The organism is Streptomyces yaizuensis (assembly GCF_034961445.1).
GTDB classification, from domain to species: Bacteria; Actinomycetota; Actinomycetes; order Streptomycetales; family Streptomycetaceae; genus Streptomyces; species Streptomyces yaizuensis.
Genome location: NZ_BSBI01000003.1, coordinates 224,659 through 280,119, shown reverse-complemented (window position 1 = coordinate 280,119; position 55,461 = coordinate 224,659). Strand labels below are relative to the sequence as shown.

Genomic DNA, 55,461 nt, shown 5'->3' with positions numbered 1-55,461 from the left:
CGCCGCAGCCGCCGCAGCACGGCGCGGGCGGTGCCGCCCCCGTCCGCGGGTGCGGCACCGCCCGGGGCCGCGGGCGGGAGTGCGTTCCCGCCCGCGGCCGCGGGTTCGTGGGCGACGGTGCTCACTTGACGGCGACCTGCGAGATGTCGAGGACGCCGGTCCAGTCGCTGATCACGATGTTCTTGACGTCCTTGCCGTACAGCCGCTTGTAGACGGGGTGGAAGAGCGGCACGTCCAGGGCGAGCTTTCCGATCCGGCGGTCCAGGGCGCCCCAGCGCTGGGCGGCGGCGTCGAGGTCGGTGAGCTTGTTGATGGCGTCGATCTCGCGGTTGACCGCCGGGTCGTCGTACTGGGCGTGGTTGTAGTTGGAGCCGTCCTCGACGATCTGCCGGCCGTCGAAGATCGGCGCGAGGAAGGGGGCTCCGGAGGGCCAGTCGGCTCCCCAGCGGGAGAGGAAGAAGCCGGGGGTCTTCTTCGCGTCCCAGCGGGCCTCGTTGAAGGCGTTGCTCTCCAGGCCCTGGAGTTCGACGGTGATGCCGGCCTTCTTCAGTGCCTCCTGGACGGCGGTGGCGACCTCGGGGCTGGTCTGCCGGTTCTGCTCGGTGGAGTGCGTGAGCGTGATCCTCAGATTCTCGTGGCCGGCCTCCTTCAGCAGCTCGCGGGCCTTGTCGGGGTTCCCGGACGGGCCCGCCGGGAAGTGGTCGTAGGGGGTGTGGCCGAACGCCTTCTTCTCCGGGAGGAAGGTGGTCGCGGGCTCCGCGAGGGCCGATCCGCCGGCCGCGTTGATGACGCTGGTGCGGTTGACGGCGTACGAGATGGCCTGCCGCACCTTGATGTCGTCGAACGGCTTCACCTTCGGGTTGAAGGCGAGGTAGTTGACGAAGCCGAAGCGGCCGGTGCCGACGCGGCCGGCGAGTTCCTTGTCGGCGCCGACGCGGGCCAGTTCGGCGGGGCCGAGGTTGGTGTCGGTGGTGACGGCGGCGGCGTCGGCACCGGAGCCGGTGGACAGCCGCTGGTTGATGACGGCGGAGTCGAGCCCGGAGCGGACGTCGATGGTGTCGGGGTACGCCTTGCGCTCCTGGTCGGTCTTCTGGGACCAGTGGGGGTTGCGCTCCAGGAGCAGCCGCTCGCCGTCGTTCTCGTTCCGCACCACCTTGTACGGGCCGGAGGAGAGCGGGCGCTCCTCGTACCGGGTGCCGGTGTCCTTGTTCCGGGGCACCGGGGCGAACTGGGTCTGGGTGGCGAGATAGGGGAACTCGCCCTCCGGCTTGCGCAGCTTGAAGACGATCGTCCGGTCGTCGGGGGTGACGATCGAGGCGAGCCCCTTCCGGTCCTTGAAGGGGCCCTGGTAGGTGCTGCCGCCGATGAGCCAGTCACGGAGGTAGGGGGCGCCGCCGGAGAGTTCGGCGGCGAAGGAGCGCTCGACGCCGTGCTTGATGTCGGCCGAGGTGATGGCGGTGCCGTCCTCGTACTTGAGTCCCTCCTTGAGGGTGTACGTCCACTCCGTCGCGTCCGCGTTGGGGCGGCCGAGGTCGGTGGCGAGGTCGGGGACGACCTCGGTGCCGGCGGCGCCGTCCTCGCGGTTGCGGGTGGTGAGGGTGCGGAAGACGAGGGAGGGAACGTTTCCGCCGCCGGAGGTGTAGAGGCGGGCGGGGTCGAAGTCGGTCTGCGGCTCGGCGTTGAGGACGGTGAGCGTGCCGCCCTTGCGGGGCTTGCCGTCGCCGCCGGTGCCGCCGCCCTGGGCGTCACCGTCCTGGGGCCCGGCGCACGCGGCGGCCGTGACCAGGGCGAGACCGGCGGCGGCGGCCGCGGTGGCGCGGCGGGATATGACGGACCGTTGACGCATGGAAGGAAGACCTCTCCGAATACCGGGGAACACGGGGGACACGGGTGGAGCCACGGGACCCGCCGGCCGGCAGAACCAGGAGGAACGGCGGGGCCGGCGGGCACACGGCGGGACGCTGGACGCGGGGGTGTCCGTACAGAGCGCGGCGGGTTTCGGACGAGGCCGGAAGGCATCGGCAGCACCGGGAAATGCGACCGGGGCGTCAACGAGAAAAACCGCGTCTGCGGACGTGGGAACGCCGGACGCGGTCAGCGAAGAAGGAAAGGGACCCGCACGGGCGGGATTTCCTGGAATTCAGCCCCGGGACAAGGAAACCGGAGGATTCCCGAAGGACTCCCAGGGGCGGACGACACGCGCTCGGGCGGACGTCAGCGACAGTGGATGTCGGCCACACTGTGCCCGGCCACGCCGATGAGCGCCAGCTCAATGGCGGCGCGATCGAAGGCGTACGGGCGGTGTGACATGCCGAGAAATATGGACGACCCATCCGCCGATGTCAAAGCCCTCGGACCGGATGATGAGACGGCCGTCCCGGGAAATGATCACAGGCCGGGGCGGGCCGTCCGCGCCGGCCGAGGGCCTTCGGGGATCAACTCCCGGGGAAGGGCCAGGGGTTGGGGCGGCACTGGATACCGCCGATCTTCAGCGATTTCGTCTGCTGCTGCATCACCGGGGCCAGGGCGCCCTCGGTGCCACAGTTCACATGCCCGAAACCGAGCCGGTGGCCGACCTCGTGGTTGATGAGCATCTGGCGGTACGCGTGCATCGCCCGGGGGCCGTAGGTCTCGGAGCCGCGGGCCCAGCGGAAGGCATTGATCATCACCCGCTCGGTGGCGGCCGAATCACAGCTGACCTTGTCGATCGACGTGTCCAGATTGGATTTCGCACACCAGACATCGGTGGTCCCCGGGCTGGCGAGGGTAATGACGAAATCCGACTGCCCCGAGGAGATCCGCTCGAAGGTCAGCGTGCCCTTGCGGGTCCAGCTGCGGTCGTCGTTGAGGGTGCGCTGAATGGCCCGGGCGAAAAGGGCACCGTCGAGTCCGAGACCGTTCTCCACATCGACGCGATAACGGATCTTGCGACCGGCGCCCGGGGCCCGGTCCAGGCCGGGAACCGCCGCGAAGGAACCGTCGGCGGTGAATTCCCGGTCCATGGGGTACTGCCGGGACATCAACTGCTCGTAGGTGGGGGGCTCGGCCGACTCCCCGGCGGGCGAGGGCGCGCGCTTGCTCCGCGCGGGCGCGTCGCCCGCCCTGGCCTGTTCGTCCTGCCCGGCGGTCCCCGCGCCCCCGCCCTGGGGGCTGCGCTCGTCGTCCGTGACGGCGGTGTCGCCACGCCGCTCCCGGTCCTCGGCCACCTGGCCGGACACGACGACGGCGAGCACGGTCGTCACGGCGGCGGCCGCGAGGCCGGTGAGGGTACGACCCAGAGAGCCCCGGGAGCCCTGGGAACCCCGGGAACCCCGGCCGTCCCGGGAACGCTGCCCGGGAACGCCGCTGCCGCCGCTGTCCGCCGGTGCACCGGCGACAGGATCGACGCCGGTGTCGATGCCTGTGCCTGTGCCTGTGCCTGTGCCTGTGCCGGTGTCGGCGGGCGGCCGGGCGACCGCGTCGAACGCTTCGACGAACTCCTGGCGCGGACCGGGTATCCGGGCACCCCGCCGCGACTCCACCCGGGACCGGGGCACCGCGGCACCGGGTGCGGCACCCGGGGGCACTCCCCAGGCACCCCCGGGCTCGTGCTGCTCCGGATGACCGCTGCGCACCGACGGCCCGCCGCGCCCGTCCGGGGCGGCACCCGCATGACCGTCGCCGGTGGGCGCGTACGTCCCCGGAGCGGCGGTGTGCCGGTCCGGCGCGGAGGAGTCCTGGGCGTACGGGTCGGAGGCGTACGCGTCAGGGGCGTACGGATCGGGGCTGTACGGCTCAGGGGCGTACGGCTCAGGGGCACCGGCGTGCGCGTCCCGCCCCGGGGGCCCGGGCGCCGGAGCGGCCTCGCCGGGCGGCGGCGCGGCGGGGCCGGAGCCCGTCCGCCCGCCCTGGGGCGCGGGGCCCTTGCGGCTGTGTCGTCCCACGGGCTCCGATCAGCTCCTACCGGTGTCGTCGAGCAGGTCCCGGACGGCCCGCGCGACCGCCTCCGGGTACTCCATCATCGCCACGTGCCCGGCGTCCGGGAGGGTCACCAGACGGGAGCCGCGGAAGGCCACCGCGGCCCGGTGGGCCATGCGGTACGAGACCAGCCGGTCACGCCCCCCGTACACCAGCAGCGTCGGCGCGAGCACCCGCTCGGCCTGGCGCCAGAGGTTGTGCTGTCCGCCCAGCGTGTACGCGTCGACGATACCCCGGGCCGAACGGCCCATCGCCTCCCAGAAATGGGGCAGTTGGCTGCGCCGCTCCATCTCCTCGACGGCGTGCCGCAGCGCCTCGCCGGAGACCCGGGAGGGGTCCCCGTAGACGAGGGAGACGACCCCCCGCGTCCGCCGCTCCGGGGACCAGCCCCGGGTCATCCGGGCGAAGAGGCGGGTGGCGCCGGGCATCCCGAGCAGACCGGTGGACACGGCGGTGCGCTGCACCCGCAGCTCGGGCAGGGCGGGCGAGACCAGGGTGAGCGTGCGCACCAGGTCGGGACGGACGGCCGCGACCCGGGTGGCGACGGCGCCGCCCAGCGAGTTCCCCAGCAGGTGCACGGGGCCGCGGCCCGATGCGTCGAGCAGCCGGATCACCGCGCGGGCGTGTCCGGTGACCGAGTAGTCGCCGTCCTGCGGCGGCGGCGAGGCGCCGAAGCCCGGCAGGTCGACCGCCTCGGCGTCGACGTCGTCGGCGAGCAGCTTCATCAGCGCCGACCAGTTCAGCGAGGAGCCGCCGAGCCCGTGGATACAGAGCGCCGGCGGCAGCCCGGTGCGCGCGGGCGGCCGTGACCGTACGTGGAGCGTGACCGCGGGGAGCGTGACGGTGCGCAGCTCCTCCCCCTCGGCGACCCGTACGGCGGCCGGGACGGCGGCCGTTTCGGCGGGCGACGGGGCGACGACGGCGGGCACGCCTGGCAGCTCGGTCGACGACATAGCAAGCAATGTTACGAGACGATCACACCGCGAATGGTGTGTTCGGCGTCACACATCGCATAGCGCAGCGCTTCATCAGCTTCTACGCTCGAAGAAAGGCCGCATTCACGGGCCGCTGACAGGATTCACCGGCCGGTGACGGGCCACCGCAAGGGATGAGAACCCAGGCTTCAGGGAAAGCGGTGCCGTATGGCTGTCGATCCCACCGAACCGGAACCTTTCGACGAGCACGACGAGCACGACGAGCAGCACACGCGGCGCGATCGGTCCGAGCCGGCCGAGAAGTCCGAACGGTCCGAGCGATCCCGGCGGTCCGGCGAATCCGAGCGGTCCGGGGACGGCGGACCGGCGGCGAAGGACGCGGACGGGACGCTGGACACCGAGGTCCCCGAGGCCGATGCCGCCGAGCAGCGGGCGGAGGTGACACCGCAGGAGGACGACTCCCCGGTGGATATCGATGCGGACACCGCGAACGAGGCGGACGCCGTGGAACAGGCACGCGTCGTCGGCCTGGATGAGGACGACTATCGGTGACCTGACCCCCTTTGCCCCCGAATCGGGAGTTATCACGGGTGTCCGATCCGTGAAATTCTGCGTTCGCGACGCGCACGCCGGGGTTACCCAAAAGTACGATGGCGGGCGCGGCGCACAGCGCACACGGAACGAAATTTGGGAGGCGGCGTGACAGCCATCGAGCAGACAGAGGCGACTCGCCCGCGGGGCACGCGTCTGCCACGCCGAGCCCGCAGGAACCAGCTCCTGGGCGCGGCCCAGGAGGTCTTCGTCGCCCAGGGTTACCACGCGGCCGCCATGGACGACATCGCCGAGCGCGCGGGCGTCAGCAAGCCGGTGCTCTACCAGCACTTCCCCGGGAAGCTGGAGCTGTATCTCGCCCTGCTCGACCAGCACTGCGAGGCCCTGCTCCTGGGGGTCCGCACCGCGCTGGCGTCGACCAGTGACAACAAGCAGCGGGTCGCCGCCACCATGGACGCCTATTTCGCGTACGTGGAGGACGAGGGCGGGGCCTTCCGGCTGGTCTTCGAGTCGGATCTGACCAACGAGCCCGCCGTGCGCGAGCGGGTGGACCGGGTCTCGCTCCAGTGCGCCGAGGCGATCTCCGAGGTGATCGCCGAGGACACGGGGCTGTCCCGGGACGAGTCGATGCTGCTCGCCGTCGGGCTGGGCGGGGTCTCGCAGGTCGTGGCCCGGTACTGGCTCTCCAGCGGCTCCGCCATCCCGCGGAACACGGCGGTGCAGCTGCTGACGTCGCTGGCCTGGCGGGGCATCGCCGGCTTCCCGCTGCACGCCTCCGACGCCCACGGGGACGCGCTGGCGCTCCCGCTCGCCGAGCAGGCCTGACGGCCGCCGGACACCGCCCCGGGCCGCCGCCGCACCCGCGCCGACGGCCCGGGACCTGCCGCGATCAGGCGCGTCGGAGGAGGTCTCCGGCGGGTCTGTTCGCTCCTGGCGTTCCCCGGGGCGGCTTTCCGCCGCCCCGGCCCGACTAGTGTGTGCGGGGTACGGCGCGGCTGACCGCGCGAGGGCTGACCGTTCGGAGGGACATAGCCGTGGAGGTCAAGATCGGCGTGCAGCACGCACCCCGGGAGATCGTTCTGGAGAGCGGGCAGTCCGCCGAGGAGGTCGAGCGGACCGTCGCCGACGCGCTGTCCGGCAAGACGCCGCTGCTCAGCCTGGCGGACGACAAGGGCCGCACGATCCTGGTTCCGTCGGACCGGATCGCCTACATCGAGATCGGCGAGCCCGCCACCCGCCGCGTGGGCTTCGGCGCGGTGTAACAGCGGTGCGGTAGCGGGACGACACCGGTAGCGGAACGCCACCGGGACGACCGCCTCTCGTGCCTGCCCGTCCCCGACGGGCGCACGCGGCGCGGACCGAAGACGGCCGGGGGCCGGACGGATCACTTCCGTCCGGCCCCCGGCCGTCTTCCGCCGTTCCGGGGCCGTCCCGGGTCGTTCCGGGGTCGTTCCGGAGCCGCGCCCGGTGCGGTGCCCGGTGCAGTGCCCTTGCGCGGGCCGCGCGCGTACGCCCGTGCGCCCGTGCGCCGACCTGGTGTGCGCCGTACATTCGCCTGGCGTTCACCACCGCGGGAGGGTTGCTTTCCGTAGCCACCGGGTAGTACGGGCTGTAACGACCTGGCCCCTACCCGTGTCCGCGAGGTGATCAGCAGTGCTGTTCGCAGTGTTCGGTTCGGTCCTGCTCGGCCTCGCGCTCGCGTGGGCCGCCGACCGCCTGCTGGGATCCCGTCTCCCGGACCGCCGCGCGGTCTATGTCACCGGCCCGCTGGGCGCGCTCTTCGGCGCCTGGGTGGCCGGTGCCTCGCTGGGCCCCGGCCATGTGCCGGGGATGCTCGTGGGGGCGACGCTCTTCGCCGGTGTCCTGCTCTCGCTGCTGCTGCGGCCGCCGGCCCGCCGGCTGCGCAGGGCGCTGCCCTTCTGAGGCGACCGGCCGCTCTCCCGCCGTGCCGCCCCCGACACCGTCCCCACGGCCCCTGCCCGGCGAGTCCGGCCGCGCCGGGCCGGGGCTGCCCGCGCGGCCCCGGCGGTGCTCAGGCGGCGAGACCGAGGGCCGCCATCCGGCGGGTGTGGGCCTTGGTGATCCGGGTGAACATCTCGCCCACCGCCGCCAGGTCGAAGCCGTCGGCCAGCCCGCCCACCAGCATGGTGGAGAGGGCGTCCCGCTCCGCGACGACACGCTGGGCCTGGGAGAGGGCCTCCCCCATCAGCCGGCGCGCCCACAGCGCGAGGCGCCCGCCGAGCCGGGGGTCCGCCTCGATGGCGGCGCGCACCTTCTCGACGGCGAAGTTGCCGTGCCCGGTGTCGTCGAGGACCGCCAGCACCAGGGCCCGGGTGTCGGAGTCGAGCCGCACCGCGACCTCACGGTAGAAGTCGCTGGCGATCGAGTCGCCGACATACGCCTTGACCAGGCCTTCCAGCCAGTCGGACGGGGCCGTCTGGCGGTGGAACTCGTCCAGCGCCCGGGCGAAGGGCTCCATCGCGGCGGTCGGCTCCGTGTCGATGGCGGCGAGCCGGTCCCGCAACCGCTCGAAGTGGTGGAACTCGGCCGCGGCCATTTTCGCCAGCTCCGCCTTGTCCCCCAGGGTCGGGGCGAGCTTGGCGTCCTCGGCGAGGCGTTCAAAGGCGGCCAGCTCGCCGTAGGCGAGCGCGCCGAGGAGATCCACGACGGCGGCGCGGTACTGCGGCTCGGCAGAGGCGGTGGCCCAGTCCTGGGCGGCGATTCCGGTGGGCGCGGCGGGTTCGGTGGGGCCGGTGGGACCGGCGGCGTTGTCAGGCGTCTCCATGAAGCGCACAATAGCCCGCCCGCACGGGGCCGTAAGGCCCTGGTCAACCCTGCCCGGGGGTCTCCCGGGGCGGTCATCCGTCCCGCTTCCCGGGAAATCGCCCAACACACATGCGCGAATCCGGGGTACAGTGGTAATGCGCCCGCTGAGCGTTTTTTGATTCTCGGTGGGCGATCGCAGTGTTTGACCGAGGGATTTTCTCCTCGGCCCCTTGAGGATGCCCGGTCGGTGACACGATCGGCTCCGAACCGACCGCCCTCCGCGCGGACCGTACGCCCTCTCGCGTACGACCGTCGATGAGGGACCCCCTCAGCGGTACGACGCTTGAGCGACGGCAGAGGTCCCGCGCCATCCGGCCACCCACGGCCGGCCCGTTACCAGGGCGCGCCAGGACCCCCCAGTCGTTCGCCTCGCGCCGCGTCTCACAGAAGAGGCAACACCCTGACTACGCAGCAAACGACTTTCCGGGATCTCGGGATCCTGCCCGAGACCGCCGAAGCTCTCGAAGCCGTCGGTATTCTCGCCCCGTTCCCCATTCAGGAGATGACGCTCCCCGTAGCGCTCTCCGGCACCGATGTGATCGGCCAGGCCAAGACCGGCACCGGCAAGACGCTCGGTTTCGGCCTGCCGCTCCTGGAGCGCGTCACCGTCCCCGCGGACGTCGAGGCGGGCCGGGCCACGCCCGACATGCTCTCCGACGCCCCCCAGGCGCTCGTGGTCGTGCCCACCCGCGAGCTGTGCACCCAGGTGACCAACGACCTGCTGACCGCCGGCAAGGTCCGCAATGTGCGGGTGCTGGCGATCTACGGCGGCCGGGCGTACGAGCCGCAGGTGGAGGCCCTGAGGAAGGGCGTCGACGTGATCGTCGGCACCCCGGGCCGGCTGCTCGACCTCGCGGGCCAGAAGAAGCTGGACCTGTCCCACGTCCGCGCGCTCGTCCTCGACGAGGCCGACGAGATGCTGGACCTGGGCTTCCTCCCCGATGTCGAGAAGATCATCCAGCAGCTGCCGCCCAAGCGGCAGACCATGCTCTTCTCGGCCACGATGCCGGGCGCCGTGATCGGCCTCGCCCGCCGTTACATGTCGCAGCCCACGCACATCCGCGCCACCGCGCCGGACGACGAGGGCGCGACCGTCGCCAACATCACCCAGCGGGTCTACCGCGCCCACTCCATGGACAAGCCGGAGATGGTCTCCCGGATCCTCCAGGCCGACGGCCGGGGACTGGCGATGATCTTCTGCCGGACCAAGCGCACGGCGGCGGACATCGCCGACCAGCTCGCCCGGCGCGGCTTCGCCTCGGGCGCGGTCCACGGCGACCTCGGGCAGGGCGCGCGCGAGCAGGCGCTGCGGGCGTTCCGCAACGGCAAGGTGGACGTGCTGGTCTGCACGGACGTCGCCGCGCGCGGTATCGATGTCGAGGGTGTGACCCACGTCATCAACTACCAGTCGCCCGAGGACGAGAAGACCTACCTCCACCGCATCGGCCGCACCGGCCGCGCGGGGGCGTCCGGCACCGCGGTCACGCTGGTCGACTGGGACGACATCCCGCGCTGGCAGCTGATCAACAAGGCGCTGGACCTGAAGTTCCCCGACCCGGTCGAGACGTACTCCACGTCGCCGCACCTGTTCGAGGAGTTGAGCATCCCGGCGGGCACCAAGGGTGTGCTGCCCCGGGCCGAGCGCACCCGCGCCGGTCTGGCGGCGGAGGAGCTGGAGGACCTGGGCGAGACCGGGGGCCGTGGCCGCCGTCCCGCCACCCGCGATCACGGTCGCGACCGTGACCGCGACCGCGACCGTGATCGCGACCGCCAGCGTGAGGAGCAGCCGGCCCGTACGCGGACGCCGCGCCAGCGCCGCCGTACCCGTGGCGGCTCGTCGGTGGCCGCGGACGGCACGCCGCAGACGCAGCAGCCCACCGCGTCCACCGGGTCCGCCGGTCCCGCCGTGTCGCAGGAGGCCGCGGAGGGCACAGGCGCGCGGACGCCCCGGCGCCGTCGGCGTACGCGTACGGGCGCTCCGAACGCGGGCATTCCGGCGGCGGGCGCCACAGCGACCGTGCCGGAGCAGTCGGCCGGCCAGGTCGCCGAGGTGACGACGGCCGCCGAGGCCGTGGTCGAGACGGTCGCGCAGCCGCTGCCGCAGCAGGCCCCGGAGGTGGAGGCGGCGCCGCGGCGCCGTCGCACCCGCGCGGTGAAGGCCGTGGAGACGGCCGAGACCACGGAGGCGGCGGAGGTCGCCCCCGTCGTGCCCGCGCCGGCTCCCGCCGTCGACGATGCCCCGGAGGCCGAGGTCAAGCCGCGTCGTGCGCGCAAGACCGCTGCCACCAAGGCCGTGGAGACGGCCGAGGGCACGGAGGCTCCCGCCGAGGCCAAGCCGCGCCGCACGCGGAAGACCGCCGCCACCAAGGCCGTCGAAGCGGCTGAAGGCACGGAGGCTCCCGCCGAAGCGAAGCCGCGTCGTACGCGCAAGACGGCCGCAGCGAAGGCCGCCGAAGCCGTGGAGACGGCCGAGGGCGCCGAGGCTCCCGCCGAGGCCAAGCCCCGTCGTACGCGCAAGACCGCCGCCACCAAGGCCGTCGAGACGGCCGAGGGCACGGAGGCTCCCGCCGAGGCCAAGCCGCGCCGGACCCGCAAGACCGCCGCAGCGAAGGCCGCCGAAGCCGTGGAGACGGCCGAGGGCGCCGAGGCTCCCGCCGAGGCCAAGCCCCGTCGTACGCGCAAGACCGCCGCCACCAAGGCCGTCGAAGCGGCCGAGGGCACGGAGGCTCCCGCCGAGGCCAAGCCGCGCCGCACGCGCAAGACGGCCGCGGCCAAGGCCGCCGAGAGCGCGGACGGCGTCGAGGTCAAGCCTCGTCGTACCCGCAAGACGGCGGCGGCCAAGGCGGCCCCGGCTCCCGAGGCCGTCGAGGGCTGATCGACCGCATCGCGCCGAACCGACGGCCCGGTCCCCGTTCCCGGGGGCCGGGCCGTCGTCCGTCCGCCCGCTTCTCCCCCGCTCCCTCCCGCTCTGCCCCGTACCTGCGGGCCGGGTCCCGTCGGGAGGGGGCTTCCCGCGCATCCGCCGCGACTCGTCGGTAACCTCGGGGCATGAGCAGGCCCCCCACGTTCGTACCCCCCGCTTGTGCCCGGTCCCGTACGCTGCGCACCGCGCGCGGGGACTTCGCCGTCCTGGACGCCCGGCCCGGGTCGGGACCGATCCGGGGCACCGCGCTGCTGCTGCCCGGTTTCACCGGCAGCAAGGAGGACTTCATCGCGATGCTCGACCCCCTCGCGGCGGCCGGGTACCGGGTGGTGTCCGTGGACGGGCGGGGGCAGTACGAGACCGAGGGCCCCGCCGACGAGCAGGCGTACGCGCAGGGCGAGCTGGCCCGCGATGTGCTGGCCCAGGCGGAGGCGGTCGGTGACGGCGGACCGCTGCATCTGCTGGGGCACTCCCTCGGCGGCCAGATCGCGCGGGCCGCCGCCCTCCTGGACCGCTCCCCCTTCCGCACCTTCACCGCGATGTCCTCGGGCCCGGCCCGGATCTGCGCCGCGCAGCGGGAGAAGGTCCGGCTGCTGAGCGAGGCCCTGACGGTGCTGAGCATGGCCGACGTCTGGGAGGCGATGCAGGCCATGGACCCGCCGGAGGAGACCGCCACCGACGGGGAGGACCTGCGGCGGCGCTGGATGCTCACCCAGCCCCTGCAACTCGTCACGACGGGCCGTCAGCTCTCCGTCGAGCCCGACCGGGTCGACGCGCTGGCCGCGCTGGAGCCGCTGCCCAAGCATGTGATCAGCGGGGAACGGGACGACACCTGGCCCGTCGAGGAGATGGACGGCATGGCGGTACGGCTCGGGGCGCACCGGACGGTGATCGCCGGGGCCGGGCACTCCCCCAACACGGACCGGCCGGCGGAGACGTCCGCCGCCGTCGCCGCCTTCTGGGACGCGCATCCGGCGGTGTGAGCGACCGGGGCCGTGAGAGCCCCACGCCCAGGAGGAGGGAAGCTCACCGGGCCGGGGCAGGGAATGCGCAAACCGAATCGGTACCGGCCCCACGGGCCGGTCCTCTCACGGCTGGGGCGATGTGTGACCTACGACCTTGCGATGTATCAGCTCAGAACATTCCGGGAAGTGGCCCGGCTGGGCAGCTTCACCAAAGCCGCGAAAAGCCTTGGGTACGCCCAGTCGAGTATCAGCGCGCACATACAGGCGCTGGAATCCCACGTCGGGTTCAAGCTGTTGCAGCGCATGCCGCGCGGAGTACGGCTCACCACGGCGGGTGAGATCTTCCACGATCACACCCTGCGCATTTTCCATGTCATGGACGAAATGGCCACGGCGCTGAATCCCGCCGGTGAGCCGGCGGGGCAGGCGGCTGTGGGTGCCTCCGCGCTGCTCCTGGAGTCCCGTGTCGGTTCCCTGATGCGCGAGTGCCGTTAGCGCTGTCCGCGGGTACGGGTGTCGCCCCGACCGCTCCGGGGGCCGGTCGGGGGCGGTCGCCCACCGCGTCGAGGACGCGGAGCCATGACCGGGCACCCGTCCCCCTCACTCCCGGGGGGACGGGCAGGCCCTGGGTCAGTACTGCGCCTGGAGGTGCTGCCAGAAGCCGTCCCGCAGCGCCCTGCGCAGGACCGCGTGCCCCCGCAGGGACCGCTGGAGCACCCGTTCCGCCTCGATCAGCAGATCCTGGTCCACCGGCCCGGGCAGATACGGATGGCCGGGCAGCAGCTCGGCCATCGTCTCCCGCCCCCGCTCCGCCAGCCAGGTGGCCGCGATCCGGGCGCCGACGAACCGGACCTCGTCCCGGGACGGCGGCGGCGCGCCCTCGTTCTCGTACGTCGTCACCGCCCTGCGGGTGATGTAGGGGCGGCAGAAGTCCAGGTCGAAGGTGCGCTGGCTGTCGACCTCCCAGAGCAGGGGGTCGGCCTGGTTGGGGCCGTCCGCCGCCTCGATGCCCCACAGATGCACCCGGGCCCCGTACCCCTGGGCCGCCTCGACGGCCGAGACCAGGTCCTCGTCGCCGCCGATGAGGGCGGCGTCGCTGATGGCGCGGTGCCGGGCCAGGGACTCCAGATCGCCGCGGATCAGGGAGTCGACGCCCTTCTGCTGGTTGTTGGCGTTGAGGTTGCCGAGGCGGACCTTCACATCGGGCAGCTCGGCGATGGCCTGCTGCTCGGGGGTGTGGATCCGGCGGCGGGCGCCGTCGTACCAGTACACCCGGAGCAGCCGGCTGTCGGCGAAGATCGTGCGCGCCTTGTCGATGAACGCCTCGATCAGCCCTTCGGCGTCCAGGTCGAAGGAGCGCCGGTCCTCCGTCCCCGTGACCAGCAGTCCGGCGGCGGCGTAGACGTATCCGGCGTCGACGAAGATCGCGTGGGTGGACGGGGTCTTGGCGACCTCGGCGAGCATGCGCCGCAGCAGGTCGTTGGTGCGTTCCACCCGGGTGCCCAGCTCACCGAGGGCGGCGACCATCTCTGAGTCCTTCATACCGGGCCCATTGTCCGGCTGTATCCGGATACCCGCCAGTATTTAGACAACGAAAGATTTTCCTTAGTGTAGGGAATGTTTTCCGTGGACAGTCTGTTGCAAGGAAAGGACACACCAGTACTCCGGTGGGCACTTCCCGCCGGAGGATCAGACGAAGGGAGAAGCGCATGCGCTTCGAGATCATGCGCCTGGACGACGTCGACGGCACGCCCGTGGACAGCACCGTCGTGGACGCCGCCTCCGTCAACCGGATCGTGCAGCAGGCAGCGGCCATCGGCCAGCGCCTCTGGATCCGCCCGGCCGAACCCACGGCCCTGTAACGCGGCCCGCGGCCCCGGTGGCTCCACCGCCGGGCCGCCGCAGGACGACAACGCCCCCGCACGGACGGTTCCGTACGGGGGCGCTGTCGTGGTCACGTCCATCCCATCCGCCTCAGGAGCCCTGGACGACCTGGGTCACACCGTTGATGATCTGCTGCACCGCGATGGCCGAGAGCATCATTCCGGCCAGCCGGGTCACCAGCACCACACCACCGTCCTTGATCACACGGATGATGACCAGCGAGTAGCGCATGGTCAGCCAGATCACCACATGGATGGCGGCGATGGCGGCCCAGACCGCGATCTGCGCGGACGCGCCGTCGGCGTTCTGCACGGCGAGGATCACCGAGACGATCGCACCGGGGCCGGCCAGCAGCGGCATGCCCAGCGGCACCAGCGCCACATTGACGTCCTTGGTCTGCTTGGGCTCGTCGGTCTTGCCGGTCAGCAGATCGAGCGCGACCAACAGCAGCAGCAGTCCGCCCGCGATCATCAGCGCGGGGACGGAGACATGCAGATAGTTCAGGATCTGCTGGCCGACCAGCCCGAAGACGGTGATCACGCCGAACGCGACGGCGACGGCCTGCCAGGCCATCCGCCGCTGGGTCTTGACGGGGCGCCCGGAGGTCAGGGCGAGGAAGATCGGAGTGACCCCGGGGGGATCCATGATCACAAAGAGGGTCAGGAAGAGGGAGCCGAAAACGGCGGCGTCGAACACGTGATGGCCTTGCGGAAGAAGTGGTACGGGAAGGGGCGGCGTTACGTGTGGCTTCCGCCCGCGCCGGGGACCGGGAACGCCCCGGTGGCCCGTCGCGTGATCTCGCCGTAGATCTCCGGGTCGGTGGTGTACGCGCCGAGGGCGATGTCCTTGCGGCCGCCGTGGTAGTCGCTGGACCCGCAGGTCAGCAGCCCGAGACCGGAGGCGAGGGAGCGCAGCCGGTCCCGGGTGGCGGCGTCGTGGTCCATGTGGTCGGTCTCGATCCCGTCGAGCCCGGCGTCCGCGAGGGCGGCGATGGTCGCGTCCGGGACGCTCCGGCCGCGCTTGGCGGCGCCGGGGTGGGCGAGGACGGCGACCCCGCCGGCGGCCTTGACCAGGCGGACGGCGGTGAAGGGGTCGAGTTCGTGCTTGGTGACGTGGGCGCGGCCGCCGTCGGCGATCCACTCCGGGGTGAAGGCGTCCGAGACGGTGGGGACGACGCCCAGCTCCACCAGTGCGGTGGCGATGTGCGGGCGACCCACGGAACCGTCCCCGGCGATCTCGGCGACCCGTCGCCATTCGACGGGGACACCCAGCTCACGGAGTTTGGCGACCATGGCGCGGGCGCGCGGCACACGGTCGTCCCGGACGAGTTCGCGCTCGCGCAGCAGCTCGGGCTCGTCGGGGTCGAAGAGGTAGGCGAGCAGATGCATGCTCGCGCCGTCGAGGGCGCAGGAGATCTCGGCGCCGGTGACCAGGGTCAGCCCGGCGGGGAGGGCCGCGAGGGCCTCGGCGTGGCCGCGCGTGGTGTCGTGGTCGGTGAGGGCGACGACGTCCAGTCCGGCGGCCGCGGCGTTCCGTACCAGCTCGGCGGGGGTGTCCGTACCGTCCGACGCCGTGGAGTGGGTGTGCAGGTCGATGCGCACGGCACAGGCTCCAGGGTCGGGGCGGACAGAGGTCGTTTCATAGTATCGGGCGGCGGGAGCCGACCCGACCCACCGGCGGTCCGGGCGGCACGTCGGGGCAGGTCGGGGCACGCGGGGCAGGTCGGGGCACGTCGGGGCAGGCCGGGGCAGGCCGGGGCAGGCCGGGGGCCGCCTACAGCACGCGCCGGGGGCCTACAGCAGCCGGGGCGAGAGCGCCCCGCACGGCACCAGCTCCACTTCCGTGCCCGCGTCCCGCAGGTCGGTGAGGACCAGCTCGTCGTACATCAGCAGCCCCGACTGCTCCGGCCAGACGATCGCCCACAGCCAGAGCCCCCGGGCCTCGCCCGCGAAGACGGCGCGGTCGTCGGGGACGGCCCTGACGTGCCAGAGCGGGGTGGGCCGCCCGGCGGCGAGCACCTTGGCCTGCGGCGGGTGGGAGACGTCGATGTGCGCCCCGGGGTCGGGGCCGTCGATCCCCGCGAACCGCGCGCCGAGACCAACCCCCAACTCCTCGGCCACGAGCAGCAGTTCACCGATCCCGCCGAGCGGCCCCGGGCCGGAGCAGGCGACGGCGGTGGCCCGGCCGCCGCTGCGGTCGTCACCCGCGTACGCGACGCCGGTGAAGAGCCAGCCCACCGGCAGCGGCCACGGCATCCACACCGGGACGCGGGCGCGGTGCACCACGACGTCGAGGGCCTCGACACTGGGCGGGATCACCGGCTGGAGCGGGTGCACCGTGCCGTGCACGGGACACTGCCAGGAGTCGGCAAAGAGACCGGGCGCCCTGACCCGGCCACCGCACTTCGGGCAACTGGGTTCGCCCCTCATAGCGCTCCACGGTCCTACCCCTCCGTCGCCGCGTCAAGGACGATCACCCTTCCGGCGTGTGCGCCCACACTCCGCGCCCGTCGGGTTCCGGCCAGTCGGCTCATTTCACCGGCCGAGACCGACAGGCGACGCCGACGGGCGATACCGGGCAGGCGGGGCCGTCAGCCGAGGTCGACGGAGCCCCGCAGCGGATCGCGCAGATCGGTGCCCTCCGTCAGCCAGCGCTCCTGGAGCCGCTGTGCGCCGTGCACCCGCTTCCACGCGGCCTCGTTGGGCGTCATCGGCAGCAGTGGCAGAAAACGCACCGGGTCCATGGGGGCGGCCAGCTCCAGATCGGGCACCAGGCCGCCCGGCTCCGCGACGAGCACCGAGGTGAAGGGCGCTCCGGGCCAGAGCGGACCGCCCACGTCCAGGGACGCCCCGGGAGCCACCACGACCCCTTCGACCTGCGGGGACGCGGCCAGTACGGCGAGGGCGCGAAGCACCTTGCCGGTGTCGGCGAGCCCGGCCCGTACCGACAGGACCAGCTCGGCCCGGGGCCCGTGGACCGGGTCGGCGACGACGGCCGTGGGGTCGGTCATGGGGTGGGCGGACATGCCGACGGTGGCGTACCGCACCAGCCCGGCGTCCGCGGCATCGGCATCGGCAAAGCCGCCCGGCGCACCGGCGGTGCGGAATCTGAGCACCTCGATCCGGTCGGTTCCCAGAAAGGTCACCGACGCCCGCGCGTCGGGCTCCCCGAACGTCTCCTGGAGCCGGGACGTGACCAGAGCAAGAACTTCTCCCATCCGGCGAGCATAAAGCGCTAAGAGAACGGGCAAACCCCGGGATTGGCCCTCGGTCGGCTGATACTGTTGGCCGCTGGCCGGGGTGGGCGTGCAGGAGCACGCGGGACGGTGTGCGCGAGCGCAGCCGCTCCTCACTCCCGGCGTCACGACTGTCCCTTACGGGGGACCGGCCGGAGGAGGTGGGGTCCACGGTGGATCGAAGTCGACCGTGCAGTACCAGCCGCTCTTCCGTACCGCGTCACATCCAGGCGTACTGAGCCTTCCCCCCTTCCCGGGGCCCGGCGTTCCCGCCGGCCGAATCCCGATCCCGTGGTGTTTCCCGCCACGACGGCCGGATGGCGCCGTACCACGCGACGGAATCACGCACGACGGAAGAGCACGTCCTCACCGCCTGCTTTCTGCCTGTCTGTAGCGAACGCCGTCACCGCTTCCCCGCGGTGCCGCCCGCTTTGCGGACGTAGTCCGTCACGTCCCCATTCCGGGCTGTGCCACGCCCCGCGCCGGCGGCCTCTTTCGTGAAGGAGCCAGCCATGTCGATGATCCGTGACCTGCGTGCCGCGGTCCGCCCCGCGCTGCGCAAGAACACCACCCCGTACCACTCGTACGACACCACCCGCGATCCCTCCGCCTCCAGCGCCGTCGTGGACTGCGCCGTCTACCGGGAGGGGCGGCGGCTGGAGAGCGAGCCCTGCCGGACCCCGCGCGAGGCGATGCAGCGGGTCCGCGAGGGCGGCGGCTTCGCCTGGATCGGGCTGCACGAGCCCACCGAGGAGGAGTTCGCCGGGATCGCGGCCGAGTTCGGGCTGCACCCCCTCGCCGTGGAGGACGCCGTCCATGCCCATCAGCGGCCCAAGCTGGAGCGGTACGACGACACCCTCTTCACCGTCTTCAAGACGATCCACTACGTCGACCACGACGAGCTGACGGCGACCAGCGACGTGGTGGAGACCGGCGAGGTGATGTGCTTCACCGGGCGGAACTTCGTCATCACCGTCCGGCACGGCGGCAAGGGATCCCTGCGCCAGCTCAGGCGCGGCCTCCAGGAGGACACGGAGCTGCTGGCGAAGGGCCCCTCGGCCGTGCTGCACGCGATCGCCGACCATGTGGTGGACGGCTACATCGCGGTCGCGTCCGCCGTGCAGGACGACATCGACGAGGTCGAGATCGATGTCTTCTCGCCGCCCGCGAAGGGGCGTACGCGCGGCAGCGACCCCGGGCGGATCTACCAGCTCAAGCGGGAGGTGCTGGAGTTCAAGCGGGCGGTCTCGCCGCTGCTGCGGCCGTTGCAGCTGCTGAGCGAGCGGCCGATGCGGCTGATCGACCCGGACATCCAGAAGTACTTCCGGGACGTCGCCGACCACCTCGCGCGGGTGCAGGAGGAGGTCATCGGCTTCGACGAGCTGCTGAACTCGATCCTCCAGGCCAATCTGGCGCAAGCGCAGGTCGCCCAGAACGAGGACATGCGCAAGATCACCTCCTGGGCAGCGATCATCGCCGTGCCCACGGCGGTCTGCGGGGTCTACGGCATGAACTTCGACCACATGCCGGAGCTGCGCTGGGAGTACGGCTATCCGATGGTGCTCGCCTCGATCGCCGTGATCTGCTTCACCATCCACCGCACCCTGAAGCGGAACGGCTGGCTGTAGGCCCCGCCCCCGGCTCTGGATAGGGTGCGGGCATGACAGCGAACCCCTCCGGCCCCACCGGGGAGCAGCCCGGCGAGGACGATCCCTTCCTCGGTCCGGCGCTCGTCGAGGAGGCGACCAAGAAGTCCGGTCTCGTCTGGGTCCGGGGGCAGGGCCCCGAGCGGGCGCTCTGGCACCTCTGGCACGACGGGGCGGCCTATGTGGTCGGGGACGGCGCGGGCGAGCAGCCGCTGCCGGGCCTCGCCGACGGCGGCACGGCGGAGATCACCGTACGCAGCAAGGACAAGGGCGGCCGGCTGGTCGGCTGGACGGCCTCGGTGCGCGAGGTGGCGGCCGGATCCGAGGAGTGGGAGGCGGTCGCCCCGGAGCTGAAGGGCAAGCGGCTGAACGCGGTGGACGCGGAAGGGGTGCTGGAGCGCTGGGCGCGCGAGTGCCGGGTGCTGCGGCTGGAGCCGCTCTCCTCCACCACCGAGCTGCCCGACGGGTCGCTGGCGGTGCCGCCCGTGGCGAGCGCGGCGACCACCCGGCAGCCGGCGCCGGCGGCGCTGCCCCGGCTGCTGTTCCCCCGCCTCCGGTCGGGCAGGGGCCGCCGCAGCGCGTGAACCGCCGGACCCGCACCGTCTGACGCCGACCGGCGTCAGACGGCGTCGGTCGGCGTCAGTCGGTGGATTTCGGGAGCTGGCCCCCGTAGTCCACCGTGGCCTCCTGCGGCGGCGCGGCCAGCGCGAAGTCCTTGTCCCACTCCGCCAGGGAGAGCACCCCCTTGCCGGCGGCGCGCGCGAACCGCACCGGGTAGGGCAGCCCGTCCAGCGCCACATCGAGGACGCCCCCGGCGCCCTCGGCGGCCTGGACCTTGATCGTCCGTACCCCGCCGACCCGGGTGCGCTCGCCCTTGCTCAGCTCGCCCTCCATCCCGAGCAGGCCGTCGAGCAGCACCGCCTTGTCGGTGAAGCCACGGAACTCCTTGTACGCGGGGTCCCCCTGAGGCACCTTCACGTACTTGCCGCCGAGCTTTCCGGCGGCCTGCCGGTCGGCGTCGCTCGGTCCCGCGGCGGCCTGTTCGCCCCCGCCTTCGTCCTGGTGGACCCAGAACGAGGCGTCCGCCTTCAGATAGAGGGCGTCGTCGATCCGCAGCAGCTCGAAGGTCTCCTGCTGGGAGGTGACGGAGCCGGTGCCGCCGCCGTCCTTCAGCCGCATGTCGAGCTTGAAGGTGCCGCCCTTGCTGACCAGCGTCCCGGAGACACGCACCGCCTTCGCCGCGCCCGCCGTGGTCCGTGCCTTCGTCTCGATCTCCGCCGCCGTCAGCTTGCCGACGCCGTTCGTCCCCTTGTCGGGGTCGGGCTTCTCCTCGGCGCACGCGGTGGCGGACAGGGCCAGCCCCGCGCACACCAGCGCGGCGAGCACGGCCTTTCGGGCCCGGGGGACCGAGGGGAGGAAAGTCACCGACGCACTGCCTCTCATCTGCTTGTCTTCTGCGGGGCGCGGAGGCGCAGTGCGCAGCGTACCGGTGCCCCGGCGCCGCCCCCGCAGCCCGTCGTCCGGACGCCGTACAGACCGGTGCGAAGACCACGCGGACGCCGCACGGCCACCCCGCCGGGGCCGTGCCACCACTGCCCGGAGGACGTCATTCCGACTCTGTCCAGCGCCACGGAACGGTACGAGCTAGCCTGAACCCCGTAAAACCCGTAAAACCTGTAAACCCCTTCAAGACCCTGGACCACCACGGGTCGGACAGGGGGACGGGAGAGCACAGCGGGACGGGAGCGGAGGTCTGCGCACATGGTCGCCAGTGCCGCCCGGATCTTTGTCTCGCATCTGGCCGGGGTGCCGGTCTTTGACCCCAACGGCGACCAGGTCGGCCGGGTCCGCGACCTGGTCGCGATGTTGCGCGTCGGGCGCCGCCCGCCCCGGCTGCTCGGCCTGGTGGTGGAGATGCTCAACCGCCGCCGGATCTTCCTCCCCATGACCCGGATCACCGGCATCGAGTCGGGCCAGGTCATCACGACCGGCGTACTGAACGTCCGCCGCTTCGAGCAGCGCCCCACCGAGCGGCTGGTCCTCGGCGAGCTGCTGGACCGGCGGGTGCGGCTGGTGGACAGCGGCGAGGAGGCCACCGTCCTCGATGTCTCGGTCCTGCGGCTGCCCGCCCGGCGCGACTGGGAGATCGACAAGGTCTTCGTCCGGCGGGGCCGGGGCGGGGCGCTGCGCCGCCGGGGCGAGACCCTGACCGTGGAGTGGTCGGCGGTCACCGGCTTCTCCCTGGACGAGGAGGACCAGGGCGCCGAGAGCCTGCTCGCCACCTTCGAACGGATGCGCCCCGCCGACCTGGCCAACGCCCTGCACCATCTGACGCCCAAGCGGCGGGCCGAGGTCGCCGTGGCCCTCGACGACGACCGGCTCGCCGACGTCCTGGAGGAGCTGCCCGAGGACGACCAGGTGGAGATCCTCGGCAAGCTGAAGGAGGAGCGCGCCGCCGACGTCCTGGAGGCGATGGACCCGGACGACGCCGCCGACCTCCTCTCCGAGCTGCCGGAGGACGACAAGGAACGGCTGCTGGCCCTGATGCGGCCGGACGACGCCGCCGATGTGCGGCGGCTGCTCGCGTACGAGGAACGGACCGCCGGCGGGCTGATGACCACCGAGCCGATCGTGCTGCGGCCGGACGCCACGGTGGCCGACGCCCTCGCCCGCGTGCGCAGCCAGGACCTGTCCCCGGCGCTCGCGGCGCAGGTGTACGTGTGCCGCCCGCCGGACGAGACCCCCACCGGCAAGTACCTGGGGACGGTGCACTTCCAGCGGCTGCTGCGGGATCCGCCGTTCACGCTGGTGGGGGCGGTGGTGGACAGCGATCTGCCGCCGCTGGCGCCGGGCACCCCGCTGCGGGCGGTGACCAGCTATCTGGCCGCGTACAACATGGTGGCGGCGCCGGTGGTGGACGAGAGCGGGTCGCTGCTGGGCGCGGTGACCGTGGACGACGTCCTGGACCATCTGCTGCCGGAGGACTGGCGGGAGACGGAGTTCGAGGCCGCCCACCCCCCGGAGCCGGCGCACACCGATGGCACAGGGGCAGCAGGGGCCGGCGGAGGGGAGGAGCGGCATGGCCGGCGGCGGTGAGCGCGGGCCCGGGCCGGGCCCCGGGGACCGGGAGGGCCCGTTCGGCGCGGGCCCCGCCGGAGCGAGCGCGGTGAACCGCCCGCGGACCCGGCTCGACATCCCCCGCGCGCCCCGGCGGGCCCTGCTGCCGGAGTACGACCCGGAGGCGTTCGGCCGGGTCTCCGAGCGGATCGCCCGGTTCCTGGGCACCTGGCGGTTCATCCTCTGGATGACGGTCATCATCATCGTCTGGGTGCTCTGGAACATCTTCGCCCCGGCGACGCTGCGGTTCGACGAGTACCCGTTCATCTTCCTGACCCTGATGCTCTCCCTCCAGGCGTCCTACGCGGCCCCGCTGATCCTGCTGGCCCAGAACCGCCAGGACGACCGGGACCGGGTCACCCGGGAGCAGGAGCGCAAGCAGAACGAGCGGTCGATCGCGGACACCGAGTACCTGACCCGGGAGATCGCCGGGCTGCGGATGGGCCTGGGCGAGGTCGCCACCAGGGACTGGATCCGTTCAGAACTCCAGGACCTGGTCAGAGAGATCGACGAGCGCCGGCCCGCCCGTCTGCCGGAGGACGGCCGAAGGAGTGACGAAGGCGACCGCTGACGGGCTTTCCGACGCCGGGAGCGGGCGCCGTACCATCGTCGTATGGCTACGGAAGACGCGGTGCTCGCAGCACTGGCGACGGTGAACGACCCCGAGATCAACCGACCGATCACCGACCTCGGCATGGTCAAATCGGTGGAGATCGGGGCGGACGGCGAAGTAGCCGTCACGGTCTATCTCACCGTCTCCGGCTGCCCGATGCGCGAGACGATCACCAAGAACGTCACGGACGCGGTCTCCCGGGTCGAGGGTGTCTCCCGCGTGGACGTCACACTCGACGTGATGAGCGACGAACAGCGCAAGGACCTGGCGGCGGCGCTGCGCGGCACCACCGCCGAGCGCGAGGTGCCGTTCGCCCAGCCCGGGTCGCTGACCAAGGTGTACGCGGTGGCATCCGGCAAGGGCGGGGTCGGCAAGTCGTCGGTCACGGTGAATCTTGCGGCGGCGATGGCGGCCGACGGGCTGAAGGTCGGCGTCGTGGACGCGGACATCTACGGCCACTCGGTGCCCCGGATGCTGGGCGCGGAGGGCCGCCCCACCCAGGTCGAGAACATGATCATGCCGCCGTCGGCGCACGGCGTGAAGGTCATCTCGATCGGCATGTTCACCCCGGGCAACGCGCCGGTGGTGTGGCGCGGCCCGATGCTCCACCGCGCGCTCCAGCAGTTCCTGGCGGACGTCTACTGGGGCGATCTGGACGTCCTGCTGCTCGACCTGCCGCCGGGCACCGGTGACATCGCCATCTCCGTGGCCCAGCTGGTGCCGAACGCGGAGATCCTGGTCGTCACCACCCCGCAGCAGGCGGCGGCGGAGGTCGCGGAGCGGGCCGGGTCGATCGCCGTGCAGACGCACCAGAAGATCGTGGGCGTCGTGGAGAACATGGCGGGCCTGCCCTGTCCGCACTGCGACGAGATGGTCGATGTCTTCGGCAGCGGCGGCGGCCAGCGGGTCGCCGAGGGGCTGACGCGGACGACCGGCGCGACGGTGCCGGTGCTCGGCTCCATCCCGATCGACGTCCGGCTGCGGGAGGGCGGCGACGACGGCAAGCCGGTGGTGCTCAGCGACCCGGACTCCCCGGCGGGCGCGGCCCTGCGGGCGATCGCGGGCAAGCTGGGCGGCCGGCAGCGCGGCCTGGCCGGGCTGAGCCTCGGCATCACCCCGAGGAACAAGTTCTAGGAATCGGACAACGCCGCGCCGGGCGGGCCGCGGAGGGCTCCGCACCGGCGCGGCGCCCGGTCCGGGCCCGCGCGGGCGCGCCGGGTCAGGCGTACGGGGTGAGGTCGCCGACCTGCGCGAAACCGAGGCCGTAGGGGCTCATGCCCCTCCCGTACGCGCCGATGTAGCCACCGTCCCCCGCGGGTCCCGCCAGGATCCAGCCGAACTCCGACTCCCGGAAGCGGAAGACGACGGCCGCCCCGTCGACGGGGAGGGAGAGCGTGGACCACTCGGGTCCTTCGAGGTCGTGGGCGAGGGTGAAGGCGATCTCCGTCTGCTGGGCCAGCCAGTCGTCGCGGAGGGTGTGGTCCAGCTGCGGGGGCCAGGTGCGGGCGAGCAGCCCGGAGCCGGCCAGCCAGGCGGCGGACGAGACGGTGGTGGCGTCCAGGACGCCGGTGCCGTCGCCGCTGCGGAAGTCGGGTCCGGCGGCGACGGTGACGACCACCGTGAACCGTTCCTTCTCGGCGGGTTCGGCCGCCGTGCGTATCGACGGCTCGTCACCGTGGCCCAGGGAGCCGTGCCGGATCACGCCGTCGCTGGTGGCGACGGCCCGCATCAGCCACCGGGGGCCGGTCCAGGCCGCGTCCAGGCCGTACCAGGCGAAGGCGGCACGGGTGTACGTGTCGTACGTGTCGGCCGGCCGGCTCCCCGGGCCGGCCGCCGTGGTGTGCGCGGCCCCCGCTGTGGGGGCGCCGGCATCACCGGGCGGGCTCTGCTCCGCTGTACGACTCGTCGTCTCCATCCGGGCCGTCTCCTCCGTGTCCGAGGCCGGGAAGCGGACCCGCCCCCCTCGGGCGTCCTCGCGTCCTGACTGAGGGAGAGAATAACCACCCGTCCGGGGCTCGCAGGGGTCGACCGCCGCCAGATGGACGGCACCACCGGCGCGTCAGGGTCGCGGACGGGCGCCCGACGGCACCCGGATGGTAGCCGGGTGGTACCCGCGCGGGGCCGTCCGCGGGAGTCGCGGGAGTCGTACGCGGTGGCGGGAACAGGACGTATGGACGAACGAGGCGGGGGCCGGGCGGCTCAGGTCGCGTCGGAGTCGTACGGCGGGCGCTCGTCGGTGTCGGGCCGGGCGGGCCGGTCGGCCTTCTTGAGGAGGTCGGGGGTGCCGGAGCCGTTGACGGTGGCGGGGACGGCGGAGCCGGAGTCCTTGCCGTCGATCCCGCCCGCGACCTCGTTCATCTCCTTGCGGAGGTCGAAGCTGCTGGTCAGCTCCTTCAGCTCGCGCAGCTCGTCGTTCTCGTTGAACTGCTTGCGCAGATAGGTCTTCGGGTTCAGGTCCTCGAACTCGAAGTCCTTGAACTCCGGGCCCAGCTCACTGCGGATGTCCTGCTTGGCGTTGTCCGAGAACTCCCGGATCTTGCGGATGAAGCGGGTGGTGTCCTGGATGACCTTCGGCAGCTTGTCGGGGCCGAAGACGAGCACGGCGAGCACCACCAGGGCCACCAGTTCCAGTGCGCCTATGTCGTTGAACACCCTGTCGCTCCTCGTGTCCTCGGTGGCCCGTCCACCGGATGGCTCCGGGGCCCGATCCACGGTACCCGGCGAATCTCGCCCCCGTCACGCGGTTCGGACGGTGATCGGCACGGCTGCGGGCCCGCGCCACCTGGGGTTCATCCCCTGGCCTTCCCGGCCTTCCGTGCGGGGCGGCCCCGCGGGGACGGTCAGTCGTCGCCCGACGAACCGAGGGTCACGGTGACCGTGCGCTCCTTGCCGCCGCGCTCCAGGGTCAGCTCAAGACGGTCCCCCGGCCGGTGGGCGCGGATCTTGACGATCAGCTCCTCGCCGCTGTGCACCCGGCGGCCGTTGACGGCGGTGATCACATCGCCGGGACGGACACCCGCCCGCGCGCTGGGGCCGCCGGGGACGACGGACGGGGTGTCGTCCTTGCCCTTGTCGCCGACCCGGGCCCCGTCGCCGGTGAACTTCATGTCGAGGCTGACGCCGATCACCGGGTGGGTCGCCTTCCCGGTGTTGATCAGCTCCTCGGCGACCCGCTTGCCCTGGTTGATGGGGATGGCGAAGCCCAGGCCGATGGAGCCGGACCGGCCCTCGGCGCCGGGCCCGGTGTCGGCCGCGCGGATGGCGCTGTTGATACCGATCACCCGGGCCGTGGTGTCGACCAGCGGCCCACCCGAGTTGCCCGGGTTTATGGGGGCGTCGGTCTGGAGCGCGTCGACATAGCTCACATCGCTGCCGTCGCCCTTGTCGCCGCCCGCCGTGATGGGGCGGTCCTTGGCGCTGATGATCCCGGAGGTGACCGTGTTCTGGAGGTCGAAGGGGGCGCCGATGGCGACGACCGGGTCGCCGACCCGGACGTTCTCGGAGTTGCCCAGCGGCAGCGGGGTCAGGCCGGAGACGCCGGTGACCTTGACGACGGCCAGGTCGTATCCGCTGTCCTTGCCGACGAGGGTCGCGCGGACGGTCTCGCCGCCGCTGAAGGTGACCCGGATCGCGCCGCTCTCCCCGGCCGGGTCGACGACGTGGTTGTTGGTGAGGATGTGCCCCTGGCCGTCGAGGACGAAGCCGGTGCCGGTGCCCTGCTCGCCGCCGCCGCTGACGTGGAGGGTGACCACGCCGGGCAGGGCCTTCGCGGCGATGCCGGCGACGCTGTCGGGGGCCCGGTCGCGGCTCTCCCGGGGGGCCTGGTCCAGCTCGACGCGGTTGATGCCGCCGTTCCGCTCGACGTAGGCGCCGATGCCGCCGCCGACACCGCCCGCGACCAGCGCCAGCAGCACCGCCCCGGCGAGCAGCGGGCCGTAGCGGTTCCTGCGCCGGGGCGGCTCGCCGGCCTGGCTGAAGGGGGCGGTGTGGACGGGGCCCCCGGGCGCCGCCCAGGGGTCGTACTGGAGCCACTGCCCGCCCGGGGCCTGCCCGGGACCCCCCGGCTGCTGCGGCGGGGGCCCTGCGGCGAACCCCGGGGCCTGGAGCGGGGTGTGGGCGTACCCCCCGGCGACCCCGACGGCCCCGGCGGTGGCGGGGGCCCCCACGGCTGCGGTGTCCGTGGTGGCTGCGGTGCTGTCGGGATACGGCTGCCGGCCGCCCGGGAACGGCGGTGGTACGGAGGTGCCCGCCATGGCGCCGGGCGCCGGGCGCTGCACGGGCGGCGCCGGGGCCCAGGGACCGGGCTCCCCGTAGGGCGGAGTGCTGTACGCGTCGGGCTCGTGCAGCGGCCCGCCCGCCCCACCGGTGGTGTGCGCGGCCACGGCGGCGGGCTCGGGCACGGTGGCGGAAACGGGGGCCGCGCCGGGTACGGGGGCACCCCGGTCGGCGGGGCCGGCCGGCGCGGGCACCGGCAGCAGGGCGGCGGAGCCGTCGTGCGCGGAAGCGGCCGGAACGGTCTTGGTCAGGCTCACGGTCGGCGGCCCGGCCGCCACCTCGGCCTCCCCGCCGGACACCGGGACGGCATCGGAAACGACCATGGCTCCCGGGTCGGCTCCGGGATCGGTGCCGGCCTCGGAGCCCGCGGACCGACCGGCGGACGGATCGGCGGTCGGATCGGTGGTCGGGCCGGGAGCGGGCACATCGGACATGGTCACCGGACCCGGACCCGGGACCGGCACGTCGGACACCGGTGCCGAGGGACCGGGCGGTGGACCCGCCGGGCCGGACCCGGCGGAGGGCACGCGATCGGCGGGCTCCGTCGCGGGCCCGTCCTTGGGGAGTGGTCCCGTGCCGGGGCGGCTCCACCACTTCGCCCTGGTCTCCGTGGTCTTCCCGTCGTCCATGCTCTCCCCGCAGACTGGCGGCCGGTGCGGCGCCCACCCGGGCGCCCCTGCGAGGATTCAACCAGGTTCGCGAAGCCGCGCGCAGGGGGCCGGGCGCGGGTCGGCTCAACCGTGGCGGTTCAGCGCGGACGTGGGCTCGGAGGGAGCCACCAGATGGCTCGGGGCGGGCGTCACCGACGGGGTGGCGACCGGCACGGCGGCGAGCCTCAGGCCCGCCCCCGGGGGACGTATCAGCGGCGGCGCGACCACCGAGGGCAGGACGGGCAGGGCGGCGAGCGGTTCCAGCAGGGACGGCGGCCGCAGGAGGGGCCCCGCCGGGGCCGCCGGGGCCGCCGAAGCGGCCGGCACCGCCGGTCCGAAGAGACCGGGCACCGAACGGCCGATGTCACGCCCCTCCGACCGGACCGGGGCGACTCCGCCGAAGCTCCGCCGGCGGTCGTACTCCAGGCTGCGCGCCCCCGGGGTCGCCGCGGGCGCCCCCGAACCGGCGAGCCCGCCCCCGACGGCACCCGCGGGGCCGGACGTCCCGCCGGTGGCACGGAGCGGAGTGACGCTGTTGCCCTGGCCGCCGCCCCGGGCGGTGGTCTGGGCCGTGCCGTCGAGCGGCAGCGCCCCACCGAGGGCGATCGCGGCGAAGGAGACCGCGCTGGCGGCCGCGAAGGCGAATCTCCGGCCCCGCCAGGCCGGCAGGGACCGCTCGGCGTCCGGCCGGCCCATCTCATGGATGCGGAAGCCGCCGGAACGGCCCGGCAGCGCCGGGGAGCCCGCGTGGCCCCCCGGGACATAACCGAAGTCCGGGCGGCCGGTGGGTCTCCCCGACACGGCGGCCACCCCGGGGGAACCCGCGAAGATGTCGACGACGGAGCCCGGACCGAAGGGCCCGCCGGGCCCGCCGTCGGCACCCGGGCCGACGCCGGGCAGCCCCTGGAGCCGCGCGAGCAGCCCCTCGGACGGCGGGGGCGGCGCGGCCTGCGCGAAGACGTCCTTCAGTCTTCGCTGCGCGTCGGCCTCGGCCTTGCACCGGGCACAGGTCGCCAGATGGGCCAGGACCCGGTCGCGGGCGTCGTGTTTCAGCTCGCCGTCGATCAGGGCCGCGAGCCGGTCACCGAGATGCTGTTCCGCCGGTGTCGGACCGATTCCGCTCACGCCGGTCCCACCTCCCCCGAAAGACTCGCCCCGGCCAGCGTGCGCTGCTCGGCACGGGCTTCGGGGGAACGGTGCTTCAGGGCCTTGCGCAGATGCGAGCGGCCCCGGTGGATCCGGCTGCGGACGGTGCCCAGCTTGACACCGAGGGTGGCCGCGATCTCCTCGTACGACAGGCCCTCGATGTCGCAGAGGACCACGGCGGCACGGAACTCGGGCGCCAGGGTGTCCAGCGCCTGCTGCACATCGGCGTCGAAGTGGCTGTCGTTGAACACCTGCTGGGGCGACGGCTCGCGGCTGGGCAGCCGCTCGGCCGCGTCGTCCCCGAGGGCGTCGAAACGGATCCGCTGCTTGCGGCGGACCATGTCCAGGAAGAGATTGGTGGTGATCCGGTGCAGCCAGCCCTCGAAGGTGCCGGGCGTGTAGGTCGACAGCGAGCGGAAGACCCGGACGAAGACCTCCTGCGTCAGGTCCTCGGCGTCGTGCTGATTGCCGGTGAGACGGTACGCGAGGCGGTAGACGCGGCCGCTGTGGGTGCTGACGATCTCCTCCCAGGTCGGAGGAGTCCACACCTGGGACTCGGCCTCCGGTGCGAAGGTCGCGGTGGCGGCGGTCGTCTCGCGCGCCTCGGCCCAGGAACGGTCAGCATGGTTGGTCACGGATTTCGGCTCACCCGGTGACCGGAGAAAGCGCCTGAGCACTCCCCTGCGATCCGCAGGTGCAGCCGCACCTCCCCTATCGGCTCTGGTGGTGTCCAGCGGAGCCCCTACCATAGCCACCTCGCCCGTTAGCTCCGGATAAGAATCTTTACGCGAATTTGGGTACTGCTTCCGGCCCAGTTCCATCTCTTCCCCCCGCCCCCTACAACGCCTGGTCCCATCTGCGGGTTCCCGGGGGCAACGGATACAGTCAACGTCGCGTTCAACTACGGGGACAGGAGAGGCCCATTACCGCGAACCGGCAGACAAGCTGGGCGTTCGCCGACGCCTTTGTCGCCGAGGACGACGCGCTGCGCTGGGCCCGGGAGCGGGCCCGGGAGTCAGGGGTTCCCTCGGTGTCCCCGGGCACCGGCGCCGCGCTGCGGCTGCTGGCCGCCGCCGCCGACGCCAAGTCGGTCGCGGAGATCGGTACGGGCACGGGCGTCTCCGGCATCTACCTGCTCCAGGGCATGCGGCCGGACGGCGTCCTGACCACCGTGGACCCCGAGCCCGCCCGCCAGCAGTTCGCCAAACAGGCGTTCCGCGGGGCCGGTTTCGCGGGGAACCGGGCGCGGTTCATCCCCGGGCGCGCCCTCGACGTCCTGCCCCGGCTCGCGGACGGCGGCTACGACCTGGTCTTCTGCGACGGCGACCGGATGGAGAGCCTGGAGTACCTGGCGGAATCGCTCCGGCTGCTGCGCCCCGGCGGTCTGGTCTGCTTCGAGGGCGTGTTCGCCCGGGGCCGTACGGTCGACTCGGCCGCCCAGCCCCTGGAGGTGCTGCGGCTGCGGGAGCTGCTGCGCACGGTCCGGGAGAGCCCCGAGCTGGTGCCCTCGCTGCTGCCCGTGGGCGACGGTCTGCTCAGCGCGGTCCGCCGGGGCTGAGCCGGCGGGCCAAGCGGCCGGGCCGGGCGGCCGGGCCGGGCCGACGGGCCGGCCCCCGGAAGGCCCCGGCGAGACCGCCCGGGAAGCCGCCGATGAAGCCACCCGGGAGCCGCTGGTGAAGCCGCCCGGGAAGCCGCCGAAAAAAATTCAGAAAAACTCAGAAAAACAGTCCGCCCCGGTGCCTCTGTGGCACCGGGGCGGTGAGAACTGTGGGACTACGCGTCAGCCGACAACCTTCTTCAGGGCGTCTCCGAGCGCCTCGGCCTCGTCCGGCGTCAGCTCGACGACGAGCCGACCGCCGCCTTCGAGCGGAACGCGCATGACGATGCCCCGCCCCTCCTTGGTCACCTCGAGCGGGCCGTCGCCCGTCCGCGGCTTCATGGCCGCCATGCTCGTTCCCCTTCCTGAAACCAGCTCATCCTCAGCCGACGGCCCCTGGGTAGGCACGCTTCACCGGCATCGAACACATTGCTTCCAGGTCATTATCCCGCATCGCGGGACCCGATGACCAACATCGGTCGGCATCGCTTAGGCAACGCGCTCCCGCAAAACCACCCAATTCGGCGATCTGCCTGCGATACTTCGCCTCCTGTCGGCGCCCCCGGGACCGTCTCCCGGACGCCCCCGGTTTGACGCAGCTCACATGCCCGGCCCCCCGTATCTCCGCCATGCTGACCCTGGACAGGACCCGCCGGGCCCCCGGGACCCCCGGGACCCCCGGGACCCGCCGGGACCTCGCAGGACCGCCGCCGAGCCGCTGAAGGGGAACTGACATGGCCGACTCCGTGCTGTACGAGGTGAACGACGGACTCGCGACGATCACGATCAACCGGCCCGACGCGATGAACGCGCTGGACATCGCCACCAAGGTCGCCCTGCGGGACACCCTGGAGCGGGCCGGTTCGGACACCTCCGTACGCGCGGTACTGCTCACCGCCACCGGGCGTGCCTTCTGCGTCGGCCAGGACCTCAAGGAGCACATCGGGCTGCTCGCCGCCGACCGGAAGTCCGGGAGCGGCGCGACCATGAGCACCGTGCGCGAGCACTACAACCCGATCGTGCGGGCCCTCGCCACCATGCCCAAGCCGGTCGTCGCCGGGGTCAACGGCGTGGCCGCCGGCGCGGGCCTCGGATTCGCGCTCGCCGCCGACTACCGGGTCGTCGCGGACACCGCGACCTTCACCACCGCCTTCGCGGGTGTCGCGCTCACCGCCGACTCGGGGGTGTCCTGGACGCTGCCCCGGCTCGTCGGCCCCGGCCGCGCCACCGACCTGCTGCTCTTCCCGCGTTCCTTCAGCGCGGCCGAGGCGGCGGAGTGGGGCGTCGCGAACAAGGTCGTCCCGGCCGCCGACCTGGCCGCCGAGGCCGCCGCCGTGGCCAGGACCCTGGCGGACGGCCCCACGCTCGCCTACGCGGCGCTCAAGGAGTCCCTGGCCCACGGCTCGGCGCACTCCCTGCTGGAGACCCTGGCCAAGGAGGAGGAACTCCAGGCCAGGGCCGGTGCCTCCGAGGACCACGCCACCGCCGTGGAGGCGTTCGTCGCGAAGCGGCGGCCGGTCTACCGGGGCCGCTAGCGCCTGTGCCCTACCGGGTCCCCGGGGCGGTGCCTCCGCCCCGGGCCACGCACCCCGCGAGATGGTCGTCCACCAGCCCGCACGCCTGCATCAGGGCGTACGCGGTGGTGGGGCCGACGAACCGCAGCCCCCGCTTCTTGAGGTCCTTCGCGAGGGCCGTGGACTCGTCGGTGACGGCGGGCACGTCGGCGAGCGTCCGGGGCACCGGACGGCCGCCGGGGTCCGGCGCGTACGACCAGATCAGGGCGTCCAGCTCGCCGGGGGCCCAGGTCTCCAGCACGCGCGCGTTGGCGAGGGTCGCGTCGACCTTGGCGCGGTTGCGGATGATGCCCTCGTCGGCGAGGAGCCGCTCGCGGTCCGCCCCGGTGTACGTGGCGACGGACGCGATGGAGAAGCCGTCGAACGCCCGGCGGAAGCCCTCGCGCCGGCGCAGGATGGTGAGCCAGGAAAGACCCGACTGGAACGCCTCCAGACAGAGCCGCTCGAAGAGGGCGTCGTCGCCGTGGACCGGACGACCCCACTCCGTGTCGTGGTACACCCGGTAGTCGTCGGTGGCGAGCCCCCAGGGGCAGCGCGGCACCCCGTCGGGCCCGGCCACGGGGCCGCCGCTCACTGTCCCCGCTCCTCGCCCGGCTCGGTGAAGAGCCCCGGGCCCCCCGCCGCCCGTGCCTGCGCCCCGGCGAGCGCGGACTCCAGCTCGGCGATCCGGGCGTCCCGCTCGGCCAGCTCGGCGCCGAGGCGCCCCAGCACGTCGTCCACGTCGGCCATCCGGTAGCCGCGCAGGCCCACCGGCAGCCGCACCGCCTCGACATCGGCCCGGCCCACCGGCCGGGACAGCGGCAGCTGGTCGACCGGCTGCTCGGGCCCCGTCTCGGGCAGGGCGGCGCTGTCGCCACCACCGACGACGGCCAGGGTGACCGCGCCGACGACCACGACCATCGTGATCAGCAAGAACAAGAACACGTTACGACCCTCTCCCCGGCCTCCGGGCGCTCCCGGGCACGTCCGGTGCCCTGTGGCTGATCGTGCCACGCCGCTCGGACAGTTAGGGTCGCAGCCGGACGACCCGAGGAGGAAAACCGCTGATGCTGCGGCTGGGACAGCGTGAATTCGACCCGCACGAGCCGGTGATCATGGCGATCGTGAACCGTACCCCCGACTCCTTCTACGACCAGGGCGCGACCTTCCGGGACGAGCCCGCGCTCGCCCGGGTGGAGGAGGCGGTGGCGGAAGGGGCCGCCATCATCGACATCGGCGGGGTCAAGGCGGGTCCCGGCGACGAGGTCACCGCCGAGGAGGAGGTGCGGCGGACGGTCGGCTTCGTGGCCGAGGTGCGGCGCCGCTTCCCCGATGTGGTGATCAGTGTGGACACCTGGCGGCACGAGGTGGGCGAGGCGGTCTGCGGGGCGGGCGCGGACCTGCTGAACGACGCCTGGGGCGGCGTGGACCCCCGGCTGGCCGAGGTCGCCGCCCGGCACGGCGCCGGTCTCGTCTGCACCCACGCGGGCGGGGCGGAGCCGCGCACCCGGCCGCACCGGGTCGTGTACGACGACGTGGTCGAGGACATCCTGCGGGTCACGCTGGGCCTGGCGGAGCGGGCGGCCGCCCTGGGGGTCCGGCGCGACGGGATCATGATCGATCCGGGCCATGACTTCGGCAAGAACACCCGGCACTCGCTGGAGGCGACGCGGCGGCTCGGCGAGCTGGTCGACACCGGCTGGCCGGTGCTCGTCTCCCTGTCGAACAAGGACTTCGTCGGGGAGACCCTGGACCGCCCGGTGAAGGAGCGCGTGATCGGGACGCTGGCCACGACGGCGGTGTCCGCGTGGCTCGGCGCCCAGGTCTACCGGGTGCACGAGGTGGCGGAGACCCGCCAGGTGCTGGACATGGTCGCGACGATCGCGGGGCACCGCGAGCCGTCGGTGGCCCGCCGGGGCCTGGCCTGACCCGGATCCCCCGCCGTCCGGCCCGGAGCGGAATCCGGGCCGGACGGCGCAGGCCACGTCACGGGCCCGTGGCAGATGCCCGCCACGGACCCCGCCGGGGCACCTACCGGCCGGTCTCCTTCGTCACCAGCGACACCGCCTCGTCCACGTCGTCCGTGACATGGAAGAGCAGCAGATCGCCCTCCGAGGCCTTGCCCTGCCCGACCACGGTGTCCCGCAGCCAGTCCACCAGGCCGCTCCAGTACGCCGACCCGAAGAGGACGATCGGGAACCGGGTCACCTTGCCCGTCTGGACCAGGGTCAGCGCCTCGAACAGCTCGTCCAGGGTGCCGAGCCCGCCGGGCAGCACCACGAAACCGGAGGCGTACTTCACGAACATCGTCTTGCGGACGAAGAAGTAGCGGAAGTTCACCCCGATGTCGACGTGCGGATTGAGGCCCTGCTCGAAGGGGAGCTCGATGCCCAGCCCGACCGAGACGCCCCGGGCCTCCCGCGCGCCCCGGTTGGCGGCCTCCATCGCGCCCGGACCACCACCGGTGATCACCGCGAAGCCGGCGTCCACCAGCGCGCCGCCGATGCGGATCCCCGCCTCGTACTCAGGGGTGCCGGGCTTCGTCCGGGCCGATCCGAAGACGCTGATCGCCTTCGGCAGCTCGGCGAGCGCGCCGAAGCCCTCGACGAACTCCGACTGGATGCGCATGACCCGCCAGGGGTCGGTGTGCACCCACTGGGAGTCCTGGTCCGTGTCCAGCAGCCGCTGATCGGTCGTCCCGGGCTGCACCTGGTCCCTGCGCCGCAGCACCGGACCCTCCCGGCGCTCCTCGTACTCCCTCGGTTCCCCGGGGTTGCCCATGACTGCTCCCTCCGCCGATCACTGTTGCAGCCCCCAGAGTAGGTCGGACCGGTCCGCGAACGGGAACATCACGGAAACATCGGCGGAAGGCGCAGGGAAACATCACCGGGCCGCGCGGGGCCGGGACGCGGGAGGTCAGGGCGTCGGACCGGCAGGGCGTCGGGCGGTCGGGCCGTCAGGCCGTGAGCCACTCCCGCAGCCGCTCCTCGCAGTGCGTGATCCGCTCGACGCGGACATGCTCGTCGCGCTTGTGGGCGTAGAGCGCGTCCCCCGGGCCGTAGTTGACGGCGGGCACCCCGAGCGCGCTGAACCGGGAGACGTCCGTCCAGCCGAACTTCGGCCGCGCGGTGCCGCCGACCGCCTCCATGAACGCCCGCGCCGCCGGGTGCGACAGCCCGGGCAGCGCCGCGCCGGAGTGGTCGTCGACCTCGAAGCCGTCGATCCCGCAGTCCGCGAAGACCTCCCGGACATGGGCGACGGCCTCGGCCTCGGAGCGGTCCGGGGCGTAGCGGTAGTTGACGGTGACGACGCACTCGTCCGGGATCACATTGCCCGCGACACCGCCCTCGATGCGTACGGCGTTCAGCCCCTCGCGGTACTCCAGGCCGTCGATCACCGGCCGGCGGGGCTCGTACGCGGCGAGCCGGGCCAGGACGGCGGCGGCGCCGTGGATCGCGTTGGACCCCATCCAGGAGCGCGCGGAGTGGGCGCGCTCCCCCGCGAGCCGCAGCCGGACCCTGAGCGTGCCCTGACAGCCGCCCTCCACCTCGCCGTCGGAAGGTTCGAGCAGGACGGCGAAGTCCCCGGCCAGCCACTCGGGGTGCGCGGCGGCGACATGGCCGAGGCCGTTGAGGTCGGCGGCGACCTCCTCGTTGTCGTAGAAGACGAAGGTGAGGTCGCGGTTGGGCGCGGGCACGGTGGCCGCGATCCGCAGCTGGACGGCGACGCCCGACTTCATGTCGCTGGTGCCGCAGCCCCACAGCACCCCGTCCGCGTCCAGCCGCGAGGGCACGTTGCCGGCGATCGGCACGGTGTCGATGTGCCCGGCGAGGACGACCCGCTCGGCCCGGCCGAGGTCGGTGCGGGCGACGACGTTGTTGCCGTGGCGGTCGACCCTGAGGTGCGGCAGCGCGCGCAGGGCCCGCTCGACGGCGTCCGCGAGCGGCTTCTCGTCGCCGCTGACGGAGGGGATGTCGACCAGCGCGGCGGTCAGCGCCGGTCCGTCCAGGGTGAGGTCCAGGTCTGTGTGGGACATGCTCCGACCCTAGGCCCTCCCTTCCTGGTCCTGCGACGGCCCCGCTTCCCGGCCTCCTAGTACGGTGGCAGCGTGTCCGATGCCGCCACCGGTGCCCAGCACCGCCGAGTTCTGCGCTGGGCGGCCGCGTCCGCCGTCCTGCTCGCCCTCGCGGGCTATCTCGCCGTACGGAACGACGCCGACACGGGGGCGCCGGTCTGCGTGGTCCGGGGCGGTACGGGCGAGGGCGCCCCCCGGTACGAGCTGACCCCGGCGATGGCGGCGAACGCGGCGACGATCTCCGCCGTGGGCACCGGCCGGGGGCTGCCGGAACGCGCGGTCACCATCGCGCTGGCCACCGCGCTCCAGGAGTCGGCGCTGCGGAACATCGACTACGGCGACCGGGATTCACTGGGCCTCTTCCAGCAGCGGCCGTCGAAGGGCTGGGGCAGCCCGGAACAGATCCTGGACCCGGTGTACGCGGCGGGGAAGTTCTACGACGGTCTGGTCGACGTCCCCGGGTACGCGCGGCTCCCGCTGACCGTGGCCGCCCAGCGGGTCCAGCGCAGCGGCTTCCCGCAGGCGTACGCGAAGCACGAGCCGGACGCGGCCCTGCTGGCCGCCGCGCTGACCGGCCGGGCGGGTGCCACGCTGAGCTGTGTGCCGGGTGCCGCGTCGCGAGCGGGCGACCCGGAGCGGGTACGGGCCGCGCTGGCGCGGGAGTTCGGCCCCGGTGTGCTGCCCGGGAACGGCGCGGGCCGGGGCGCGGCGGCGCGGGAGATCCTCCTTTCGGTGCCGCCCGGCCCGGCTCCGGCGGCCGGGGCGGGGGCGGCGCGGGACACCGCCGGTGACGGCGTGGCGGGTTCCCGGCGCGGCTGGGAGCTGGCGCACTGGGCGGTGGCCCGCGCGGACGGGCTGCGGATCGAGAAGATCGCGTACGGCGGGAAGGTGTGGAGCGCGGGCAGCGCCCGGGAGGGCTGGCGGCCCGCCGCCCCGGGCGCGGACCCGGACCGGGACCGGGACGCCGTCCGGCTGCGGATCGCGCGCTGAGCCGCCGTCCCGCCCCGGGTCGCACACCGCGACACTGGGCATACCGGGCATACCAGAACAGCGGAACGCCGCGACACCCGCTGATCGCACGCCGTAACGCCGTACATCCGCCGCTCGCACACCGGTTTGACGCATCCCCCGCCGGAAGGACTGTGCCCCGGCCCGAGGGGCCCCGGCGCAGCCCCGCGTCACTCTTTCCGATGATCGGTGCGCACCTTGCGGAGTGACGTTTCTGCAACATCCCCGCACCGGTAGCGTTTGCCCGTTTTTATCCGGGTGGGATTATGCGACGCATTGCCAACTCTTTACCCTCGCGCACCGCAACTTCCCCCGGGCACCGAGCGGTTGTCACTGCGTCCGGACGCCCGGACCGGCGTCCCCCGGGAGCCGGAGCGGCATCGGACGACAGACCAGTCCCTCTTTGTCTCACGTTGTCTCAAGGAGCAAAATGTCCCTCCCCCTGACCCGTCGGATCGCCCGTGCCGCGCTGCTCGTCGCCGCGGGCGCAACCCCGGTGGTCGGTGCGGCCGGCTCCGCGGGCGCCATGGAAATCCAGGACGCCACCAACCCGCTGGGCACGGTCTCCTCCGTGGACGCCCAGGGCCTGGGCGGCACCGTCGAAGGCACGGCCCGGCAGGCCACCGGTCTGGCCGGCAACGCCGGCGGCGACACCGTCGAGCGGGCCGTCCCCGTCGCCGGGAAGGCCCTCGGCACGGCGGGCGGCACCGCGACCCCCACCGCCGGCAAGGCCGCGGGTGACGCCGCGGGCACCGCCGGAAGCGCCCTCGGCGACACCGCGGACACCGCCGCCAAGACCCTCGCCAAGGGCGCCCCGGCCCCGGTCGGCTCCCTCATCGGCGGGCTGCCCGTCGGCGCCCCCGCCCAGGCGGCGCAGACCCTGCCGCTGGCCTGACCTGACGGACCCCGCCCGGCCCGGTCCGTCCTGTCCGGCCGGACGAACGGCGAAAGGCCCCGGGCCCGGAAGCACACCGCTTCCGGGCCCGGGGCCTTCGTCCGGCCGGACAGGACGGGCCGGACGGACAGGACACAGCCGCGTCAGCCGGCCAGCCGCTTCACCGCGGCCTCGACCCGCTCGTCGGTCGCCGTGAACGCGACCCGCACGAACCGCTCCCCGGCCGCGCCGTAGAAGTCGCCGGGCGCCACCAGGACGCCCCGCTCCGCGAGCTGCGCGACGGTCTCCCAGCAGGGCTCGTCCCGCGTGGCCCACAGATACAGGCTGGCCTCGCTGTGCTCGATCCGGAAGCCGTACGCCTCCAGGGCGGACCGCAGCGCGGCCCGGCGGGCGGCGTACCGGGCCCGCTGCTCCGCGACATGGGTGTCGTCGCCGAGGGCGGCGACGGTGGCGGCCTGCACGGGCGCCGGGGTCATCATCCCGCCGTGCTTGCGGATCGTGAGCAGCTCGCCCAGCACCGCCTCGTCACCCGCGATGAACGCGGCCCGGTAGCCGGCGAGGTTGGAGCGCTTGGAGAGGGAGTGGACGGCGACCAGGCCCTCGTAGGAACCGCCGCAGACACCGGCGTCCAGCACCGAGACGGGCTCGGCCTCCCAGCCCAGCTCCAGATAGCACTCGTCGCTGAAGACCAGCACCCCGTGGGCGCGGGCCCACTTCACGATCCGGGTCAGCTCCGCACGGCCGATGACCCGCCCGGTGGGGTTGGACGGCGAGTTGAGCCAGAGCAGCCGCAGCCCGGTGGGGTCGAGTTCGGTGGGGTCGTCGTAGACGACGGGGGTCGCGCCGCAGAGCCGGGCGCCGACCTCGTACGTCGGATAGGCCAGCCGCGGGTAGGCGACCCGGTCGCCGGGGCCCAGGCCCAGCTGCGTCGGCAGCCACGCCACCAGCTCCTTGGAGCCGACGACGGGCAGGACGTTGCGGTGGGTGACACCGGTGGCGCCGAGCCGGCGCTCCACCCAGCCGGTGAGCGCGTCCCGCAGCGCGGCCGTCCCCCAGACGGTGGGATAGCCCGGCGAGTCCGCGGCGTCGGTCAGGGCCTTCCGGATCAGCGCCGGGACGGGGTCCACGGGGGTGCCGACCGAGAGATCCACGATGCCGTCCGGGTGGGCGGCGGCCGTCGCCTTGTAGGGCTCCAGCCTGTCCCACGGGAAGACGGGCAGGCGTGACGAGACTGCGGACACGGGCCTTCTCTCTCTTGCTCTCTTGCTCTTGTCTCTCGTGCTCTAGTCGCGTGTCGTGGTGGACGCGGACCTCGGGGACGGACCGGGCACACGGCCCGGACAGCGGCCCGAACGGGGCTCGTACGTGCGACCGGCGCCCGAACCGCGCCGGTCCCGTACGGACGACGACCGTACGGGACCGGGGCGCGACCGGGGCTCCGGTGCCGGAGCCGGGGAAATCAGGCCTGCGGCGGCAGAGCGGCGATGAAGGGGTGGTCCCGCTCGATCAGGCCCAGCTTGGAGGCACCACCCGGCGAACCCAGCTCGTCGAAGAACTCGACGTTCGCCTTGTAGTAGTCCTTCCACTCCTCCGGGGTGTCGTCCTCGTAGAAGATCGCCTCGACGGGGCAGACCGGCTCACAGGCTCCGCAGTCGACGCATTCGTCCGGGTGGATGTACAAGGACCGGGAGCCCTCGTAGATGCAGTCGACGGGGCACTCCTCGATGCACGCCTTGTCCTTCACGTCGACACAAGGCTGCGCGATGACGTAGGTCACGCTGTCGTTCCTCCTCGGTAGGGCTGCTTTGCGCGGGAGCGCGGCGTCGTCGATGCCCGCCTCTAGTATCTCCGTTCCTGAGGACGATCCGAACAGGAGGGGCTCGCAGAGCAGTGGAAATCACGGGCGCAGGACGGCTTGAGGTCCGCATTAACCACCTCGACCAGGGCAAACGAGTATCAATCCGACGCCTGGTGGACCCGGCGGCGGGTGGGGGCACCTTCACCGACGTGGTGGGGGTTCTCGCTTCCTGGGACGACGGTGTGCTCTTGATCACAAAGAAGTCCGGCGAGACGGTGGCCGTGCCGGAATCGTCCCTGGTGGCGGGGAAGGTGGTGCCCCCCGCACCGGCCCGCAGACGGGGCCCCGCGGCGGACTTCGCGGAGCTGTCGCGGGTCACCGCGCGCGCCTGGCGGCCGGTGGAGAGCGCCCGGCTGGGCGACTGGGAGCTGCGGGCGGCCGGGGGCTTCACCCGGCGGGCCAACTCGGCCCTCGCCGTCGGCGACCCCGGACTCCCGCCGGCCGAGGCCCTGGAGCGGGTGCGCGCGTGGTACGCGGAGCGGGGCCTTCCCCCGTATGTCCAGGCCGCGACCGGCGCCGTCGGCACGCAGGAGACGCTCTGCGCGGTGCTGGAGACCCACGGCTGGACGCGGGAGGTCACCGCGGAGGTCCGGATCGCGGCGCTCGCCCCCCTCGCCGACCGGGAGCCCGCGGGCGCGGCGCTCTCCCGGGTCGCCCTCTCGCGTACCGCCGACGAGGCCTGGCTGCGGCGGTACCAGCGCGCCGGGGAGGCGTCGCCCACCGTCCGCCGGGTTCTCGCGAGCGGTCCGTCGGTGTGGTTCGCCTCGGTGCCGGGGGCCCCGGGGGACTCCGGGGAACCCGCCGCGATCGGGCGGCTGGTGGTCGACGGCCGCTGGGCGGGGTTCATGGCCCTGGAGGTCGCCCCGGCCCACCGCCGGCAGGGGCTCGCCGGCGCCGTGACCACCGCGCTCGCCCGCCGCGCCCTGGAGGAGGGGGCCTCCGCCGCCTGGCTCCAGGTGGAGACGGACAATGAGGGGGCACGCGCGCTCTACGACGGCCTGGGTTTCACGACCCACCACAGCTACCACCACTTCCGGGCGCCCTGACCGGGCGCCCCGGCCGTCCGGCGGCCGTGGAGCCCCGCGGGCGACACGGGATGACATCGGATGACACGGACACGTACAGACGGGTACGAGTGGCTTATGCACGATGATTCCTCGGGGTCTTCGGGGTCCTCCGGCTCTTCCGGCTCTTCCTGCTCTTCCGGCTCTTCTGGTTCCTCCGGCTCCTCCGGCGGTTCCTCCGGCTCTCCTGGTCCTGGTTCCTCCGGGTCGTCCGAATACCGGCACCGGTTCGCCGAGGAGGCCCGCTCGGAACGGCCCGATCTCACGCTGCTCTGCCTGCTGCTGGGGGCGGTGGCCGACCCCGCCCTGGACGACGCCGACATGGACGCGGCCCAGATCGAGCTGGACCGGCTCGCCGGGCTGCTGCCCTACGGCCGGGACCGGTCCCCCGCCGCCTGGGCCGGGGAGCTGGCCGCGCTGCTCGGGCGCGAGTGCGGCTTCCACGGCACCGCCGGCGACTACCAGCGGCTGGAGTCCTCCCTGCTCCACCAGGTGCTGCGGCGCCGCCGGGGGCTGCCGATCCTGCTCTCGGTGGTCTGGATCGAGGTCGCCCGCAGGGCCGGCGCGCACGCCTGCGGGGTCGCGCTCCCGGGGCACTTCGTGGTCGGCTTCGGCGATCCGGCCGACCCCGCCGGGCAGGTGCTCGCCGACCCCTTCGCGGGCGGCCGGCCGCTGACCGGGGCCGAGGCGGAGTCGCTGGTGCGGAACGCGACCGGCGCGCCCCTGGACCCGGCGGCGCTCGCCCCGGCGGGCCCGCTCGACGTGATCACCCGGATCCTCAACAACGTCCGCGCGTGGGCCGCCGCCCGGCCGGAGCAGTCGGCGGTGGCGCTGTGGGCGGTGGAGCTGTCGCTGCTGATGCCCGCCCATCCAGCCAGGCTGCGGTACGAACGCGCCCAGCTCCTCGTGCAGCGCGGGGAGTTCCTCGCCGGGGCGGCGGAGCTGGAGGCGTACGCGGATGTCGTGGCGGCGGTGGAGCCCGCGACCGCGAAGGCCGTCCGGGGCCGGGCCAGGGCCGCCCGCGCGATGCTCAACTGACCCTCCGCGCCGCCCGGGGACGGGCCCGCCGGGGCTCCGCGCACCGCCCGGAGCGCGGGTGGCACCCGGCTCCGCGCAGCGCCCGGGGAACGGGCGACGCCCCGCCCACCCGAAGGGGTGAACGGGGCGTCGTCCGCTTGACCGACGGGGCGGCGGCCCGGTCAGCCGCCGTTCAGCTCGATCTCCGCGACCCGCTCGGCGGAGGTCTTGCCGCGCAGCGCCGGACCCATCGCCTCGGCGATGTCGTCCGCACCGAGCTGCTCCTGCTTGCCCCCCTTGGTGACCATCACCCCGGCGAACCTGCTTCCGACCAGCTGCTCGATGGCCTTCTTGTCGTAGACCGCGACCAGCTTCCCGTCGACCGCCTTCATCGAGAGGATCTGGGGCAGCGAGATGGCCGGGCCGAACGGGATCTCCCGGCCGCCCGCCCTGATAAGGATCTCGGCGGACATCGCGGGCTCGGCGAACTCCTTCATCGCCCGGTCCAGCTCGGCCTGGCCGATGGTCGGCTCCCGCTTGGCGATGGGCAGCCGGACCACCTTGGAGCGGCCGGTCTCCACCTGGGCGCGGTAGGCGTCCTTGACCGAGAGCATCGAGCGGTCGACGTCGAGCGCCTGCCCCGCCCGGCCCGGCACGGCGGTGGCCCGGCCCGGGGAGAAGGTGATCGTGCCCTCGACCGCCGAGCCCGAGCTGCCGCCCAGATCGGCGAGGGCGACGCCCAGCTTCTCCTCGTCCACGGGGATCACCGGCTCCACGACCCGCTGGCCGCCGAAGAGGGACCCGATCACGGAGATGGGGTTGTAGTCGCTGCCCGCCGCCTTGCGGACGGTGGCCTGGCTGTCCAGGACGAGACCGGCCTTGTCGGGGGCGAGCGTCTCGTTCTTGTCGCCCACGGAGAGCTGGAGCGGGGTCGCCGCCCGCTTGCCGAGGGCCTTCTCCAGCTTGACGACCGCCTGTTCCCTGGTGCCGCCGCCGATGTCGACCCCGAGGACGGTGGTGCGCTTGGGCACCTCGGAGTGGTTCAGCAGCAGGCCGGCGCCGTAGGCGACACCGGCGAGACCGACCACCGCGACACCGAGGAGGACCAGCTTGGAGCGGCCCTTCTTCTTGGCGGGCTGCGGCGGGCGGGGGGCGGGCGGCAGCGCGTCCACCGCGCCGGGGCGCGGCTTGGGGGCCGCCGGGGTGCCCCCGGACGCCATGCCGGGGCCCAAGACCCCACCGGGGCCGCCGGGAGCGCCGGGGCCACCCGGGCCGCCGGGGCCCGCCGGGAAGCCGGGGGCGGTGCGGGGGCCGCGCGGCCCCGCGCCGGGCCCGTCTGCGGGCACCACGGGCAGCCCGCTGGTCAGGGTGTCCCCCGAGACCGGCTCCTCGGCGCCGGGCGGCGCAGGGAACGGCTTCTGGGGGGTGAGCACGGCCGTGTCGTCGGACATCCGGGGAGCCGCGGCACGCCGCTGGGGCGTGCCGCCGGGACCGGCCTGGCCGCCGGGGCCCGCGTGGCCCGCCGACCCGCCGAAGGCGTCCGCGCCGGAGGAGACCCCGGCGCCGGCGAACGCGCCCCCGGGACCACCGGGACCGCCCGGAGCACCCGTCAGGGTGGAAGCGCCCGCTCCGGCCGTGGCGGAGGCACCCGCGCCCATCCGCTGACGGATCGGCATGCTGCCCTTGGCCGGGCCGGACGTGGCCCCGGTCGGCGCGTCCGGCCCGGCAGGACCGGCGTGGCCGCCCTGCGGCGTACCACCGAACCCGGCCGGAGCGCCGGACGGAGCAGCCGGGCCGGAGTCCCCGGCGAGGTCGCTCAGCGCGCTGCGGGGCGCGGTGTCCTGCGGCTGCGGGGCGTCGGAGAAGTACGGCAGCCCCGATCCTGCCGGAGCACCCCCGGGAAGCGGATCGGTCAGCGGATCGGCGAGCGGAGCCGCCAGGGGGTCCGTCAGCGGATCGGGCAGAGGGTCGGTCAGGGGGGCGGCGGCGGGCGCCGCGAGGGCGTCCGCCAGGGGCGCGGTCAGCGGGTCCACCGCCGGTCCCGTCCCCTGGGCGGGGATGCCCCCGCCCGGAGCGCCGTGCGCGCCCGGGGCACCCTGAAGGCCCGGCGCGGCGCCACCCGTCGGGATCCCCGCGCCGTTCGTCGAGCCCTTGCGGGGCGCGAACCAGTCGTTCGCGGGCGCGCGCTCCTGCGGCGGCGGCTCGGCGGCGGGCGCCTGGCCCCCGCCGATCACCGGCATCGCGGCCGTGCGTTCCGGCTCCGACTCCGCCGTGGCGGACGGCTCGGAGTCACCCACCGGCTTGCGCATCACCACGGGCGGGATCGGCCGCGACCCGGGGATGTTGATGCGGATCCGGGTGGTCACCGTCGTCTCGGTCTTCGGCTCGGGCTTGGCACCGTCGGCCTGCCGCTCCCGGGACACGTCGGCGGCACCCGCCGCCCCCTGGGCAGCGTCCTGCGTCGGGTGCGGTGACGGATACTGGCGTGATCCGTACGGCGGTGTCCCCGAGGGGTACGCGGCTCCGCCGCGCCCCTGGGGCCCGGAGGACGAACTGTCAGTTTCACGACTCAAAGCAGGTTCTCCCGGTTGGCTTCGCCGCCCGTCTCTTACTGGATAGCTACTGCTAGGGGCGGCTCGGCGGCGCGCACCACCATACTGGCCGCCAAGGACAGGCACTCTGCGGCTGGCAGAGCACCCTGTTGTCGACGGTACGGGCGGTGCCCGCAGGGGCCGTGACCCCGTCCGTGCCGACCCACCCTAGGGGGGCCGGGGACGGGGTGCCCGCGTGGGGCCCCGCGTGTCCCTAACCGTCAAGTCGGGTAAAGGTGTCGCCCGGTTGCGCCGGACGCGCCATCGTGGCGCACATCACAGCGAGAACCATCCCCCCGACGATGAAGAGGAGTGACCCGATTCCGGCGGCGAGAACGCCGTCGCCCTCCGGCCGTCCGATGCTCAGCAGGACGACGGTGACCAGCCAGCCGGCGGCGGGCGCCACCACGCCGAGCTGGGTGCCGAGCCCCCGGCCCGCCCCGAGGAAGAGCCCGGCCGTCCCCGCCAGCGCGAGCAGCAATCCGCCGGGGAACCAGGCGGATTGGACCAGGGCGCCCGCGACCCCGACGGCCGCGCCCAGCGGGACGAGTGCCGTGTACGCGGCGATCCGCGCCGCCCGGCCGGCGGGGGAGGGACCGGCGGAGCCGGCCGGACGGACGGCGGGGGCGCTCATACGGCGGCCCCCTCGGCGTCGGTGCCGGCGGCGGCGTCCGCGTGGGCGACGGGGGCCGAACCGGCCCCGTCCGATCCGTCGTCGTCCGCGTCGACGCCCGCGAAGAGATCGTGCTCGCGTTCCCCCACGGGTGCCCCCGGCACCCCCTGGACCAGTTCGTAGTACTCGGTCGTGAAGACCGGCTGGAGCAGCAGGTTGGAGAGGATGAACCGGTCGCCGTCGACGGTGACCTGGGTGGCGTGCGCGCCCATCGCCGCCGCCTTGCGCTCCGCCGCCCGGGGGGAGCCGTCGATCTGCGTGGTGATCCGGGCGTCGTCGACGACCCCGGGCACATCGGCGATCTCGGCGATCCCCCGCGCGGCCCCGACAGCCCCGGCGGCCGTGGCGCCGCTCCCCAGGCCGTCCGGCAGCCCCTCGGCCCGGAGTCGCGCGAAGCGCTCCTCGGCCACCGAGCGCGGCACCCGGTTCCAGTAGATCTTGGCGATGGTGTGCGGCTCGCCGAGGTCGCGGCGGAAGGCCCGCTCGGCGGCCAGCTCGGCGGCGCGCGTGGCGACCCGGTGGGTCTGGATGTGGTCGGGGTGCCCGTACCCCCCGTCGGGGTCGTACGTCACCAGCACCTGGGGGCGGACGGATCTGATGATCTCCACGAGATACCCGGCGGCCTCGTCCACGGGGGTGTTCCAGAAGGCCCCGGGCCGGCGGTTCTGCTCGACGCCCATCATCCCGGAGTCCCGGTACCGGCCGGGGCCGCCGAGGAGGCGGTGGTCGGTGACGCCCAGTTCCTTCATGGCGGCGGTGAGTTCGCCCCGGCGGTGGGGCCCGAGCCCGTCCTCGCGGTCGGGCGCGAGATGGGCCAGCTCCGGCGGGATGACCTCGCCCTCCTCGCCCAGGGTGCAGGTCACCAAGGTGACCCGGGCGCCCGCTTCGGCGTACCGGGCCATCGTCGCGCCGTTGTTGATCGACTCGTCGTCCGGGTGCGCGTGCACCAGGAGCAGACGATGCGCGGAATGATCCTTCATGGAGACAGCCTACGAGGCAAGGCGGTGCCGCGGAGCTGGTTCGGCGGGCCCGTGGGGCTACGGGCCCGAAAGACCGGCCGGGCGGACCCGGGGACGCGCCGGGTCGCCGCCCGGTGTCAGAACTTGAAGTCGCCGATCATCCCGGCCACGTTGTTGGTCAGGTCACTGATCGTCGGGGACAGCGAGGAGCTGGCGAGATAGAAACCGAGCAACATGCAGACAACGGCATGCCCCCCCTTGAGCCCGGACTTCCGGATCAGCAGGAAGACGATGATGGCCAACAGCAGCACCACCGAAATGGAGAGTGCCACGGCGGTTCACCTCCACGGATATTCGGTCGGGACGGGGCGGTCGCCTGTGCCAGATGGTCCTACCCACCTCGCGCTAGGGATCATAACTATCCGTACGAACGCATTGATCGGTGCACAGCAGCACACGGGGGCGCACGAACGCTAGGTTCGGGTGCATGGCTTCCAAGACGCAGCTCTCCTTCCCCCGTCAATACGCCAGGACCCAGCGCTACACCCTGGGTTCTCCCCGGTCGTTCACCGTGTCACCCGACGGCTCGCGAGTGATTTTCCTCAGAACGGCCTCGGGTGTCGACCGGAATGGACGCCTCTGGGTGCTGGATCTGGCCAACGGGACGGAAGAGCCCCGGGAGCGTCTGGTCGCCGACCCCGAGGCGCTGCTCTCCGGGGCGGAGGAGCAGCTGTCCGCCGAGGAGCAGGCGCGGCGCGAGCGGGCCCGGGACGGCTCGTCGGGGATCGTCGGCTACGCGGTGGACGCGGCGGCCGAGTTGGCGGCCTTCACCCTCTCCGGACGGCTGTTCGCGGCCGGCCTGAAGGACGGGGACGGGTGGGTACGGGAACTCACGGCGCGGGGCCCGGCGGTCGACCCGCACCCCTCCCCCGACGGCCGGTTCGTCGCGTACGTGGGCGGGGGCGCGCTGCGGGTGACCCCGGTCACGGACGACGCCGGCGCCGGCGCGGGGGACCGGGCGCTCGCCGAGCCGGAGGACGAGCTGGTCACCTACGGTCTGGCCGAGTTCGTCGCGGCCGAGGACATGGGGCGGCAGCGGGGTTACTGGTGGTCGCCGGAGTCGGACCGGCTGCTCGTCGCGCGGGTGGACGAGCGGGAGGTGCGGCGCTGGTGGATCGCGGACCCGGCGCACCCGGAGCGGGAGCCCCGGGAGGTCCGCTACCCGACGGCGGGCACGGCCAACGCGGACGTACGGCTCTTCGTCGTCACCCTCGGCGGGGAGCGCACCGAGGTGGTCTGGGACCGCGCGGAGTTCCCGTATCTGGCCCGGGTCCACTGGTCCGCCGCCGGTGCCCCGATCGTCCTGGTCCAGACCCGGGACCAGCGGACCCTGCGCTGGCTGGCGGTGGACCCGGGGACCGGCGCCACCCGGACCGTCCACGCGGACGAGGATGAGAACTGGCTGGATCTTTTCCATGGGGTGCCGGCGTGGACCCCGGACGGCAGGCTGGTGCGGATCGCCGACGAGGGCGGCGCCCGGGTGCTCGCGGTCGGGGACCGCGTCCTGACCGGCGACTCCCTCCAGATCCACATGGTGCTCGACGTCGGAGCGGACGACGTCCTCGTCACGGCGGCCGCGGGCGCCGGGGCGGCGGAGCCGGAGATCGGCGAGATCCATGTCCTGCGGGTGGGCGACCGGGGCGTGGAGCGGGTCTCCCGGGGTCCCGGGGTGCACACGGCGGTGCGCGGCGGCCCGGTGACGGTGCTGTCCTCCGCGCGGCTCGACATCAGCGGTACGGCGACGGAGGTCCTGCGCGACGGCGCGGTGGTGGCCCGGATCGCCTCGTACGCGGAGTCCCCGGTGCTGCACGCGGCGCCGCGGATCGTCGCGGCGGGGGTCCACCGCATCCCGTGCGCGGTGCTGCTGCCGAGGGACTACCAGGAGTCGGACGGGCCGCTGCCGGTGCTGATGGACCCGTACGGCGGACCGCGCGCCCGCCGGGTGCTCGCGTCGCAGAACGTGCATCTCACCCCGCAGTTCCTCGCCGACCAGGGGTTCGCGGTGGTCGTCGCGGACGGCCGGGGCACCCCGGGCCCCTCCCCCGCCTGGGAGAAGGCGGTCCGTGACAACTTCGTCCTGACCCTCGACGACCAGATCGAGGCACTGCACGCCCTGGCCGATTCCTTTCCCCTGGACCTGGGCCGGGTGGGCATCCGGGGCTGGTCGTACGGCGGATATCTCGCCGCGATGGCGGTACTGCGGCGGCCCGACGTCTTCCACACGGCGATCGTCGGCGCCCCGGTGACGGACCAGCGGATGTACGACACCCACTACACCGAGCGCTATCTCGGGGACCCGGCGCTCCAGCCCGAGGTGTACGAGCGGCACGCGCTGGTGACCGAGGACGGGCTGGTGGGTCTGGAGAATCCGGCGCGGCCGATGATGCTGATCCACGGTCTGGCCGACGACAACGTGGTGGCGGCCCACACCCTGCGGCTGTCGTCGGCGCTGCTGGCGGCGGGGCGGGAGCACGAGGTGCTGCCGCTGAGCGGGGTGACGCATATGACCCCGCAGGAGCAGGTGGCCGAGAATCTGCTGCTGTTGCAGGTGGAGTTCCTGAAGCGGACGCTGGCGAACCGCGTCCCCGATCCGGCGGAGTAACGGCCGAGGCAGGGGAACAGCGGGCGGGTGAACAGCGGGCGGGGTGGGGGCACGACGGGTGGGGTGACCGGCCGGGGACGACATCGGTGCCTCCGGCCGGTCTACGGCACCCGCACGGCCGTACGTTTCCCAGCCTTCCCCGTCCGTATATCGGAATCGCGACGGACACGTTGCCCGCACGTTAACGACGCGGCTCCCCGGACCCGTCCGGCTCGTCGCCGTCCTCCCCGCCCGGCGGGACGACCCGGCGCTCCTCGGCGAAGTGGCACGCCGAGGGGTGCCGGGCCGGACCCTCCCAGATCCGGTACTCGGCCGGGATCTCCAGCAGCGGCACCTCCAGCGCGCACCGCTCCCGCGCCTTCCAGCAGCGGGTGCGGAAGCGGCACCCGGAGGGGATGTGGGTCGGCGAGGGCACGTCGCCGCCGAGCAGGATCCGCTCCCGCCGCTCGCGGGCCTCGGGGTCCGGCACCGGGACGGCGGAGAGCAGCGCCTGCGTGTAGGGGTGGGTGGGGTGGTCGTAGATCTCGGCGTCGGTCCCCAGCTCCACCACCCGTCCCAGGTACATCACGCCGACCCGGTCGGAGATGTGCCGGACGATCGACAGGTCGTGCGAGATGAAGACCAGGGTGAGCGAGAACTCGCGCTGGAGCCGGGCGAGCAGATTGACGACCTGGGCCTGGACGGAGACGTCCAGCGCGGAGACGGGTTCGTCGGCGACGACGATCTCCGGGTTGAGGGCGAGGCCCCGGGCGATCCCGATGCGCTGGCGCTGGCCGCCGCTGAACTGGTGCGGATAGCGGTTGACGTACTCCGGGTTGAGGCCGACCACGTCGAGCAGTTCCCGCACCCGGCGGCGGCGGTCGCCCCGGGGGGCCGCGTCGGGGTGGATCTCGAAGGGTTCGCCGACGATGTCGCCGACGGTCATCCGGGGGTTGAGCGAGGTGTAGGGGTCCTGGAACACCATCTGGATATTGCGGCGGACGCGTTTGAGGGCGCGGCCGCTCAGCCGGGTGACGTCCTCGCCCCGGTAGTGGATGGTGCCGGCGGTGGGGCGTTCGAGGTGGACGAGCATGCGGGCGAGCGTGGACTTGCCGCACCCGGACTCGCCGACGATGCCGAGGGTGCCTCCGGCGGGGAGGTCGAGATCGACGCCGTCGACGGCCTTGACGGCGCCGGTCTGCTTCCGGAACACCACGCCCCGGGTGAGGGGGTAGTGCTTGACCAGCCCGCGGACTTCGAGGATCGGCTCAGCCATCGGACCGCTCCCCCGCACCGCCGGGCCGCTCACCCGCACCACTCCGCCCGTCCCCCGGCCCGCCCTGCGGCCCGCCCTGCGGTCCCTCCCCCTGCCCCTCCACCGGTCTGTCCCCGGGCCCGTCCCCCGTCCCGGCCCCCAGCTCCAGGGTCTCCCGCCAGAAGTGGCAGGCGCTCGCCCGCCCGGGAGCCACGTCGTACAGCGGCGGCTCCTCCGTACGGCAGATGTCCCGGGCCAGGGGGCAGCGCGGATGGAAGGCGCACCCGGGTGGGATGGCCAGCAGATTCGGCGGCAGGCCCTTGATCGCGTACAGCTCCCGCCCCTTCTGGTCCAGGCGCGGGATCGACCGGAGCAGCCCCCGGGTGTACGGGTGGGCGGGCGCCCGGTAGATGTCGTGGACGGGCGCCGTCTCGACGATCCTGCCCGCGTACATCACGGCGATCCGGTCGGCCACGTCGGCGACCACGCCGAGGTCGTGGGTGATGAGGATCAGCCCCATGCCCAGTTCCCGCTGGAGTTCGGCGAGGAGTTCCATCACCTGGGCCTGGACGGTGACGTCGAGGGCGGTGGTGGGTTCGTCGGCGATGATCAGGGCGGGCTCCAGGGCCAGCGCCATGGCGATCATGATCCGCTGGCGCATGCCGCCGGAGAACTGGTGGGGGTACTGGCGCACCCGTTCGGCGGCGCCGGGGATGCCGACGCGTTCCATCAGGTCGACGGCGCGCTCGCGGGCCTCCTTCCGTCTGGCGCCCCGGTGGACGATGAACATCTCGCCGAGCTGGTCGCCGACGCTGAGCACGGGGTTCAGCGCCGACAGGGCGTCCTGGAAGATCATCGCCATGCCGGGGCCCCGGATCGCGCGCCGTTCGGCCTCGCCCATCGTCAGCAGGTCGCGGCCCTGGAAGCGGATCTCGCCACGGGTGATCCGGCCGGGGGGCGTGTCCAGGATGCCCATGACGGCCTGGGCGGTGACGGACTTCCCGGAGCCGGACTCGCCGAGCACGGCGAGGGTGCGGCCCGCCTCGACGGAGTAGTCGACGCCGTTGACGGCCCGGGCGACGCCGTCGCGGGTGCGGAACTCGATATGCAGGTCCTTGACGTCCAGCAGCATCACGGGCTCCTCGGCGGCGGTCGGCTTCAAGAGGGGGACGGGGCTCAGCGCAGTTTGGGATCGAGGGCGTCACGGACCGCGTCGCCGAGCATGATGAACGCGAGGACGGTGATCGCCAGCGCCCCGGCGGGCCAGAGCAGCATGTGCGGGGCGTTGCGGATGTACGGCGAGGCGGCCGAGATGTCGATGCCCCAGGAGACGGTGGGCGGTTTCAGGCCGACGCCGAGGTAGGAGAGGGTCGCCTCCAGCGAGATGTACGTCCCGAGGGCGATCGTGGCGACGACGATCACCGGGGCGACGGCGTTGGGCGCGATATGGCGCAGCAGCATCCGGGTGTTGGAGGCGCCGAGGGCGCGGGCGGCGTGGACGTAGTCGTTCTGTTTGACGGTGATGACGGAGCCGCGCGCGATCCGGGAGATCTGCGGCCAGCCGAGCAGCACCATGAAGCCGATGACGGGCCAGACGGTGGTGCTGGTGACGACGGAGAGCAGGACGAGTCCGCCGAGGAGGACGGGGATGCCGAAGAAGATGTCGGTCACCCGGGAGAGGACGGCGTCCCCGGTGCCGCCGAAGAAGCCGGCGAGTCCGCCGAGGAAGGAGCCGAGGAGGGCGACCCCGAGGGTGGCGCAGACGCCGACGGTGACGGAGGCGCGGGCGCCGTAGACCGTACGGGTGTAGACGTCGCAGCCCTGGCCGTTGAAGCCGAAGGGGTGGCCGGGCTGGGAGCCCTCCTGGGCCTTGGCCAGATCGCACTGGAGGGGGTTCCCGGAGGCGATGAGGGAGGGCCAGATGGAGATGACCACCAGGAAGAGGATGATCAGCCCGGAGACGACGAAGACGGGGTTGCGGCGCAGATCGCGCCAGGCGTCGGACCACAGGCTGCGCGGTTTCTCGCCGGGCCCGCTGCCCAGGGGGCCGGGGGCCGGCCGGCCCTCCAGCGTCTCGGCCTCGGTCAGCGCGAGGTCGGTGCCCCCGCCCGCGCCGGTGGGGGCGATCGCCTGCCCGGCCTCGAAGTCGGGGAGCGGCTCAGGCATAGCGGATCCTCGGGTCGAGTACGGCGTACAGGAGGTCCACCAGCAGGTTCGCGATCAGGAAGATCAGCACCAGGATGGTCACGAAGCCGACCACGGTCTGGGTGTTCTGGCGGACGATGCCCTGGTAGAGCTGGTAGCCGACGCCGTGGATGTTGAAGATGCGCTCGGTGACGATCGCCCCGCCCATCAGGGCGCCGATGTCGGCGCCGATGAAGGTGACGACGGGGATCAGGGAGTTGCGCAGCAGATGGCGGGTGACGATCCGGCGGCGCGGCAGTCCCTTGGCGCGGGCGGTGCGGACGTAGTCGGCGCGGGCGTTCTCGGCGATGGCGGTCCGGGTCAGCCGGGTGACGTACGCCAGCGAGACGGACGCGAGCACCAGGCCGGGGACGATCAGCTCGTCGAGGGTGGCGGCCGGGGAGACGGCCGGTTTGATGATCCCCCACTCGACGCCCAGGAGGAACTGGAGCAGCAGCCCGGTGACGAAGGTGGGGACGGAGATCACGACGAGGGTCAGCAGCAGGACCGAGGTGTCGACGGGCCGGCCCCGGCGCAGTCCGGTGAGCACGCCGAGGGTGATCCCGATGACGATCTCGAAGAAGATGGCGACGAGGGTGAGCCGGAGGGTGACGGGGAAGGCGTCGGCCATCAGTTCGGTGACCGGCTGGCCGTTGAAGGCGGTGCCGAAGTCGCCGGTGAAGACATTGCCCATGTAGGTGAGGTATTGCTGCCAGACGGGCTTGTCGAGGCCGAATTCCTGGCGCAGCCGGGCGGCGGTGGCGGGGTCGCACTGCCGCTGTCCGCACAGCCCCTGGATGGGGTCGCCCATCACATTGACCATGAGGAAGATGAGCAGGGTGGCCCCGAAGAAGACCGGGATCATCTGGAGCAGTCGCCGGATCACATAACGTCCCATGGGGCCTCCCGCTGACCGGCTGTCCGGCTGACCGGCTCAGCCGACCGTGATCTCGTTGTAGACGGGCACGCTGAACGGGTTGAGGGCCACGTTGCCGACGCGTGCCGAGTAGCCCGCGCTGCCGTTCTGGTACCAGAGCGGGATCGCCGCCATCTGGTCCCGTACCACCTCCTCGGCCTGCTGGAAGAGGCGTACGGCCGTCGGCTGGTCGGATTCGGCGTTGGCGCGGTCGACCAGCCGGTCGAAGCCGGGGTCGCTCCACTTGCCGTCGTTGGAGGACGCGTTGGTGTAGTAGAGCGGCTGGAGGAAGTTCTGGATCAGTGGGTAGTCCATCTGCCAGCCGGCCCGGAAGGGGCCGTCCATCCGGGACTGGGTGATCTGGTTGCGGAAGTCGGCGAAGGTGCCGACCGGGTTGCCGACGCAGGCGCTGTCGCGGCCGAGGGCGTTGTTGACGCTGTTGCAGACGGCGTCGACCCACTCCTTGTGGGAGCCGGTGTCGGCGTTGTACGAGATCGTCATCCGGCCGCCGGGGATGCCGCCGCCCTCGTCGACGAGCCGGCGGGCGGCGGCGGGGTCGTAGACGCAGGCGTCGCCGCAGAGGGTGGGGCTGAAGCCGCCGTCGGTGCCGAGGACGGGTGAGGTCCAGTCCTTCGCCGGGGTGCGGGTGGAGCGGAAGATGGTCCGGGTGATCTGTTCCCGGTCGATGGCGCGGGAGATCCCGGTGCGCAGCTTGGCGCCGCCGGGGGTGTTCCACGCCGGGTCGTAGTAGGGGAAGGCGAGGGTCTGGATGATCCCGGCGGGGGTGTTGATGTACCGGCCGTCGAGGTCCTTGCGGACGTTCTTGAGCTGGGCGGCGGGCACATCGTCCACGAGGTCGAGATTGCCGGAGAGCAGCGAGGTGTACGCGGTGTTGTTGTCGGTGTAGACGATGAGGTCGACGCCGCTGTTGCGGGCCTTGTCGGGGCCGGGGTAGTCGTCCCGGGTCCGCAGCGACATGGCGGAGCCGCGCGCGTAGGAGTGGACGGTGTACGGGCCGTTGCCGACGGGCTTTTCCAGCCAGGCGGCGTGGTCGTCGAAGAAGGCCCGGGGCAGGGGGGCGAAGGCGGCGTAGCCGAGGGTGTCGGGCCAGGTGGAGAACTTCTGGGAGAGGGTGACGGAGAAGGTCCGCTCGCCCGTGATCTTCAGGCCGGACAGGGTGGTGGCCTTGGGTTCGCCGGTGTCGGGGTGGACGTCGGCGTAGCCCTGGATGTAGCCGAAGAAGTAGGCGTTGCGCTGGTTGTTGCGTACGTCGGCGCCGTAGTTCCAGGCGTCGACGAAGGAGCGGGCGGTGACCTTCTCGCCGTTGCTGAAGGTCCAGCCGTCCTTGACGGTGATGGCGAAGGTGGTCGAGTCGGTGGTCTCGATCCGCTCGGCCAGCATGTCCTGGGCGGCGCCGGTGCGCGGGTCGTAGCGCTTCAGCCCGCGGAAGATCATGTCGAGGACCTTGCCGCCCTGGACGTCGTTGGTGTTGGCGGGCTCCAGCGGGTTGGGCGGGTCGCCCCAGGAGGCGCTGACCACGCCCTGGGTGGTGCCGGCGCCGCCGCCGCAGCCGGTGGCGGCCAGGGCGAGCGCCAGCAGGGGTGCGGCCCACCGGAGGTACGGGGTGCGGCGCATCCGGTGCCTCCCGTGTCTCCTGTGTCTCCCGTGTTCCGTGGGCGGCGGACCGTACGGCGGGGCCCGGCCGGGGCCCGGGGGCTCCGGCGGCCGTCGTACGGTCGCTCAGGACCGAATATCGCCCCGGGCCCGGCACCGCGCACGCCGGGCGCCGCCGTCCGGCTGAGCGGGACGGCGGCGCCCGGGGGAATGCGGGAGGTCCGCTCAGGCGGCGGGGACGGGGAGGGTCACTTCCCAGGTGTCCACGGCGAAGTGGGTGGCCATGCCGTGGGCCTCGTACAGCCGCAGAGCGCCGCTCTCGTTGGCGGTGTCGACGCCGAGGCCGATGCTGTCGCGGCCGAGTTCCGCATAGACGGTGAAGGCGTGCCGCAGCAGATGCCCGGCGATGCCCCGGCCGCGGAACTCCTTGCGGACCCCGAGGTTGTTGATCCAGCCGTGGGCCGTGCGGTGGTTGCTGGTCACCATGGCGGCGACATCGCCGTGGCCGTCGAGGGAGGCGATCCACACCAGCGGCCAGTCGATCAGTTCGCCCAGGTCGGCGAGCCACTTGTGGTAGTCGCGGGGCTGGTGGTCGAAGTGCTCGGCGAAGGTCTCCTGGAGCAGGGCGTGGGCGGCCCTGCGGTCCTCCTCGGCGGTGCAGTCCCGCAGGGTGAGGCCCGCCGGGGCGGCCTGGACCGGGGCCGGGTCGGCGGCGTCGGCGGTGGGGGTGAGCGGCCGGGTGAGGACGTGGTAGCGGCGGACGGCCGACCAGCCCCGGGCGGTGATCAGCGCGGTGTCCAGGGTGGGGTTGGTGTTCAGGTGCATATGGACGACGGC

General features: G+C 73.2%; 54 protein-coding genes and 1 pseudogene (2 of these 55 cut by a window edge). 21 read left to right on the top strand and 34 right to left on the bottom strand.

Features of this window, described 5'->3' with window-relative positions; all coding sequences use genetic code 11:
• The 5 genes from SYYSPA8_RS09550 to SYYSPA8_RS09530 form a co-directional block, all read right to left on the bottom strand.
• On the bottom strand, positions 1-20 hold the start of the coding sequence (locus SYYSPA8_RS09550) for an ABC transporter permease (protein WP_323446908.1). 1,060 nt of this gene lie to the left of the window's left edge; the window shows 20 of its 1,080 coding nt (coding positions 1-20); it begins with the start codon at positions 18-20; the stop codon falls past the left edge of the window.
• 101 nt (positions 21-121) lie between these two features.
• Complete coding sequence (locus tag SYYSPA8_RS09545) at positions 122-1,846, bottom strand: ABC transporter substrate-binding protein (RefSeq protein ID WP_323446593.1); 1,725 nt, start codon at positions 1,844-1,846, stop codon at positions 122-124.
• A 368-nt stretch (positions 1,847-2,214) separates the two neighbouring features.
• Positions 2,215-2,310, bottom strand: coding sequence for an Ms4533A family Cys-rich leader peptide (locus SYYSPA8_RS09540; RefSeq protein ID WP_323446592.1), 96 nt, complete (start codon positions 2,308-2,310; stop codon positions 2,215-2,217).
• 125 nt (positions 2,311-2,435) lie between these two features.
• Positions 2,436-3,923, bottom strand: a complete 1,488-nt coding sequence (locus tag SYYSPA8_RS09535) for a DUF3152 domain-containing protein (RefSeq protein WP_323446591.1) — start codon at positions 3,921-3,923, stop codon at positions 2,436-2,438.
• A 9-nt stretch (positions 3,924-3,932) separates the two neighbouring features.
• The gene (locus SYYSPA8_RS09530; RefSeq protein ID WP_323446590.1) at positions 3,933-4,910 is read right to left on the bottom strand and encodes an alpha/beta fold hydrolase; all 978 of its coding nucleotides are present in this window, start codon (positions 4,908-4,910) and stop codon (positions 3,933-3,935) included.
• A 189-nt stretch (positions 4,911-5,099) separates the two neighbouring features.
• Between SYYSPA8_RS09530 and SYYSPA8_RS09525 the strand changes: the two genes are divergently transcribed.
• The 4 genes from SYYSPA8_RS09525 (at position 5,100) to SYYSPA8_RS09510 (ending at position 7,367) form a co-directional block, all read left to right on the top strand.
• Positions 5,100-5,444, top strand: coding sequence for a hypothetical protein (locus tag SYYSPA8_RS09525; protein WP_323446589.1), 345 nt, complete (start codon positions 5,100-5,102; stop codon positions 5,442-5,444).
• A 147-nt stretch (positions 5,445-5,591) separates the two neighbouring features.
• On the top strand, positions 5,592-6,269 hold the full coding sequence (locus SYYSPA8_RS09520) for a TetR/AcrR family transcriptional regulator (RefSeq protein ID WP_323446588.1): 678 nt from the start codon (positions 5,592-5,594) through the stop codon (positions 6,267-6,269).
• 209 nt (positions 6,270-6,478) lie between these two features.
• Complete coding sequence (locus SYYSPA8_RS09515) at positions 6,479-6,706, top strand: DUF3107 domain-containing protein (protein WP_323446587.1); 228 nt, start codon at positions 6,479-6,481, stop codon at positions 6,704-6,706.
• 391 nt (positions 6,707-7,097) lie between these two features.
• Positions 7,098-7,367 carry a hypothetical protein gene (locus tag SYYSPA8_RS09510; protein ID WP_323446586.1) on the top strand — a complete coding sequence of 90 codons (270 nt, stop codon included), beginning with the start codon at positions 7,098-7,100 and terminating at the stop codon, positions 7,365-7,367.
• A 109-nt stretch (positions 7,368-7,476) separates the two neighbouring features.
• On the opposite strand, the gene SYYSPA8_RS09505 is transcribed toward SYYSPA8_RS09510, so the two are convergent.
• Positions 7,477-8,229: a ferritin-like fold-containing protein gene (locus SYYSPA8_RS09505; RefSeq protein ID WP_323446585.1), complete on the bottom strand. Its 753-nt coding sequence runs from the start codon at positions 8,227-8,229 to the stop codon at positions 7,477-7,479.
• A gap of 543 nt (positions 8,230-8,772) precedes the next feature.
• Here SYYSPA8_RS09505 and SYYSPA8_RS09500 point away from each other — a divergent pair.
• From SYYSPA8_RS09500 to SYYSPA8_RS09490, 3 genes are all read left to right on the top strand, one after another.
• Entirely contained in the window at positions 8,773-11,145 is a 2,373-nt protein-coding gene (locus tag SYYSPA8_RS09500) for a DEAD/DEAH box helicase (protein WP_323446584.1), read from the top strand.
• Positions 11,146-11,318: 173 nt separating this feature from the next.
• Positions 11,319-12,176, top strand: coding sequence for an alpha/beta fold hydrolase (locus SYYSPA8_RS09495; RefSeq protein ID WP_323446583.1), 858 nt, complete (start codon positions 11,319-11,321; stop codon positions 12,174-12,176).
• A gap of 123 nt (positions 12,177-12,299) precedes the next feature.
• A complete protein-coding gene (locus tag SYYSPA8_RS09490) occupies positions 12,300-12,653 on the top strand; it encodes a LysR family transcriptional regulator (protein WP_323446582.1) in 354 nt (117 codons plus the stop codon).
• Positions 12,654-12,788: 135 nt separating this feature from the next.
• On the opposite strand, the gene SYYSPA8_RS09485 is transcribed toward SYYSPA8_RS09490, so the two are convergent.
• Entirely contained in the window at positions 12,789-13,700 is a 912-nt protein-coding gene (locus SYYSPA8_RS09485; protein ID WP_323446581.1) for an NYN domain-containing protein, read from the bottom strand.
• Between the two features lie 167 nt (positions 13,701-13,867).
• Here SYYSPA8_RS09485 and SYYSPA8_RS09480 point away from each other — a divergent pair, with 167 nt between their 5' ends.
• Positions 13,868-14,020, top strand: a complete 153-nt coding sequence (locus SYYSPA8_RS09480; protein WP_323446580.1) for a hypothetical protein — start codon at positions 13,868-13,870, stop codon at positions 14,018-14,020.
• 112 nt (positions 14,021-14,132) lie between these two features.
• On the opposite strand, the gene SYYSPA8_RS09475 is transcribed toward SYYSPA8_RS09480, so the two are convergent.
• The 4 genes from SYYSPA8_RS09475 to SYYSPA8_RS09460 all read right to left on the bottom strand — a co-directional run bounded on the left by SYYSPA8_RS09475 (position 14,133) and on the right by SYYSPA8_RS09460 (position 17,259).
• Positions 14,133-14,738 carry a MarC family protein gene (locus SYYSPA8_RS09475; RefSeq protein WP_323446579.1) on the bottom strand — a complete coding sequence of 202 codons (606 nt, stop codon included), beginning with the start codon at positions 14,736-14,738 and terminating at the stop codon, positions 14,133-14,135.
• 41 nt (positions 14,739-14,779) lie between these two features.
• A complete protein-coding gene (locus tag SYYSPA8_RS09470; protein ID WP_323446578.1) occupies positions 14,780-15,643 on the bottom strand; it encodes a PHP domain-containing protein in 864 nt (287 codons plus the stop codon).
• A gap of 192 nt (positions 15,644-15,835) precedes the next feature.
• Positions 15,836-16,471, bottom strand: coding sequence for a DUF6758 family protein (locus SYYSPA8_RS09465; protein ID WP_323446577.1), 636 nt, complete (start codon positions 16,469-16,471; stop codon positions 15,836-15,838).
• Positions 16,472-16,632: 161 nt separating this feature from the next.
• The gene (locus SYYSPA8_RS09460; RefSeq protein ID WP_323446576.1) at positions 16,633-17,259 is read right to left on the bottom strand and encodes a suppressor of fused domain protein; all 627 of its coding nucleotides are present in this window, start codon (positions 17,257-17,259) and stop codon (positions 16,633-16,635) included.
• A gap of 530 nt (positions 17,260-17,789) precedes the next feature.
• On the opposite strand from SYYSPA8_RS09460, the gene SYYSPA8_RS09455 reads away from it, so the two are divergent.
• Together SYYSPA8_RS09455 and SYYSPA8_RS09450 are read left to right on the top strand one after the other, a co-directional pair.
• The gene (locus tag SYYSPA8_RS09455; protein ID WP_323446575.1) at positions 17,790-18,905 is read left to right on the top strand and encodes a magnesium and cobalt transport protein CorA; all 1,116 of its coding nucleotides are present in this window, start codon (positions 17,790-17,792) and stop codon (positions 18,903-18,905) included.
• A gap of 32 nt (positions 18,906-18,937) precedes the next feature.
• Entirely contained in the window at positions 18,938-19,507 is a 570-nt protein-coding gene (locus SYYSPA8_RS09450; RefSeq protein ID WP_323446574.1) for a hypothetical protein, read from the top strand.
• 55 nt (positions 19,508-19,562) lie between these two features.
• Here the strand turns inward: SYYSPA8_RS09450 and SYYSPA8_RS09445 are convergent, their stop codons facing one another.
• Positions 19,563-20,366: a hypothetical protein gene (locus SYYSPA8_RS09445; protein WP_323446573.1), complete on the bottom strand. Its 804-nt coding sequence runs from the start codon at positions 20,364-20,366 to the stop codon at positions 19,563-19,565.
• A 318-nt stretch (positions 20,367-20,684) separates the two neighbouring features.
• On the opposite strand from SYYSPA8_RS09445, the gene SYYSPA8_RS09440 reads away from it, so the two are divergent.
• Genes SYYSPA8_RS09440 through SYYSPA8_RS09430 form a run of 3 tightly spaced genes read left to right on the top strand, consistent with a single transcriptional unit; the run spans position 20,685 to position 23,787 of the window.
• Complete coding sequence (locus SYYSPA8_RS09440) at positions 20,685-22,019, top strand: magnesium transporter MgtE N-terminal domain-containing protein (RefSeq protein WP_323446572.1); 1,335 nt, start codon at positions 20,685-20,687, stop codon at positions 22,017-22,019.
• Complete coding sequence (locus SYYSPA8_RS09435; protein WP_323446571.1) at positions 22,003-22,611, top strand: DUF1003 domain-containing protein; 609 nt, start codon at positions 22,003-22,005, stop codon at positions 22,609-22,611. The genes SYYSPA8_RS09440 and SYYSPA8_RS09435 overlap by 17 nt, the downstream gene beginning before the upstream one ends.
• A 42-nt stretch (positions 22,612-22,653) precedes the next feature.
• Positions 22,654-23,787 (top strand): Mrp/NBP35 family ATP-binding protein, encoded by a 1,134-nt coding sequence (locus SYYSPA8_RS09430; protein WP_323446570.1) that lies wholly within the window; start codon positions 22,654-22,656, stop codon positions 23,785-23,787.
• Between the two features lie 85 nt (positions 23,788-23,872).
• Here the strand turns inward: SYYSPA8_RS09430 and SYYSPA8_RS09425 are convergent, their stop codons facing one another.
• From SYYSPA8_RS09425 to sigE, 5 genes are all read right to left on the bottom strand, one after another.
• Positions 23,873-24,568, bottom strand: coding sequence for a hypothetical protein (locus SYYSPA8_RS09425; RefSeq protein WP_323446569.1), 696 nt, complete (start codon positions 24,566-24,568; stop codon positions 23,873-23,875).
• 284 nt (positions 24,569-24,852) lie between these two features.
• Positions 24,853-25,305 (bottom strand): sec-independent translocase, encoded by a 453-nt coding sequence (locus SYYSPA8_RS09420; RefSeq protein ID WP_323446568.1) that lies wholly within the window; start codon positions 25,303-25,305, stop codon positions 24,853-24,855.
• Between the two features lie 188 nt (positions 25,306-25,493).
• Positions 25,494-27,251 (bottom strand): trypsin-like peptidase domain-containing protein, encoded by a 1,758-nt coding sequence (locus SYYSPA8_RS09415; protein WP_323446567.1) that lies wholly within the window; start codon positions 27,249-27,251, stop codon positions 25,494-25,496.
• Positions 27,252-27,662: 411 nt separating this feature from the next.
• Positions 27,663-28,703: an anti-sigma factor family protein gene (locus SYYSPA8_RS09410; RefSeq protein ID WP_323446566.1), complete on the bottom strand. Its 1,041-nt coding sequence runs from the start codon at positions 28,701-28,703 to the stop codon at positions 27,663-27,665.
• Entirely contained in the window at positions 28,700-29,473 is a 774-nt protein-coding gene (sigE, locus tag SYYSPA8_RS09405) for an RNA polymerase sigma factor SigE (protein ID WP_323446565.1), read from the bottom strand. The genes SYYSPA8_RS09410 and sigE overlap by 4 nt, the downstream gene beginning before the upstream one ends.
• Before the next feature lie 107 nt (positions 29,474-29,580).
• On the opposite strand from sigE, the gene SYYSPA8_RS09400 reads away from it, so the two are divergent.
• Positions 29,581-30,282: an O-methyltransferase gene (locus SYYSPA8_RS09400; RefSeq protein WP_323446907.1), complete on the top strand. Its 702-nt coding sequence runs from the start codon at positions 29,581-29,583 to the stop codon at positions 30,280-30,282.
• A gap of 222 nt (positions 30,283-30,504) precedes the next feature.
• On the opposite strand, the gene SYYSPA8_RS09395 is transcribed toward SYYSPA8_RS09400, so the two are convergent.
• Positions 30,505-30,672, bottom strand: coding sequence for a DUF3117 domain-containing protein (locus SYYSPA8_RS09395; protein WP_009997451.1), 168 nt, complete (start codon positions 30,670-30,672; stop codon positions 30,505-30,507).
• A 383-nt stretch (positions 30,673-31,055) separates the two neighbouring features.
• Here SYYSPA8_RS09395 and chcB point away from each other — a divergent pair, with 383 nt between their 5' ends.
• The gene (gene chcB, locus SYYSPA8_RS09390) at positions 31,056-31,856 is read left to right on the top strand and encodes a 2-cyclohexenylcarbonyl CoA isomerase (RefSeq protein ID WP_323446564.1); all 801 of its coding nucleotides are present in this window, start codon (positions 31,056-31,058) and stop codon (positions 31,854-31,856) included.
• Positions 31,857-31,866: 10 nt separating this feature from the next.
• On the opposite strand, the gene SYYSPA8_RS09385 is transcribed toward chcB, so the two are convergent.
• Positions 31,867-32,469 carry a DNA-3-methyladenine glycosylase I gene (locus SYYSPA8_RS09385; RefSeq protein WP_323446563.1) on the bottom strand — a complete coding sequence of 201 codons (603 nt, stop codon included), beginning with the start codon at positions 32,467-32,469 and terminating at the stop codon, positions 31,867-31,869.
• Positions 32,466-32,819 carry a DivIVA domain-containing protein gene (locus SYYSPA8_RS09380; protein ID WP_323446562.1) on the bottom strand — a complete coding sequence of 118 codons (354 nt, stop codon included), beginning with the start codon at positions 32,817-32,819 and terminating at the stop codon, positions 32,466-32,468. The genes SYYSPA8_RS09385 and SYYSPA8_RS09380 overlap by 4 nt, the downstream gene beginning before the upstream one ends.
• Positions 32,820-32,941: 122 nt before the next feature.
• Between SYYSPA8_RS09380 and folP the strand changes: the two genes are divergently transcribed.
• A complete protein-coding gene (gene folP / locus SYYSPA8_RS09375; RefSeq protein ID WP_323446561.1) occupies positions 32,942-33,802 on the top strand; it encodes a dihydropteroate synthase in 861 nt (286 codons plus the stop codon).
• A 103-nt stretch (positions 33,803-33,905) separates the two neighbouring features.
• On the opposite strand, the gene SYYSPA8_RS09370 is transcribed toward folP, so the two are convergent.
• Together SYYSPA8_RS09370 and dapE are read right to left on the bottom strand one after the other, a co-directional pair.
• Positions 33,906-34,655, bottom strand: a complete 750-nt coding sequence (locus tag SYYSPA8_RS09370) for an LOG family protein (RefSeq protein ID WP_323446560.1) — start codon at positions 34,653-34,655, stop codon at positions 33,906-33,908.
• Between the two features lie 175 nt (positions 34,656-34,830).
• On the bottom strand, positions 34,831-35,910 hold the full coding sequence (dapE, locus tag SYYSPA8_RS09365) for a succinyl-diaminopimelate desuccinylase (protein WP_323446559.1): 1,080 nt from the start codon (positions 35,908-35,910) through the stop codon (positions 34,831-34,833).
• A 72-nt stretch (positions 35,911-35,982) separates the two neighbouring features.
• Between dapE and SYYSPA8_RS09360 the strand changes: the two genes are divergently transcribed.
• Positions 35,983-36,939 (top strand): hypothetical protein, encoded by a 957-nt coding sequence (locus SYYSPA8_RS09360; protein WP_323446558.1) that lies wholly within the window; start codon positions 35,983-35,985, stop codon positions 36,937-36,939.
• Between the two features lie 448 nt (positions 36,940-37,387).
• Positions 37,388-37,852, top strand: a complete 465-nt coding sequence (locus SYYSPA8_RS09355; RefSeq protein WP_323446557.1) for an ATP-binding protein — start codon at positions 37,388-37,390, stop codon at positions 37,850-37,852.
• Positions 37,853-37,995: 143 nt separating this feature from the next.
• On the opposite strand, the gene dapC is transcribed toward SYYSPA8_RS09355, so the two are convergent.
• Together dapC and fdxA are read right to left on the bottom strand one after the other, a co-directional pair.
• The gene (gene dapC / locus SYYSPA8_RS09350; RefSeq protein WP_323446556.1) at positions 37,996-39,093 is read right to left on the bottom strand and encodes a succinyldiaminopimelate transaminase; all 1,098 of its coding nucleotides are present in this window, start codon (positions 39,091-39,093) and stop codon (positions 37,996-37,998) included.
• 218 nt (positions 39,094-39,311) lie between these two features.
• On the bottom strand, positions 39,312-39,629 hold the full coding sequence (fdxA, locus tag SYYSPA8_RS09345; protein ID WP_010047804.1) for a ferredoxin: 318 nt from the start codon (positions 39,627-39,629) through the stop codon (positions 39,312-39,314).
• Positions 39,630-39,742: 113 nt separating this feature from the next.
• On the opposite strand from fdxA, the gene SYYSPA8_RS09340 reads away from it, so the two are divergent.
• A complete protein-coding gene (locus SYYSPA8_RS09340; protein ID WP_323446555.1) occupies positions 39,743-40,756 on the top strand; it encodes a GNAT family N-acetyltransferase in 1,014 nt (337 codons plus the stop codon).
• A gap of 96 nt (positions 40,757-40,852) precedes the next feature.
• Complete coding sequence (locus SYYSPA8_RS09335; RefSeq protein WP_323446554.1) at positions 40,853-41,812, top strand: transglutaminase-like domain-containing protein; 960 nt, start codon at positions 40,853-40,855, stop codon at positions 41,810-41,812.
• A gap of 161 nt (positions 41,813-41,973) precedes the next feature.
• Here SYYSPA8_RS09335 and SYYSPA8_RS09330 read toward each other — a convergent pair whose 3' ends face one another.
• From SYYSPA8_RS09330 to SYYSPA8_RS09315, 4 genes are all read right to left on the bottom strand, one after another.
• On the bottom strand, positions 41,974-44,364 hold the full coding sequence (locus SYYSPA8_RS09330; RefSeq protein ID WP_323446553.1) for a hypothetical protein: 2,391 nt from the start codon (positions 44,362-44,364) through the stop codon (positions 41,974-41,976).
• Positions 44,365-44,596: 232 nt separating this feature from the next.
• On the bottom strand, positions 44,597-45,016 hold the full coding sequence (locus tag SYYSPA8_RS09325; RefSeq protein ID WP_323446552.1) for a DUF6113 family protein: 420 nt from the start codon (positions 45,014-45,016) through the stop codon (positions 44,597-44,599).
• A complete protein-coding gene (gene mshB / locus SYYSPA8_RS09320; RefSeq protein ID WP_323446551.1) occupies positions 45,013-46,035 on the bottom strand; it encodes an N-acetyl-1-D-myo-inositol-2-amino-2-deoxy-alpha-D-glucopyranoside deacetylase in 1,023 nt (340 codons plus the stop codon). Before mshB ends, SYYSPA8_RS09325 begins: the two co-directional genes overlap by 4 nt.
• A 116-nt stretch (positions 46,036-46,151) precedes the next feature.
• Positions 46,152-46,346 carry a hypothetical protein gene (locus tag SYYSPA8_RS09315; RefSeq protein WP_323446550.1) on the bottom strand — a complete coding sequence of 65 codons (195 nt, stop codon included), beginning with the start codon at positions 46,344-46,346 and terminating at the stop codon, positions 46,152-46,154.
• 155 nt (positions 46,347-46,501) lie between these two features.
• Between SYYSPA8_RS09315 and SYYSPA8_RS09310 the strand changes: the two genes are divergently transcribed.
• The gene (locus SYYSPA8_RS09310; protein ID WP_323446549.1) at positions 46,502-48,676 is read left to right on the top strand and encodes a prolyl oligopeptidase family serine peptidase; all 2,175 of its coding nucleotides are present in this window, start codon (positions 46,502-46,504) and stop codon (positions 48,674-48,676) included.
• Positions 48,677-48,857: 181 nt separating this feature from the next.
• Here SYYSPA8_RS09310 and SYYSPA8_RS09305 read toward each other — a convergent pair whose 3' ends face one another.
• The 6 genes and pseudogenes from SYYSPA8_RS09305 to SYYSPA8_RS09280 all read right to left on the bottom strand — a co-directional run.
• Complete coding sequence (locus tag SYYSPA8_RS09305) at positions 48,858-49,931, bottom strand: ABC transporter ATP-binding protein (RefSeq protein WP_323446548.1); 1,074 nt, start codon at positions 49,929-49,931, stop codon at positions 48,858-48,860.
• A 142-nt stretch (positions 49,932-50,073) separates the two neighbouring features.
• A pseudogene (locus tag SYYSPA8_RS09300) lies at positions 50,074-51,042 on the bottom strand (ABC transporter ATP-binding protein); the annotation flags it as partial.
• A gap of 44 nt (positions 51,043-51,086) precedes the next feature.
• Entirely contained in the window at positions 51,087-52,076 is a 990-nt protein-coding gene (locus tag SYYSPA8_RS09295) for an ABC transporter permease (protein WP_323446547.1), read from the bottom strand.
• A complete protein-coding gene (locus SYYSPA8_RS09290) occupies positions 52,069-52,992 on the bottom strand; it encodes an ABC transporter permease (protein ID WP_323446546.1) in 924 nt (307 codons plus the stop codon). Before SYYSPA8_RS09290 ends, SYYSPA8_RS09295 begins: the two co-directional genes overlap by 8 nt.
• A 36-nt stretch (positions 52,993-53,028) precedes the next feature.
• Positions 53,029-54,645, bottom strand: a complete 1,617-nt coding sequence (locus tag SYYSPA8_RS09285; protein ID WP_323446545.1) for a peptide ABC transporter substrate-binding protein — start codon at positions 54,643-54,645, stop codon at positions 53,029-53,031.
• Between the two features lie 204 nt (positions 54,646-54,849).
• Positions 54,850-55,461, bottom strand: the 3' portion of a protein-coding gene (locus SYYSPA8_RS09280) for a GNAT family N-acetyltransferase (protein ID WP_323446544.1). The gene runs 339 nt beyond the window's last position; the window shows 612 of its 951 coding nt (coding positions 340-951); its start codon lies beyond the right edge, outside the window; the stop codon is at positions 54,850-54,852.

Bases quoted from the DNA above. Each gene is read 5' to 3' on its own strand.
- SYYSPA8_RS09370 (WP_323446560.1), bottom strand. From the start codon at position 34,655: ATGGGCAACCCCGGGGAACCGAGGGAGTACGAGGAGCGCCGGGAGGGT.
- SYYSPA8_RS09545 (WP_323446593.1), bottom strand. From the start codon at position 1,846: ATGCGTCAACGGTCCGTCATATCCCGCCGCGCCACCGCGGCCGCCGCC.
- SYYSPA8_RS09335 (WP_323446554.1), top strand. From the start codon at position 40,853: ATGCACGATGATTCCTCGGGGTCTTCGGGGTCCTCCGGCTCTTCCGGC.
- SYYSPA8_RS09290 (WP_323446546.1), bottom strand. From the start codon at position 52,992: ATGGGACGTTATGTGATCCGGCGACTGCTCCAGATGATCCCGGTCTTC.
- SYYSPA8_RS09310 (WP_323446549.1), top strand. From the start codon at position 46,502: ATGGCTTCCAAGACGCAGCTCTCCTTCCCCCGTCAATACGCCAGGACC.
- SYYSPA8_RS09395 (WP_009997451.1), bottom strand. From the start codon at position 30,672: ATGGCGGCCATGAAGCCGCGGACGGGCGACGGCCCGCTCGAGGTGACC.
- SYYSPA8_RS09425 (WP_323446569.1), bottom strand. From the start codon at position 24,568: ATGGAGACGACGAGTCGTACAGCGGAGCAGAGCCCGCCCGGTGATGCC.
- SYYSPA8_RS09440 (WP_323446572.1), top strand. From the start codon at position 20,685: ATGGTCGCCAGTGCCGCCCGGATCTTTGTCTCGCATCTGGCCGGGGTG.
- SYYSPA8_RS09530 (WP_323446590.1), bottom strand. From the start codon at position 4,910: ATGTCGTCGACCGAGCTGCCAGGCGTGCCCGCCGTCGTCGCCCCGTCG.
- SYYSPA8_RS09435 (WP_323446571.1), top strand. From the start codon at position 22,003: ATGGCCGGCGGCGGTGAGCGCGGGCCCGGGCCGGGCCCCGGGGACCGG.
- SYYSPA8_RS09305 (WP_323446548.1), bottom strand. From the start codon at position 49,931: ATGGCTGAGCCGATCCTCGAAGTCCGCGGGCTGGTCAAGCACTACCCC.
- SYYSPA8_RS09430 (WP_323446570.1), top strand. From the start codon at position 22,654: ATGGCTACGGAAGACGCGGTGCTCGCAGCACTGGCGACGGTGAACGAC.
- SYYSPA8_RS09325 (WP_323446552.1), bottom strand. From the start codon at position 45,016: ATGAGCGCCCCCGCCGTCCGTCCGGCCGGCTCCGCCGGTCCCTCCCCC.
- SYYSPA8_RS09460 (WP_323446576.1), bottom strand. From the start codon at position 17,259: ATGGGAGAAGTTCTTGCTCTGGTCACGTCCCGGCTCCAGGAGACGTTC.
- SYYSPA8_RS09295 (WP_323446547.1), bottom strand. From the start codon at position 52,076: ATGCCTGAGCCGCTCCCCGACTTCGAGGCCGGGCAGGCGATCGCCCCC.
- SYYSPA8_RS09465 (WP_323446577.1), bottom strand. From the start codon at position 16,471: ATGAGGGGCGAACCCAGTTGCCCGAAGTGCGGTGGCCGGGTCAGGGCG.
- SYYSPA8_RS09355 (WP_323446557.1), top strand. From the start codon at position 37,388: ATGTCCCTCCCCCTGACCCGTCGGATCGCCCGTGCCGCGCTGCTCGTC.
- sigE (WP_323446565.1), bottom strand. From the start codon at position 29,473: ATGGTAGGGGCTCCGCTGGACACCACCAGAGCCGATAGGGGAGGTGCG.
- SYYSPA8_RS09415 (WP_323446567.1), bottom strand. From the start codon at position 27,251: ATGGTCGTTTCCGATGCCGTCCCGGTGTCCGGCGGGGAGGCCGAGGTG.
- SYYSPA8_RS09525 (WP_323446589.1), top strand. From the start codon at position 5,100: ATGGCTGTCGATCCCACCGAACCGGAACCTTTCGACGAGCACGACGAG.
- SYYSPA8_RS09455 (WP_323446575.1), top strand. From the start codon at position 17,790: ATGTCGATGATCCGTGACCTGCGTGCCGCGGTCCGCCCCGCGCTGCGC.
- mshB (WP_323446551.1), bottom strand. From the start codon at position 46,035: ATGAAGGATCATTCCGCGCATCGTCTGCTCCTGGTGCACGCGCACCCG.
- SYYSPA8_RS09495 (WP_323446583.1), top strand. From the start codon at position 11,319: ATGAGCAGGCCCCCCACGTTCGTACCCCCCGCTTGTGCCCGGTCCCGT.
- SYYSPA8_RS09505 (WP_323446585.1), bottom strand. From the start codon at position 8,229: ATGGAGACGCCTGACAACGCCGCCGGTCCCACCGGCCCCACCGAACCC.
- SYYSPA8_RS09285 (WP_323446545.1), bottom strand. From the start codon at position 54,645: ATGCGCCGCACCCCGTACCTCCGGTGGGCCGCACCCCTGCTGGCGCTC.
- SYYSPA8_RS09485 (WP_323446581.1), bottom strand. From the start codon at position 13,700: ATGAAGGACTCAGAGATGGTCGCCGCCCTCGGTGAGCTGGGCACCCGG.
- folP (WP_323446561.1), top strand. From the start codon at position 32,942: ATGCTGCGGCTGGGACAGCGTGAATTCGACCCGCACGAGCCGGTGATC.
- SYYSPA8_RS09445 (WP_323446573.1), bottom strand. From the start codon at position 20,366: ATGAGAGGCAGTGCGTCGGTGACTTTCCTCCCCTCGGTCCCCCGGGCC.
- SYYSPA8_RS09500 (WP_323446584.1), top strand. From the start codon at position 8,773: ATGACGCTCCCCGTAGCGCTCTCCGGCACCGATGTGATCGGCCAGGCC.
- SYYSPA8_RS09480 (WP_323446580.1), top strand. From the start codon at position 13,868: ATGCGCTTCGAGATCATGCGCCTGGACGACGTCGACGGCACGCCCGTG.
- dapE (WP_323446559.1), bottom strand. From the start codon at position 35,910: ATGTCCCACACAGACCTGGACCTCACCCTGGACGGACCGGCGCTGACC.
- SYYSPA8_RS09450 (WP_323446574.1), top strand. From the start codon at position 18,938: ATGACAGCGAACCCCTCCGGCCCCACCGGGGAGCAGCCCGGCGAGGAC.
- SYYSPA8_RS09540 (WP_323446592.1), bottom strand. From the start codon at position 2,310: ATGTCACACCGCCCGTACGCCTTCGATCGCGCCGCCATTGAGCTGGCG.
- chcB (WP_323446564.1), top strand. From the start codon at position 31,056: ATGGCCGACTCCGTGCTGTACGAGGTGAACGACGGACTCGCGACGATC.